This window comes from Eikenella sp. (assembly GCF_057315495.1).
The window spans coordinates 54496-111589 of record NZ_DBHKXY010000034.1; the positions used below are offsets into that span (position 1 = coordinate 54496).

Sequence of the window (57094 nt, forward strand, 5' to 3'; positions counted from 1 at the left end):
CAGGTAGCCTCTATGCTGAGCACAGGCTACCTGAAAATCCTTCATCCAACTAAATCAAACACGATGGCTTGCATTTAGTTCAAACCGAGAATACCGCGCAGTTTGGCCAAATCTTCGGCCAGGGCGTTAATCGGTGCCTGCAGGTTTTTACGGTCGGCATCGGTGAGTTTGTCGTAGGGCTGGAAGCCTTTTTCGGTGCGGTATTTGGCGAGGATGTCGGTTACCTGTTTGAAGTTGGCATCGGTTTTATCCAACAGGGCTTGGTCTTTCTCGGCAATCATCGGGCGGAACAGCTCGATGATTTTCTGTGCGCCCTCTATGTTGGCTTGGAAGTCGCTCAGGTCGGTGCGGCTGTAGCGGTCTTCCTCGCCGCTGATTTTGCTGTTGGCCACTTCTTCAATCAACACGGCGGCACCACCCACCACTTTGCTCGGCGGGAAGGTGAGGATGTCGATTTCCTGTTTCAGTTTCTGCACGTCGGCCAGGAGTTTGTCGGCTATCGGCTCCATACCTTTGGTGGTGTTCAGCGTCCACAGCGCATGTTCGATGCGGTGGAAGCCGCCGAAGCCCGGGTCTTGCTCTTTATCTTTGAAGTCGTCGGCACGCGCGTCGATAGCGGGATCAAGCTCGTTAAACAATTCGGCAATCGGCTCGATGCGCTCGTAGTGGGTACGTACGTCGGCAAACATGGCTTTGGCATCTTCGGTGCGGCCGGCTTTCACGGCTTCTACGAAAGCAGTGGTTTTGGTCACCAGCTGGGCGGCTTCGTTTTGCACGTAAACTTTATAGTCGGCCAAAGGCTGGGCGAGTTTTTCCATATTGGCTTCACCTGCCGCTTCTTTGAAGCCGCTGTCGGTTACCACCAGCTTGCCGCGCGGGTTGTTCAACAGGCCACAGGTCATTTCGTATTCGCCCGGCAGCAGGGTAACGGTCATTTTGTCGCTCAGGCTGGGAGCGATGTTTTCACGCTCGTCCACCACCATCACGCCCTTGAGGATTTCCCACTCCAGCTTGCGGGTACTGTTGTTTTTGATGTTGAACACCACCTGGCCGCTGGGCACGGTGAGCTCCATCGGATCGCAGGCGTGGTCGTTTACTGCAATATTGAAGCTGCCGTCGGCATTAGCGGTGGCGGCTGCACCGGAAGCAGCAGACGCACCGGAAGCGGGTGCAGCAGGCTGTTCGGCGGCTGGCGGCTGGCAGGCAGCCAAGCCGAAGGCGGCCAACACGGCCAAGGCGGTAAGATTCAGTTGCTTCATAATTTAACCTTTCAAATACAAAAACTAGCTGGTTTGGGAAGATACGGCAGCCGGCTTGCTGCCACGCAAAAATAAAAACAGCACGGGAATCAGATAAGCGAAATAAAGAATAAAATCAGATAGTACCGGATGATGGGTATAGCCGAAGAAGCCGCCGAGCAGCACGCCCAACGGGCTGTCTTCATGCAAAACGTGCGACCAATCGAGCGGCGTGTGCGAAGACCAATCGAACGGATTCACCTGCCACACATTCCACACGCCCGCCTCATGCAGTGCACGGAACGCGCCGGAAGTAAGGCCGGCGGCCACAAAAATCAGGAAAACGCCCGTCCAGCGGAAAAAACGCGCCAAATTGATACGCACCCCGCCCTGATAAATCAGCCAGCCCACCACAGCCGAAGCGGCCAGCCCGAGCACCGCGCCCAGCGGCATGGCCGCCGTGGGGCTTTGGTTGAACACCGCCAGCAGGAAAAACACGCTCTCCAAACCTTCGCGCGCCACTGCCAAAAAGGCCATACCCACCAACGCCCAGCCATGCCCGTTGCCGCGGTTGAGCGCATCGCTCACCGACTGCTGCAAATGCTGCTTTATCGACTTGGCTGCTTTCTGCATCCACAGCACCATATAAGTGAGCATCGCCACGGCCACCAAGCCGATCACGCCCACCACAAACTCTTGCTGCTTCTGCGGAATTTCGCCGGTTTTCTTATAAATAAACCAACCGGCAAACAGGCACATTGCCGCCGCCAGCACCACACCGAGCCACACTTTCGGCATCATATGCCGATAGCCACCCTGCTTCAAAAAGCCAGCTACAATGCCCACAATCAAAGCCGCCTCGATGCCCTCGCGCAGCATAATCAAAAAAGCAATCAGCATCGCCGGCCGCTCCTTACAAAATTCATATCTGACCGATTATATCCTTACAGCAGAGCAAAATGCAAACAATTTCTAATTAGATTAAATGAATATTTACTTATAAATTAATTATATGATTACCAATAAAAAATCGGCTCCCAAAAATCTATTGGAAACCGAATATAACTAAGCTGATAAAATCCATCCTACCACCAATGCGGATAATACGGCCGATACATCATCCACTCCAACTCACGCCGCCGCTCGCGCCGCTCCAACATCTCCAGCTGCTGCCGATACACCAAATTCTCCCAAGCCATCCGATAACAAGCCTGAAAAGACGGTTCCGCAATCCGCTGCCGGTATTCTCGCTGCAACTTAGGCTTCTCAGCATCCGCCACCCCCAAGTAACCCTCCTGCTGCAAAGCCAACAGCTCAGCCGTGCGCCGGTCGCACTGCGCTGCCAGCGCCACCGCCGTCTGCTTCATCTCCCGCTCCCTTGCCGCCTCATAGGCCGCACGCTGCTGCTGCGTCATTGCACAGCCCACCAGCAGCAGGCCGGCAAAGGCTACCTGAAAAAGTTTCGCCAACATCATCTCCTCCTTAAACCAATGTTTAAGCAACAAATTAATCATACACCATTCCATAGCCGCCACAAACCGCCCCGCCAAATTTTCAGGTAGCCTCACCCGCCAATCCGTTATAATCCCACCCCTGACTATTTCATAAACACCCCAAAACACCATGTTTGCCCAAGCCCGCCAACACCTCCGCACCCCGCGCGACCTCCTGCGCTTTTGCACCAGCCGCTTCAACCAGGCCAGCCTCAGCTTCGGCCACGGCAGCGACAACGCCCACGACGAAGCCGCCTACCTCATCCTCCACACCCTTTCCCTCCCGCTCGACACCCTCGAGCCCTATCTCGATGCCGTGCTCCTGCCCGAAGAAATCGACGCCGTGCTCAGCCTGGCCGAACGCCGCGTCAACGAACGCCTCCCCATGCCCTACCTCACCCGCCAAGCCTGGCAGGGCGACTTCGAATTTTATGTGGACGAACGCGTGCTTATCCCCCGCTCCTTCATCTACGAACAACTCGGCGAGCCCATCGCCCCGTGGACAGGCGACAGCCACTCTATCCGCCGCGTGCTCGACCTCTGCACCGGCAGCGGCTGCCTCGCCATCCAAGCCGCCTGCCACTATCCCGAAGCCCAAGTCGATGCCGCCGACCTCAGCCCCGAAGCCTTAGAAGTGGCCGCCATCAATGTTGCCAACTACGGCCTAGAAGAGCGCGTCCGCCTGATTCAAAGCGACCTCTTCGCCAATCTGTCCGGCACTTACGACCTCATCATCTCCAACCCCCCTTATGTAAATGCCGAAAGCGTTGCCGCCCTGCCCGCCGAATATCTGCACGAGCCCGAAATGGCACTCGGCAGTGGCGAAGACGGCCTCGACGCCACCCGCCAAATCCTCCAACACGCCCCCCGCTTCCTCAATCCGCGCGGCGTATTGCTGGTGGAAATCGGCCACAATCGCGAAGCCCTCGAAGCCGCCTTCCCCCAGCTCCCCTTCTTCTGGCCCGAACAAAGCGACGGCGGCAGCAGCGTCTTCCTGCTCACCCGCGAACAATTATTGGGCGAAGAGTAGGCAAAGCCTAGCGTCTCCCATCCATCATAAAAGGCTACCTGAAAACTCCAATCCATTTTCAGGTAGCCTTTTCCATCCCGGCCAGTGTCGGCTGCGCTATAATAGCCACCCCGCAACCACCCGCAGGCAGCCCGCTATGCAACCCTTTCCCCCTACCGTCCGCCCCCTCAAATTCTACGCCGTAGTGCCCGATGCCGATTGGGTGGCACGCATGGTCGAGGCTGGCGCGGACACCGTGCAACTGCGCAGCAAACACCTCACCGGCGAAGCACTGCGCCAGGAAATCCGCCGCGCCATCGCCGCCACCCGCGGCTCGCACAGCCAACTTTTCATCAACGACCACTGGCAGCTTGCCCTTGAAGAAGGTGCCTACGGCGTGCACCTCGGCCAAGAAGACATGGACAGTGCCGACTTCGCCGCCCTCGCCCGCGCCGGCATCCGCTTGGGGCTGAGCACACACGACGAAGCCGAAATGGCCCGCGCCTTGGCCGTTCAGCCCAGCTACGTGGCCTGCGGCGCCGTGTTTGCCACCAACACCAAAGCCATGCCCACCGAGCCGCAAGGGCTAGACAAACTGCGCCGCTACGTGCAGCAGGCCGGCAATACCCCCACTGTGGCCATCGGCGGTATCACGCTGGAAAATGCGCCCGCCGTGCTCGCCACCGGCGTGTCCTCACTGGCCGTGGTCAGCGCCGTCACCCACGCCCCCAACCCCGCCGCCACCGTGCGCGCCTTCCAAAAATTGTGGCCGGAATAAGGCTGCCGCATGAGGCTGCCTGAAACCTCTGCCGCAGCCCGGATAGACAGAAATATCGCCTGCTTGATGCAAATCTCTCCCACGAATACAGAGGATTAGGCTTCAGGCAAACCCAATTTTCAGGTAGCCCTTAACGATATACAAATTCCAAAACAAACCCTTCCCCACAAACGTGCAATGCTGCGCTACCCCTGCTGGTGCAGCCGAACGGAGCGCGGTTTTTCGGGAAATAAGGGCTTGCATGTTTGAAGCGGCAAAGCCGCAAGTTGCGAGCCCGCCCGAAAAATCGCGTGGAGTGAGGGAAGTTTGCGCAGCAAACCTGTGCCCGCAGTCGTCTTTCTTTTGCCTACTTTTCTTTGACGAAGCAAAGAAAAGTAGGTGCCCGCGCCGGCATAAGGCGCAAGGGTGGATAGAACTAGAATAACGAAAGGCTACCTGAAATTTGAAATTCACCTGAAACCCATCTCGTAAACCCCATTACCAACAACACTACCCCGAAAACCCAACACCATGTCCAACCGCCGCCTGATCTACGGCTTCCACGCCGTCAACGCCCGCCTGTGGCAAAACCCCAAAAGCTTCACCGAACTCTACGCCCTGTCCGGCCGCCACGATACCCGTATGCAGCAAGCCTTGGAAAAGGCCGCGCAGGAAAATATTCCCGTTCACTTCGTGGAAACCGCCCGCCTCGATAATCTGTGCCGCCACGCGCGCCACCAAGGTATCGCCGGCTTTATCGACGCTTCGCACAACCACGTCCACCTCGACGACGTGCTCGACAACCTTACTGAGCCGCCCCTGCTGCTCATCCTCGACGGCATCACCGACCCGCACAACCTCGGCGCCTGCCTGCGCGTGGCCGACGCCATGGGCGTGCACGCCGTGATTGCGCCGAAAAACCGCAGCGTCGGCTTGAATGCCACCGTGAGCAAAGTGGCCTGCGGCGCCGCCGAAACCGTGCCCTACATCACCGTTACCAACCTCGCCCGCACCCTGCGCGAGCTCAAAGAGCGCGACATCTGGATAGTGGGCACCGACATGGGCGGCGAAGCCGACCTGTTCCACTACGATATCCCCGCTGCCGTGGCCTGGGTGATGGGCAACGAAGGCGAAGGCATGCGCCGCCTCACCCGCGAACACTGCGACGCACTGGTGTCCATCCCCATGCTCGGCACAGTGGAAAGCCTCAACGTTTCCGTGAGCACCGGCATGGTGCTGGCCGAAACCCGCCGCCAGCGCGTACTGAAGGCGGGTTGAAGATAGCGGCTGTGAGTTTCAGGTAGCCTGAACCATCCGGGCTACCTGAAAGCCCAAACTTCAGCGAAGCTAAAGCACTTTCCAACGACACCCTAATACAGGCAGTTTATTCCGCCTATCCCTGAAGTTTTCAGGTAGCCCATCCCAAAGGCTACCTGAAAACCAAAATCCAACCACCAACAAAACCCATGCCCACCCAACGCCTCATCCTCGGCATCAGCGGCGCCGACGGCTTCCAATACGGCCACAAAGCCCTGCAACTGCTGCAAAACGCAGCCGATATCGAAACCCACCTCGTGATTTCCGAAGGCGCGGAGCACACCTGCCGACACGAAACCGCACACCGCATCGAAGATATTGCCGTGCTGGCCGACGTGGTGCACCCCGTCCGCAACCTTGGCGCCGCCATTGCCAGCGGCTCGTTTGAAACCGCCGGGATGCTGGTGGCCCCCTGCTCCATGCGCAGCCTCGCCGCCATCGCCCACGGCCTGGGCGACAACCTGCTCACCCGCGCCGCCGACGTTACCCTCAAAGAGCGCCGCCGCCTCGTGCTGATGGCGCGCGAAACCCCGCTCAACCTCGCCCATCTCGACAATATGCGCCGCATCACCGAAATGGGCGGCATCATCTTCCCGCCCGCGCCCGCCCTCTACCTGCGCCCGCAAAGCATAGACGAACTGCTCACCCACAGCGTAGGCCGAGCCCTCGGTCTGTTCGGCATCCGCATTCCCGATTTGCCCCACTGGAGCGGCGGCACGCCTTGAAACGGGAAAACCGCCCGCGTTGCCTGGCAAAAGGCTACCTGAAGATGCCAGCCGCTATGCAGCCGGATATTTCAGGTAGCCTATCAGACAAGTAAGAAGATAAAGTCTCTCTGCCCATACAGTTTATACTTCTCCGGCTACCTGCAAGTCCGTGGGCATATAGTGAATTAAATTTAAATCAGGACAAGGCGGCGAGCCGCAGACAGTACAAGCAGACAGTACAAATAGTACGGCAAGGCGAGCCAACGCTGTACTGGTTTAAATTTAATTCACTATAAATGTCCGCCTCTATTACCCTGCCTATTTTTCAGGTAGCCCCAACCCAGCCCAAGGAGTGCCCATGTCCTTCCACACCCACGAACACAACCATGCCCACGCCCACAGCACCAACACCCGCATCCTGAGCGTATCGCTGGCCGTGATTGCCGGCTTCATGCTAGTGGAAGCGGCGGCTGGCTGGCTCAGCGGCAGCCTCGCACTCTTGTCGGATTCGGGGCATATGTTTTCCGATGCCGCCTCGCTCGCCCTCGCCCTGTTCGCCTTCAAATGGGCGGAAAAAGCCTCCAACTCGCAGAAAAGCTACGGCTATCAGCGTGTGGAAATCCTGGCCGCCGCACTCAACGGCCTCACGCTGGTGGTAATGGCCGCATGGATTTTGGTCGAAGCCGTTATCCGCGCCTTCCAACCCGTGCCCGTGGCGGGCGGCGCGATGCTGGCGGTAGCCGTACTCGGACTTTTGGTGAACCTGTTTATCGCTTGGTATATGCTGCGCGGTGAGAAGGACAACCTGAACATGCGCGGCGCGTTTTTGCATGTGGTGGGCGATTTGCTCGGCTCTGTTGCCGCAGTGGCAGCCGGCCTGCTGATACAGTTTTACGGCTGGAACTGGGCGGACTTGGCCGCCAGCGCGGCGGTGGCCCTGCTGATTGGCAAAAGCGGCTGGGGCGTGCTGGCAGGCAGCCTGCACATCCTGATGGAAGGCACGCCCAAAGGCACGGATTTGGTAAAAATTGCCGAAGACATTCAGAAAATCAACGGCATATTTGGCGTGCACGACTTGCACGCCTGGACGATTACCAGCAAAAAACACGCCATGTCCTGCCACATCATCGTGCGCGGCGACCTAACCGTGGCGCAAGCCGCCGCCTTGGCGCAACAGGTGCAGGCAACGGTGCAAACACACGGCATCGGCCACATCACCGTGCAAACCGAGCCCGCCGATACCGGCACCGTATGTTGCCAGGCATGCGAACAGCCTACGCATGAAGGCGAACACTCCCATAATGGGAATTCAGAATAGATTAGGCTTAACGGCAAGCTATATTTTGTTCCATGTGCCATATAAGCTTACGCTTACCACTCACTCTACCCTTCTTTTCAGGTAGCCTGTTTCCATCAGGCTACCTGAAAACATATGCATGCACGAAATGAACGAATACCAAGCCTTTCGATGTACCTGCCACCAAAACTTCCTTCTCATCACAAACTCACGCGCAATGCCAAGCGCCAAGAATATAGGGCTGTTTCGCGCCGGTGGCGGCGTGGGGGTTGCCCGGCTCGCGGCACACGCGGCAGGCGGCAAGCCAGGCGAAGGCGGCGGCTTCCACCCATTGTGGCGGCAGGTTTAGCTCGTCGGTGGTGGCGGTGCGGATGCCGAGCAGGGCCAGCCTGCTGGAGAGTTCAGCCATCAGCACGGGATTGAACACGCCGCCGCCGCAGGCAAACACTTCGTGCACGCCGGGGGCGTGGGCGGCAATGGCGTCGGCGATGCTCTGCGCTGTGAGGGCGTTGAGAGTGCGCACGATATTGGCGGAGGCGTAGCTGTTTGCTGGCGGCTGTGCTTCGGTTTTGCTGTTTTTCAGGTAGCCTTGCAGCCAATCGAGGGAAAACAAATCGCGCCCGGTGCTTTTGGGCGGGGTGCGGTGGAAATAAGGGTGTGCCAGCAGGGCTTGCAGCAGCTCGGGAATCACGCAGCCGCTGTGGGCAAGGGCACCGTCTCGGTCGCAGGTTTGGCCGAAATGGTGCTGCATATAGGCGTCGGCCAACATATTGCCTGGGCCGGTGTCGAAACCGCTGGCATCGGCGTGCGGCTGCAATACGCTGATGTTGGCGATACCTCCGATATTGAGCACCACGCGACCATGTTCCGGGCTGCCGAACACGGCCTGATGGAAGGCGGGCACGAGCGGCGCGCCTTGGCCGCCGCCGGCCATGTCGCGGCGGCGGAAGTCGCCCACGGTGTCGATGCCGGTGAGCTCGGCCAAGAGCGGAAGGTTGATGAGCTGCACAGTGTAGCCGTGTTCGGGAGCATGGCGCACGGTTTGGCCGTGCGCACCGATGGCGGCGATATCGCGCGGGGCAAGCTTTTGCTGCGCCAGTAGGCCGTGCACGGCTTGGGCATTAAGCTCGGCCAACTCTTGCGCGAGCACTTCGCTGCGGTGGATTTCGTTGCTACCGGGGTTTTGCAAATCCAGCAGGCAGCGGCGCAAATCATCGCTGTAGGGCACGGCAAAATGGCCGAGCGCGCCCTGCCATTGGGTGCCGTCAAAAGCCGCCAGCACGGCATCTACGCCGTCCATGCTGGTGCCGGACATCAGGCCGATATAGTATTGGGTCATGGTGCGGATTATGTAGGAAAGACGGCGGCATTATAGTGGATTAAAATAAGAATGGGACAAGGCGGCGAGCCGCAGACAGTACAGCTAGTACGGCAAGGCGAGCCAACGCCGTAGCATTCTTATTTTAATCCACTATATATAGCGAACGGCGGTGGTTTTCAGGTAGCCCCATTGGCGGATTGGACTATAATACCCGTACTGCTTTCAGGTAGCCTCCGCCGCGATAAGGCTACCTGAAACGCTATTTTTACCATTTGCCGTATCAAGGACACCCCATGAGCCACTATTCCGCTATCGGCTTCCCTGCTATCGACAGCAACGACGAGCTGAGCGACCTCATCCGCCAGGCCCTGCGCACACTTGCCGAAGAAGATGATGACAATGCTGAAGAGCACTCTTCCGAAGCCGGGCCTTCCGACAACTATATGGTGTATTCCGATCCCAGCGGCGCGGAATTATGGCTGGGTTTTTCAGACGACGACAGCCTGCTCTGCGCCGAACCCTATTTTTCAGGTAGCCTGCACACCGTAGGCATAGATGCCGTATTCCCCAGCGGCTATGGCGACGGCACAGGCTCGGTTCAGGCCTGGATGAACGGCAGCGAATGGAAAGACGGCGAATGGCTGGGCGGCAGTTATCCTTTCGTGTTTGACACCCCCGATTTGGCCAGCTTCCCCGAGCAATCAGAAAGCACCAGCTGCCAAATCCGCCTGTGTGCCTTTGCCGAAGAGGCTGATATTTTTGCCGATGAAGCCGCATTTGAAGCGCAACAAGACCCCGAACTGCCATTAAGCAGCACATTCTTCACCCCGTTGGGTATGTTTCAATCTTCCGATAATGCGGAAAACCCAGCCAAAGCAAGCGCATGGTTTATCGGCACTGTGCGCGCAGCCGAAACGCGCCGCAACGAATTATCCGGCAATGATTTCTACTGCTGCCTGATCGAAACCCACGGCGGCACGCTGCAAGCGGTATTCCCAAGCGATATGTTGGAACATGCGCCGCAAACCGGCAATGTCATTAGCGGCAAATACTGGCTAACCGGGCACCTGGCAGCCTAAAAATTTACTTTACCAATAGAAGGAAAACCCATGAGCAAGCAAAAAACCTGGTCCGGCCGCTTCAATGAGCCCGTGTCCGAACTCGTCAAACAATACACCGGCTCCATCCATTTCGACCAACGCCTCGCCCGCTGGGACATCCAAGGCTCGCTGGCGCACGCGCAGATGCTGCACGAAGCCGGCGTGCTCTCCGCGCAGGATTTGGCCGATATTCAGCGCGGCATGGCCGAAATTCAAGCCGAAATCGAAGCAGGCAGCCTGCAATGGTCGCTCGATTTGGAAGACGTGCACATGAACATCGAACGCCGCCTCACCGACAAAATCGGCGATGCCGGCAAACGCCTGCACACCGGCCGCAGCCGCAACGACCAAGTCGCCACCGACATCCGCCTGTGGCTGCGCGACGAAATCACCGCCATCCGCCGCCTGATTAAAGACTTGCAGGCTGCCCTGCTCGATTTGGCCGAGCAAAACGCCGCCACCGTCATGCCAGGTTTCACGCATCTTCAGGTCGCCCAGCCCGTCAGCTTCGGCCATCACCTGCTCGCTTATGTGGAAATGTTCGGCCGCGACGACGAACGCATGGCCGACTGCCGCCGCCGCACCAACCGCATGCCGCTGGGCGCCGCCGCGCTGGCCGGCACCACCTTCCCCGTCCGCCGCGAAACCACCGCCGCGCTGCTGGGCTTCGAACAAATCTGCCAAAACTCGCTCGACGCCGTGTCCGATCGCGACTTCGCCATCGAATTCACCGCCGCTGCCTCGCTGGTGATGGTGCATTTGAGCCGCCTGTCCGAAGAACTGATTTTGTGGATGTCGCCCCGCTTCGGCTTCATCGACATCGCCGACCGCTTCTGCACCGGTTCCAGCATCATGCCGCAGAAGAAAAACCCCGACGTGCCCGAACTCGTGCGCGGCAAATCCGGCCGCGTCATCGGCCACCTCACCGGCTTGATTATGCTGATGAAATCCCAGCCGCTGGCGTATAACAAAGACAATCAGGAAGACAAAGAGCCGCTGTTTGACACGGTGGACACGCTCATCGACACGCTGCGGATTTACGCCGACATGATGCGCGGCATCACCGTGAAGCCCGAAGCCATGCGCGCCGCCGTGCTGCAAGGCTTCGCCACCGCCACCGATTTGGCGGACTATCTGGTCAAAAAAGGCCTGCCCTTCCGCGACAGCCACGAAGCCGTCGCCCAAGCCGTGCGCCATGCCGACGAAGCAGGCTGCGACCTCGCCGACCTGCCGCTCACCGTGCTGCAAGGCTTCAGCACATTGATTGAAAACGATGTTTATGAAGTGCTCACCCCCGAAGGCAGCCTGAACGCCCGCAACCACCTAGGCGGCACCGCGCCGGAGCAGGTGAAGTTTCAGGTAGCCCGTTGGCGCGAGATATTGAAAGCAAACGCATGATGCGCATCTTTCAGGTAGCCTGTTGCCGCCCCGCTGCCTTGCACAAACTTTAGCGATATAATGCGCCCTTCACACCACCTCACTAAAAAGGAAACATCATGACCGAAGCCCAACTTTCCGCCTGGGGTATGAAAATCGGCCTCAGCGTGCTGGTTATCTTCATCGGCTTCATTATTTGGGACTTAGGCAAAAAATCCGGCGCCAGCAAATTCGGCATGGCCGTGCTGTTTTTTGTGCTCGGCCTGGGCGTGATGGGCTTTTTGATGAAAGAAGTGTTGGTAAATGTGATTTTGAAGTAACCCGTTGGCAAGGCTACCTGAAACGCAGATTTCAAAAGCAAGCCAGGTTTTACGGGGCGGAAACGAAACTTCAACGAAGTTAAAGCCACAGCCACACATTTTCAGGTAGCCTCAATACACATTGCTTCGGCCATTGCTGGAAACTATAAGCACCATTGCCGATGCACGGCCGGTCTTGTTATTTTGCGGCGAAACCCGTATCTTGCCTGCCATCTGAAATCCCTATCTGAAAGGAAAAAACATGAGCAACCAAATCATCCACACCTCCGATGCCGCCTTCGAAAAAGACGTATTGAAAGCCGAGCTGCCCGTATTGCTCGACTTCTGGGCTCCCTGGTGCGGCCCCTGCAAAATGATCGCTCCGATTCTGGACGACATTGCTGAAGAGTTCCAAGGCAAACTGCAAGTGGTGAAGATGAATATCGACGAAAACGAGCAAACCCCCGCCCAATTCGGCGTGCGCGGCATCCCCACCCTGATGGTGTTCAACGGCGGTCAGCGCGTAGCCACCAAAGTGGGCGCCCTGAGCAAAGGCCAGCTCACCGATTTCTTGAACGCTTCACTGTAATACCGCCTCATTCCGCCACCGCCGCTTCTTCCGGCGGTGGCTTTCCTTGACAATCCACACTCAAGCTCCTAGAATGCCGCCGTTTTGCGCCCGCCTCACTTTTGGTGCGCAGCCCCATTCTCCGGCTTACAACAGCCAAAACTCTTAAATCTTCCAAACCCATTCCCCACACATATCCCCGTTTTCCCATTACATTATCTGAACCGCGCGTTCATTTAATCAATTTATCCATTATCCAACACAAAACATAATCTTATGCACGTTTCCGAACTACAGACCCAGCATATTTCCAAACTTTTGGAAATGGCCGAACAACACGGCATTGAAAACGCCAACCGCCTACGCAAACAAGATTTGGTGTTTTCCATCGTCCGCCACATGATGAAACAGGGAGAAAGCTTCAGCTGCTCCGGCACGCTCGAAATCCTGCCCGACGGCTTCGGCTTCTTGCGCAGCACCGACACTTCCTATCTGGCCAGCCCCGACGATATCTACGTTTCCCCCAACCAAATCCGCCGCTTCAACCTGCACACCGGCGACACCATCGAAGGCAGCGTGCGCGTACCCAAAGACAACGAGCGCTATTTCGCCCTCGTGCGCCTCGACAAAATCAACGGCGACGACCCGGAAGTGTGCAAACACAAAATCCTGTTTGAAAACCTCACCCCCCTCTTCCCCACCCGTCCGATCAAGCTCGAACGCGACATCAAGGCCGAAGAAAACATCACCGCCCGCGCCATCGATTTGGTTTCCCCCATCGGCATGGGTCAGCGTGCCCTGTTGGTGGCGCCGCCCAAAACCGGTAAAACTGTGATGCTGCAAAACATCGCCCACGCCATCACTGCCAACTATCCCGAAGTGGTGCTGATTGTGCTGCTGATCGACGAGCGTCCCGAAGAAGTAACCGAAATGACCCGCTCCGTACGCGGCGAAGTGGTGGCCTCCACCTTCGACGAGCCCGCTGCCCGCCACGTTCAGGTAGCCGAAATGGTGATTGAAAAAGCCAAACGCATGGTAGAGCACAAAAAAGACGTGGTGATCCTGCTCGATTCCATCACCCGCCTGGCGCGCGCCTACAACACCGTTGCCCCCACCTCCGGCAAAATCCTTACCGGCGGTATGGACGCCAACGCCCTGCACCGCCCCAAACGCTTCTTCGGTGCCGCCCGCAACATCGAAGAAGGCGGCTCGCTCACCATCATCGCCACCGCGCTGGTGGAAACCGGCAGCCGCATGGACGACGTGATTTTTGAAGAATTCAAAGGCACCGGCAACATGGAACTGCACCTCGACCGCCGCATGGCCGAAAAACGCGTGTTCCCTGCCATCAACATCAACAAATCCGGCACCCGCCGCGAAGAAATGCTCGTTTCCAACGACCGCCTGCAACGCATGTGGCTGCTGCGCAAATTCCTCCACCCGATGGACGATCTCGAAGCCACCGAATTCCTGGTGGGCAAACTCAAAGACAGCAAAACCAACGACGAGTTTTTCGAGCTGATGCGCGGCAAATAAACCCGACAATTCAGTCCCACCAAAACACCGGCTCAACTTGTTGAAGTCCGCACTTTCAGGTAGCCTTTAAGGCTACCTGAAAGTCATAACAAATTTGCCAATACTCGATAATGTAGAATATTGGGCGCAAATGGTTGGGATGCAGTCATTCTCTGCTGGCGCAGCCGAACGGAGCGTGGTTTTTCGGGGAACAAGGGCTTGCATGTTCGAAGCGGCGCAGCCGCAAGTTGCGAGCCCGCCCGAAAAACCGCGCGGAGGGAGGGAAGTTTGGCGAAGCCAAACCTGTGCCCGCAGTCGCCTTTCTTTGCTTCCTTTCTTTGGCGAAGCAAAGAAAGGAAGTGCCCCGCGCCGGCATGAGGCGCAAAGGGGAACAGAACACAAATAATAAAAATCTCCGGGAATCCAATTTTGCTTGTAAGCAATATGCGCTTCAATTCAACTTTTGCAAATAAATGAGTGGATGGGCTTTAGGCCAGCATCCTAATGATAGTAAAGTATTTTAACTATAGCCCTTACACCTAAAGGCTACCTGAAAACATGACCACCCTCGACTATGCCGACAGCCGCACCCTGTGGCAAACCATCCTGGCCGAAACCGCCCAAGCCGCCCAAAGCGAGCCCATGCTTGCCAGCTTCCTGCACCAAACCGTGCTGCGCCACAGCAGCATCGACCGCGTGCTCGCCTTCCACCTTTCCAGCAAACTGGCCAGCCCCGTGATGGACAGCCGCGCGCTCAACGAAATCTTCTTCCAGGCACTCGACAGCGACACCCGCATTTCCAAAGCCATGCAGGCCGACATCATCGCCTACTACGAACGCGACCCCGCCTGCGACGCCTACTACCTGCCGCTGCTCTACTACAAAGGCTTCCACGCCGTGCAGGCCCACCGCATCAACAACTGGCTGTGGCAGCACGGCCGCAAAACCCTCGCCTACTTCCTGCAAAACCGCGCCTCCGAAGTGTTCGGCATCGACATCCATCCCGCCGCCCGTTTCGGCCACGGCATCATGGTCGATCACGGCACCGGCCTTGTAGTGGGCGAAACCGCCGTTTTGGGCAACGACATCTCCATCCTGCACGGCGTAACCCTCGGCGGCTCCGGCAAGGAAGGCGGCGACCGCCACCCCAAAATCAGCGACGGCGTGATGATCGGCGCCAACGCCTCCATCCTCGGTAACATCCGCGTGAACCAATGCGCCAAAGTCGGCGCCGGCAGCGTAGTGGTAAGCGACGTGCCCGCCCACAGCACCGTCGTCGGCGTGCCCGCCCGCGTGATCGGCCAAGGCAACGTGCGCCCCTCCGCCGATATGGATCAAAGCCTGGATTCATGAAGGCAGATAAAGGCTACCTGAAAACAAACAGAATAGCTTTCTGCCCGGCCAATATGCCGGCAGACGATTTCAGGTAGCCCTTCCACCAGCCCGCCGCTGTATAATCCCGCCATCCGCCCGATTGCACCCGACCATGAAAGTTGCCTTTTTCTTTCTTTACCTCATCCAGCTGCTGCCCTTCGCCGCCATCCAAAAGCTGGCCGACGCCATCGGCAGCCTCGCCTATTACGCCGTCGCCCCCCGCCGCCGCATCGGCGAAATCAACCTGCGCCTGTGCTTCCCCGAATTGAGCGAGAAACAGCGCAAAACCCTGCTCAAACGCCACTTCCGCCACATGGCCAAACTTATCCTCGAATACGGCCTCTATTGGTATGGCAGCGCCGAACGGCTCAAATCCCTCGTCCACTATCAAGACAAACACCATCTCGACAACGAGCTCGCCGCCGGGAATAAAGTTATCCTGCTTTATCCCCACTTCACCTCCTTCGAGCTTGCCGTGTATGCGCTCAATCAAGACGTGCCGCTCACCAGCATGTATTCCCACCAGAAAAATCCCGTGCTCGACCAGCAAATCCTGCGCGGCCGCCACCGCTACAACAACGTCTTCCTCATCGGCCGCACCGAAGGCCTGCGCGCCATCATCAAGCATCTGCGCGCCGACCCCGCCCCCTTCCTCTACCTGCCCGACCAAGACTTCGGCCGCAAAGATTCCATCTTCGCCGACTTCTTCGGCATCCCCACCGCCACCATCGCCGGCCTTTCCCGCATCGCCGCCCTTACCCAAGCCAAAGTCGTGCCCGCCATCCCCACCCGCCAGCCCAACGGCCGCGTTACCCTGCGCTTCTACCCTGCCTGGGAAAACTTCCCCAGCGAAGACGTGCAAGCCGACGTACAGCGCATGAACGACTTTATCGAAGAGCGCGTGCGCGAACAGCTCGAACAATACTTCTGGCTGCACAAACGCTTCAAAACCCGCCCCGAAGGCAGCCCCGATTTCTACGCCAAACCCGGCAAATCCTGACCACACACAGGCCGTTGGAAAGCAATCTTCCAACAGCCTGTTCGCAACCCACACCAGAAACAAAGGCTACCTGAAAACAGTTTCAGGTAGCCTTTGTTGCTTTAATACCTGCCATACCATTCGCATAGCAGCCCATAATCCCCATACCCTCAATCAGCATGCCCTGCCGATACACATGAGCACCCAACTACTGAATAGCAAAACATTTCTATTTCTCTAAATATTTTCAGGTAGCCTCCCGCTATTCAGGGGCTACCTGAAAATCCGTATCCACACTAAAACGGCTTATACACCACCAAATACAACGCCGCTGCCATCACCAGCACCGGGATCTCGTTGAACACGCGAAACCAGCGGTGCGAATAGCGGTTGCGCCGCTCTTGGAAATCGATAAGCAGGCGGTAGCAGTAGAAATGGTAGCCCGCGAGGATAACGGCCAGCGTGATTTTGGTGTGTACCCAGCCCTGGCCCCACCAGCCGGTGAAAAACGGAATCAGCAGCCCGAACAACACCGCACAGATACCCAGCGGCGTCATGAATTTAAACAGGCGCTGCGCCATGCCCAGAAGCTGGCGGTATTCCGTGCTGCCTGTCGGCACCATGGCCAGGTTCACATAGATGCGCGGCAGGTAAAACAAGCCGGCAAACCACGAAATAATAAAGAAAATATGCAGCAGCTTGAACAGCAAATACATAGGGCTACCTGAAAATAATGTGAACTGAATAGGGAAATACTGTTACCACTTTACGCCTCCCGCCGGCAGGCAAATGATGGCGGCAAGGCAATGGCGTGTTGCACTACTGCCCCGCTTGCCGTGAAAGCAGGTAATCACGCCCATAGGCGGCGACGGTTTCGCTCAGCCGCCACCACTGGAAGGCCATTAGCGACAGCACTTCGCTGGCCATGAATTTAGCGCGGTTCTGCCCGCTGTAGCGGCTGGTGGGTGTGGGCTCGGTTTGGTAATCCAGCCCCACATAATCGGCCACGGCGGCGGCGCGGGCGAGGTGGTAGGGGTCGCTGATGATAACTACGCTTTCCAAACCGTTGTTATACATTAAGGCTTTGGTGTTTTCCAAATTTTGCTGCGTATCGCGCGAAGTGGTTTCTAAAAGAATGTCTTTATTCGGTACGCCGTGGCCGCGGGCGTAGCGGCGAGCCACTTCGGCTTCGGTCATATAGCCCGCCTTGGGCGTGCCGCCGGTGAAAATCAGCTTGCCCACCCGATTGCTGCGGTAGAGCGTGATGCCGTGGTTGATGCGCTCGCGGAACACGGGCGAAGGATTTTTGCCCCAGGCCGCCGCGCCCAAAACCACCGCTGCATCTGCCCGCCGGGAAGCGGTGCGCGTGCTGTAACTGTACACCAGCCAAGTGCACCATGCGGCCTGCACCAGCAACACCAGCAGGCAGAGCTTGATGCCCCGCCAAACTTGGCGCAGCAGGGAACCGCGGAATATGGCCAGCATGGTGGTCTCACATATGATGATATAGTGGATTAAATTTAAATCAGGACAAGGCGGCGAGCCGCAGACAGTACAAATAGTACGGCAAGGCGAGCCAACGCTGTACTGGTTTAAATTTAATTCACTATAACTCAATCAGTTAATCGAACAAGGCAATAATATTTTCCAGCGGCCGGCCGATGGCGGCGCGTTGGCGGTATACCGCAATCGGGCGCTGCAGCAACGCAGGATGTTGGTGCAGCGCGGCAATCAGCTCGTCTTGGCTCAACTCCGGCTTATCCAAACCCAGCTCGGCGTAGGCCGCATCGCCGGTACGCATGATGCTGCGCACATCTGAGCTGCCGAGCTGTTGCAGCAGCCTACGCAAATCGGCTTCGGAAGGCGGATTAGCACGGTAATCCAGCGTTTGCACGGCCACGCCCGGCTGCTGTTGCAGCCACTCCAAAGCGGCGCGGGATTTGGAACAATTCGGGTTGTGATACAGCAAAACGGTTTCGCTCATGGGGGATGCTCGCGGGAAAATGATGATTTAAACAGCGGCTTGTCAGCAAAAATAGCTGATGCCATTATAGTGGATGAACAAAAATCAGAACCAGACGACACAGCCACAGACAGTACAGAAAGTACGGCAAGGCTAGCCCGCCCAGCCGGAAGAACTAGCCGCATCGGCCATCGGCCGTTTCTATTCCAAGCCGCTATATCGTACAATAAACGTCCTTGTTTTCACAATTTGGAAATCTGTTTTGAAAAAATGTGTTGGATTGGCCGCCCTGCTGGCCGCTGTTCCGCTGTATGCGGCGGATTTGGTAAACCATGCAGACAACCGCCCGGCCTCGCTTGATACCGGCGCGCAGAAGCGGGTGCAGGTGGTGAACGTGTGGGCGACCTGGTGTGTGCCGTGTCGGCGCGAGATGCCGGCGCTTTCGCAATGGTATGCCGCCGAAAAACGGCAACGGCGCGGAGTGCGCGTGGAGATGGCGGGCGTGGCGCTGGATAAGCCTGCCGATGTGAGCCGCTTTTTGCAAAGCGTGCCGGTACGCTACCCGATTCTGCGCTACACCGGCAATGACAGCACCGCCTGGATGCACAGCCTGGGCAACCCAACCGGCGCCCTGCCCTTCACTGTAATCCGCGCCCCGGCCTGCGGCAACTATCGCAAAACCTTGCTGGGCGAAGTATCGCCGCAACAGCTCACCCAGGCAGTGGCCGAAGCGGCAGCGAAATGCCGTGCAGGCTGAAACGTTTGATATCAACGAATGGTATAGTGGATTAAATTTAAATCAGGACAAGGCGACGAAGCCGTAGACAGTACAGATAGTACGGCAAGGCGAGGCAACGCCGTACTGGTTTAAAGTTAATCCACTATATGAAGGCTACCTGAAATTTTTCAGGTAGCCTTTTTAGCCTATTGATGCCAACCAATTAAGCCAAGGCCTGCTCAATCAAGCTTTTCACTGCGGCCGCGCTGTTGGGCAGCACGGTAACGTGTTGCGGCAAATTTTCCAGTCCGGCCAGCGCGGTGGGGCGCGGCGGGTGTACTTCATGCCCGGCGGCTTCGCTGATGGTCTCGGCAAACTTGGCTGCCAACGCGGTTTCCAGGCACACGACGGTTTCGCCGGCCTCGCGCAATTCGCGCGCCACTTTCACGCCGTCGGCGGTGTGCGGGTCGAGCCATTCGCCGTCACTGGCGTGTACGGCGCGGATGGTGTCTAGGCGGTCGGCGTGGCGGCCGGAGCCGGACACAAAGCCGAAGGTATCGCGGATGCGCGGCAGTTCGGCGGATAAATCGAAACCTTCGCCCGAGGCCACCTGCTGCCACAAAGAGGCTACCTGAACGCTGTCTCGCCCCAATAAATCAAACACAAAACGCTCGAAATTAGAAGCTTTGGAAATATCCATCGACGGGCTGGAGGTAACATAGGTTTTAGCGGCACTGCGCGGGCGGTAGCGACCGGTGCGGAAGAACTCGTCCAGCACATCGTTTTCATTGGTGGCCACCATCAGGCGGCGGATGGGCAGACCCATCTGCTTGGCGATATGCCCGGCACAAATATTGCCGAAATTGCCGCTGGGCACGCAGAAACTCACTTCTTCGCTGTTGCTTTCGGTGGCGCGGAAATAGCCGGCAAAGTAATACACCACCTGCGCCACGATGCGCCCCCAGTTGATGGAGTTCACCGTGCCGATGCTGTATTGCTGCTTGAAGGCGGCATCGTTTTGCAGTGCTTTCACAATGTCTTGACAGTCGTCAAACATGCCTTCGATAGCAATATTGTGGATATTGGCATCGGCCAGGCTATACATTTGCGCCCGCTGGAAGGCGCTCATTTTGCCGTGCGGCGACAGCATAAACACATGAATGCCGGCCTTGCCGCGCAGGGCATATTCGGCGGCAGAACCGGTGTCGCCGCTGGTGGCGCCGATGATGTTCAGGCATTTGCCTTCGCGCGCCAGCACATATTCGAAGGCGTAGCCGAGGAACTGCATGGCCATATCTTTGAAGGCCAGTGTGGGGCCGTTGGACAGGGCTTGGATTTTGATGCCGTCGGCAAGGGTGCGCACCGGGGTGATTTCGGGCGTGCCGAACACGGCTTCGGAGTAGGTGTTGCCCACCAGGCGGCGCAAATCGGCTGCCGGAATATCGTCGACAAACAGGCTCATGATTTCAAATGCCAATTCGGCATAGCTCAAATTTCGCCAGCGTTGCAACGTGGCTGCATCTACCTGCGGATAACGCTCCGGCAGCATCAGGCCGCCATCAGGCGCGAGGCCCATAAGCAAAACTTCGCTGAAAGATTTGGGCGCGGTTTGCCCGCGCGTGCTGATGTATTTCATAAAAACACCGTTGGAATAATGAATTGTATAAAAAGGCTACCTGAAATCCGAAGCACCGAAATCGGTAAACGACACCGGATCGCGGCGGCTGAGCCAATACCAGGCCAAAAGCCCGCCGCACACCGCGCCGCCCACATGCGCCAAATGCGCGATATTGTCGCCAAACAGCGATACCCCGCCGAACTGGGCAAACAGCTCATACCCCACCGCCACCGGCACCAAATACTTCGCCTTAATCCGCATCGGCAAAAACATCACCGTGAGCGGCGCATCCGGGAAGCACAGCGCAAACGCCGCCAGCACGCCGAACACCGCGCCCGATGCGCCCAGCAGGTGCGTATAAAACGCCATCGCCAAGCCGTCGGGCACATTGGGCAGGCCGCCAGAGAGCAGCGCCGAGCGCACAGTGGCCTCGTCCAGCCCGATTTGCTCGGCCACATTGCGCACACCGTTGGCAATCAGGTATTCGTTCCAGCCCGTATAAAGCAGCGCCCCGGCCAAGCCGCACAGCAAATACAGCAGCAAAAAACGCCGCTGGCCGAAGCGCAGCAGCAGCATCGGCGCAAACGAACACAACACCACCATATTAAACAGCAGATGCGTGAAATTCGCGTGCAAAAACATATGGCTCAGCCACTGCCAAGAGTGGTAGCGCGGATGCTCCAGCGGCCACAACGGGCCGGCCAGCTGCAAAAATTCAAAACCCGGCAGCTGCATCAGCACAAACACCAGCACATTCAGCGCCAGCAAGGCATACAGCACCGCAAAATCAAAACGGAATCGCATACGGAAAAATCAGTCAACCGTTAAAAACAGCCCATGCCGGGCTATTTTCAGAAAATCGGAAACACAGCTTTCAGGCAGCCTTTCAGTATTCGCAGCCGATGCGCTTGAGGCTACCTGAAAGCCATCGCGCCGCATCATACCACATCCCACCCCCTCCCCCTGAAGCCGCCGCACAGAATTTGCTATAAAATCCACCCCAACGCCTTACCACTTTTCAGGTAGCCTGCCATGCCCAACGACCTCTTCGCCCAAACCCCCGCCGCCCCCCTGGCCGAACGCCTGCGCCCGCACACCCTCGACGACGTAGTCGGCCAGCAGCACCTGATCGGCGCGGGCAAGCCCCTGCGTGTGGCCGTGGAAGGCGGGCAGCCGCACTCCATGCTGCTGTGGGGGCCGCCCGGCGTGGGCAAAACCACCCTCGCCCGCATCCTCGCGCAGAGCTTCAACGCCCAATTCCTGCCCGTATCCGCCGTATTTTCCGGCGTGAAAGACATCCGCGAAGCCGTCAACAAAGCCGAAATCGCCCTCCAACAAGGCTGCACCACCATTTTGTTTGTCGACGAAGTACACCGCTTCAACAAAGCCCAGCAAGACGCCTTCCTGCCCTATGTGGAAAGCGGCCTGCTCACCTTCATCGGCGCCACCACCGAAAACCCCTCCTTCGAAGTGAATCCCGCCCTGCTCAGCCGCGCCCAAGTTTACGTATTGCAAGCCCTTTCCGCCGACGAACTCGCCCAGCTCGCCGCCAAAGTGTTCGCCCTGCCCGAATACCGCAGCTTCAGCCTCGAAGAAGACGCGCAAAAACTGCTCATTCAAACCGCCGACGGCGACGCCCGCCGCCTGCTCAACCTGCTCGAACAGCTCCTGCGCGCCGCCGCCACCCGCCGCATCAGCCAGCTTAACGCCGATTTCCTGGCTGACAGCCTCGGCAGCCAAATCCGCCGTTTCGACAAAGGCGGCGAAAGCTTCTACAACCAGATCTCCGCCCTACACAAATCCGTGCGCGGCTCCCACCCCAACGCCGCCCTCTACTGGCTCTGCCGCATGCTCGACGGCGGCGCCGACCCCCGCTACCTCGCCCGCCGCATCGTCCGCATGGCCTGGGAAGACATCGGCCTGGCCGACCCCCGCGCCCTCACCATCGCCAACGAGGCTGCCCACACCTACGAACGCCTCGGCTCCCCCGAAGGCGAGCTCGCCCTCGCCCAAGCCGTGCTCTATCTGGCGGCCGCCGCCAAATCCAACGCCGGCTATACCGCCTACAACCAAATGCGCCAATTCGTGAAGCAACACGGCAGCGCCGAAGTGCCGACCCACCTGCGCAACGCCCCCACCAAACTCATGCAAGAGCTCGGCTACGGCCGCGCCTACCGCTACGCCCACGACGAACCGCACGCCTACGCCGCCGGTGAAACCTATATGCCCGAAGGCCTGTCCGAACCCGATTTCTACCAACCCGTGCCACGCGGCCTCGAAGCCAAAATCGCCGAAAAATTATCCTGGCTCAAAGATTTGGATAAAGCCGTACAAAACAGCACTACGCAGCCGGAAGGCAAAAAGGCTACCTGAAACATTTTTCAGGTAGCCTTTTCGCGGTTTGGCTGGCATAAACCCCGCCCTATGTGTTTTCAGGTAGCCTTTCGATGGGCTATGCCTAGTGCCTTGGCTGGCGGTAGTTGTCGAGATCGACGATGCGTTCGAGCAGCATGTCGCACAAATCGTCCATGCTGTCTTCGTCGAATGCGCCGTTTTCGGCCACGAGGTCTTCGAGCCAATCGAGGCTGCGGCAGAGGCGCTGGTAGTTGATTTCGGTGTAGGCGGCGGGGCTGGCGGGGAGTTCGCTTTGCAGGAGGGCGAGGCCGTCGTCGCAGAGGTTGTCCCAGGCGCCGAGGCGGCAGGATTCGCAGATATCTTCGGCGGTGCGCACCATTTCGCCAGTGTCGCCGCTGCTTTCAAACAGGAGCTGGGCTTCTTTGCCGTAGGTGGTGTCTTCGAAATATTCATGCCAGGGCTCGAAGCTGAGGCCTTCGAAGTTTTGCGGTACGAATTCTGCGGGCAGGTTGCTCAGCAGTTCGAGCATCTCTTCGGCGCTGTAGAAGCGGCCGTGCGCGCCCACTTTTACGGGGTCGGGGATTTCGCCCCAGTAAAAGCCGCTGAATTCTTCGAGCAGGATTTGGAAGGTGTTGTCGTGCCGGTCGATGATGCCGAGGAAGTCGTGGTGCTGCTGCAGGCGGCGGAAGTATTGGGGCAGCTCGGTAGCGGATACGGTAACGGGGCTGCCGCCGTCGATGTGGGCATCGTCGGTGTAGAAGGAATAGAAGATTTGGTAGGTGCGGTTCATGGCGGGGCTTGGCGAAGGGAAAAGGCTACCTGAAAATGCGGTGGCAATGCGGTGGTAATCAGGTAGCGCGGGTGTTTACGGCAATAAAATCAGTGCCGTTAGTTTGCCTGGCGCGGCTGGAAACTGAATCTGCCCCGGCCAGGCCAAACCGGATGGAGCGGGATTAGGGCCGGCCGGTGCGGGGGCTGATGGTGAGGATTTCGCAGCCGGTGTCGGTAACGAGCACTTCGTGTTCCCATTGGGCGGAGAGTTTGCGGTCTTTGGTCACCACGGTCCAGCCGTCTTCGAGGATGCGCAGGTGGCGTTTGCCCTGGTTGATCATGGGCTCAATGGTGAAGATCATGCCGGGTTGCAACACGGGGCCGGTACCTCTTTTGCCGTAGTGGACGACTTGCGGGTCTTCGTGGAAGCTGCGGCCGATGCCGTGACCGCAAAATTCCTGCACCACGGAATAGCCGGCGTTTTCGGCGATTTGCTGGCAGGCATAGCCTATGTCGCCAAGGGTGGCGCCGGGCTTCACGGCTTCGATACCGGCCATCATGCTTTGATGGGTGATGTCGATCAGGCGCTGCGCCTGCGGGCTGATGGTGCCCACGGCATACATGCGGCTGGAATCGCCGTGGAAGCCGTCTTTTTTGATGGTGATGTCGATATTGAGGATATCGCCGTTTTTCAGGGGTTTATCGTCGGGGATGCCGTGGCAGATAACGTGGTTTACGGAGGTGCAGCAAGATTTGGGGAAGGGGGGATTGCCGTAGTGCAGGGGCGCGGGGTAGCCGCCTTGCACGTTGACATGATAATCGTGCACCAGCTGGTTGAGCTCGTTGGTGGTAACGCCAGGCTTGACGAAATCGCCGATGTAGTCGAGGGCTTCGGCGGCCAGGCGGCCGAGCTCGCGCATTTTTTGGATTTCTTCGGGGGTTTTGATGATGATGGCCATATTGTTTTTCCTAATCATTTCGGTAACGGGCTACCTGAAAAGCAATGCTTTGGCCGGACTTTTGCCAGACCAAAACTTTTTCAGGTAGCCTTGATATTACTCCTGTTCGCCGTTGCGGCGTTTGCGGCGCAGTGGGATGCCGTGGGCGCCGTATTTTTGCGGCACGATGCCGCTGCGGGCGAGCAGCATGAGTGCGCCGAGCAGCATCATGCCGAGCGCGGCCAGCGGAGCCGTGTTGATAAACATTTGGTTGCGCAGGTAAATAGCGGCGCCGATATACATCAGCATGGGGCCGTGCACGATGCTTTGGGTGTTGATGCCGTCGAGCAGCAGCAGGGCAAGGCCGCCCAACACCAGCGCGAGAGCCAGCAGTGTGGCGGTGGTGGGCAGGATGTCGGTGCTGCTGAGGAACCAAACGGCGCCGAAAATAATCAACACGATGGGAAGAGCAAGGGAGGATTGTTTCATAAGGGGCTCCTGCTGAAGGTGGGGCTACCTGAAACTTGGCGGCATGGCGCTTTCAGGTAGCCTTTAATCGGACACACAAGCAACTCAGCGGTTTTTCAACAGCCGCTGTTTTTCGCGCTTCCAGTCGGCTTCTTTCATGCTTTGGCGTTTGTCGTGCTGTTTTTTGCCTTTGGCCAGGCCGATGTCCATTTTGATGTAGCCGCGCCGGTAGTGCAGGTTGAGCGGCACGAGGGTATAGCCGCTGCGCTCTACCTTGCCGATCAGCTTGTTGATTTCGCTCTGCTTGAGCAACAGCTTGCGCTGGCGCACCGGATCGGGCTTAACGTGGGTGGAGGCGGTGGGCAGCGCGGTGATGTGGCAGCCCACCAGGTAAAACGCGTCTTTTTTCCAGTGGATATAGCTTTCTTTCAGCTGCACGCGGCCGGCGCGCACGGCTTTCACTTCCCAGCCGTCGAGCACCAATCCGGCCTCGAGCTGGTCTTCGATAAAATAATCGTGAAAGGCTTTTTTATTGTTGGCGATACTCATGATGCTTTGCCGTTTCGTGACAGAAAGCGGATTTTAACAGCAAACCGTGCTGCTGAACATTCGCCCGGCGCTGCTAGGCCAACGGCTTTGGCAGGCAGATAGAGTGAATCCACATTAAGAATGCTGCCCATCAACCAGCCTTGCCGTGCCGCTTGTACCGTCTGCGGCTTGCTGCCTGGTGCTATTCTTCATTTTAATCCACGATACTTTCAGGTAGCCTTCTGCCGCCGTGCTACAATCTGCCTGTTTGAAATCAAACCCCGCCAAGGAAACCGCCATGAAGCTCTATCTCTACGACCACTGCCCCTTCTGTGTGCGCGCCCGCATGATTTTCGGCCTGCGCAACGTGCCGGTGGAAGAAATCATTTTGCTGAACGACGACGAAGCCACGCCCATCGGGCTGATCGGCGCCAAACAAGTGCCCATCCTGCAAAAGCCCGATGGCAGCCATATGGGCGAGAGCCTCGATATCGTGCGCTATGTAGACGAGCTCGCCGGCCAGGCCCGATTGGATGAAACCATCCGCCCCGCCGTGCAGGCTTGGTTCGACCAAGTAAGCAAATTCTACAACCATCTGGTGATGCCGCGCGAAGTGCGACTCGAGCCGCCACTGCCCGAATTCGCCACCGCCGAAGCCATTGCCTACTTCGTGCAGAAAAAAGAGCAAAACATCGGCAGCTTCGAGCAAAACCTGGCCGAAACCAGCACCTATCTCGATCGCATTCATATCGCCCTGCCCGAGCTAGCCGCACTGTTGGGCGAGCAGCCTTATCTCAACGGCAACGCCCCCGGCATGGAAGATATCATCATTTTCCCCGTGTTGCGCAACCTCACCCTGGTGAAAGGCATCGTCTTCCCCGCCAAGCTGCAAGCCTATATCGAACGCCTGTCGGCCGAGAGCAAAGTACCGCTCTATTCCGAGCGCGCCCTATAGCCATGAACATCCTGTCCGGCCACGCCCAAGAAGCCGCCGCCCGCACCAGGCTGCAACGCAGCCGCCGCCAGGCCGGCGGCCTGCTGCTGGCTGCCGTATTGCTGTTTATCGTTTCCGCGCTGTTTGTGCAGCGCCACCCCGCCCTAGGCTACCTGAAAGCCTTCGCCGAAGCCGCCACCGTCGGCGCGCTGGCCGACTGGTTTGCCGTAACCGCCCTCTTCCGCCACCCGCTCGGCCTCAAAATTCCCCACACCGCCATCCTGCCGCGCAACCAAAACCGCATTGCCGACGAACTCGGCCGCTTCATCGAAACCAACTTCCTGCCCGAGCGCCCCATCGCCATCCGCATCTACCGCCTGCGCATCGCCGAAAAACTGCGCCGCTGGTTGGCCCGCAGCAGCACCCGCCAAGAATGGCTGCCCGCCCTCGCCCGCCAAATCCCCGCCGCCCTGCAAACCATCCCGCCGCCAGAAGCCGCCCGCCTCGGCGCCGCCTTTTTAGCCACACACGGCAGCGGCAAACAACTCGGCACCGCCCTCTCCCAAGCCCTGCTCCTGCTCGACCAGCAAGGGCTACCTGAGACCCTGCAAACCGCCCTGCTCGGCCAAATCCGCCATTGGATCAAACAGCCCGACACCCGCGTTTTGCTCGAAGAAAACCTCCGCGCCTGGGCGGAAAAAATCGAAACCAGCCAGCCCGACACCTGGGACAAACTCAAAGCCCAGCTGCGCGGCCGCCTCGTTGGCCAAATCGACAGCTGGGTGGCGCAAAAAGCCCTCGACTGGGCCGACAACTACCTCGAATCCGCCCTCACCAGCCCGCAGCACGAGCTGCGCACCGCCTTCCGCCGCCAATACCGCGCCCTTGCCCAAGAGCTCGCCACATCAGAAGCCTGGCAGCGCAAACTCGCCATGGCCAAACGCCGCCTGGCCGACTCTCCCGAGCTGCAGCAGCACATCGCCCAACTGTGGCAAAGCCTCACCACCCGCCTCGCCGCCGATGCCCAACGCCCCGATTCCGCCGCTGCACGCCGGCTGAACAGCCTACTCACCTACCTGCTGCAGCAACACGCCGCCACCCCGCAGCAGCTGCGCCGCCTCAACGTGCGCCTCGCCCTGCTCGCCCGCAGCCTGGTGCGCCGCCACCGCCACGCCGCCGCCGAATTTATCGCCGACAAAGTGAAAAGCTGGGACAGCCGCCAAATGAGCGACAAACTCGAGCTTTCCATCGGCCGCGATTTGCAGTTTATCCGCATCAACGGCACCTTGGTCGGCGGCCTGGTCGGCCTGCTGATTTACACCCTCAGCCAATGGCTGCCCGCACTGTAGGCCACTTTCAGCTGTAAAAGGCTACCTGAAAACACACGAAGCCAGTTTCTGCCCCGCCCAAACCAGTTATCCCTTCGATAAACATGCAACGCCATAGAAAGGAATCATCATGATCCTCACCCGCCAGCAAGCCCTCGATATTTTCCGCCGCCGCGTTTCCACCCGCTACTACGACCCCGCGCACAAAATCAGCGCCGAAGATTTCGCCGCCATCCTCGATTTCGGCCGCCTCTCGCCCAGCTCTGTCGGCTCCGAACCGTGGAAGTTTCTGGTGATCCAAAACCAAGAGCTGCGCGAAAAAATCAAGCCTGTGGCCTGGGGCATGCAGGCCACCATTGCCGAAGCCAGCCACCTAGTAATCCTGCTGGCGAAAAAACACGCCCGCTACGACAGCCCCTTTTTCAGAGAGCTGGTGAGCCGGCGCGGCTTCACCCCCGAGCAGCGCGCCGCTGCCCTTGAGCGCTACCGTAGCTTCCAAATCCACGATATCGCCATCGCCGACGACGAACGTGCCCTGTTCGACTGGGCAAGCAAGCAAAGCTACATCGCCCTGGCCAATATGCTCACCGGCGCCGCCATGCTCGGCATCGATTCCTGCGCCGTGGAAGGCATGGACTACGCCGCCGTGGAGCACATCCTCGCCCAAGCCGGACTGCTCGACCCTGCCGAATACGGCGTGTCCGTGGCCGCCACCTTCGGCTACCGCGCCCGCGATATTCAGCCCAAACCACGCCGCGATGCCGCCGAAACCGTGATTTGGGCGGAATAAAGCAAACGGCCGAGCCGATAGCTTCAGCCTCGCCGAAAACGCACGAAGCGGTAATAAAACATTTCAGGTAGCCCCATCCAAGGCTACCTGAAAAAAGGAAACACCATGTCCGCCCCCATCCACCTCTACCGCCCGCTCCACACCCTCAAACCCTTCGGCAGCAATATCTGGATTGCCGATGGCGGCACCGTGCGCATGGCCTTTCCGCTCGGCCTGAGCATCCCCTTCAGCACCCGCATGACGGTTATCCGCCTCGCCGATGGCGGCCTCTGGTGCCACTCCCCCATCGAGCCAAACCCGGAGCTGTTATCCCAAATCAACGCACTGGGCGAAGTGCGCCACCTCGTCTCGCCCAACCGCATCCACTACGCCCATATCCCCGCCTGGCAAACACACTACCCCCAAGCTACCACCTGGGCCAGCCTCGGCGTGCGCGAACGCGCCGCTGCCCAGCGCATTGCCGTAGCCTTAGATGCCGATTTGGGCCCCAGCGCCCCGCCCCAATGGGCAGACGACATCGCCCAACTCCCCTTCCTCGGCAGTTCGGCCATGACCGAAACCGTTTTCTTCCACCACACCAGCCGTACCCTGATCCTCACCGACCTTATCGAAAACTTCGAGCCCAACAAATTCCCCAGCCGCTTCTGGGCGCAGGTAATGAAATGGGTCGGCATTGCCGAGCCCGACGGCAAAGCCCCGCCCGACTGGCGCGCCACCTTCCGCAACCGCGCCGCCGCCCGCGAGAGCCTGGCGCAAATGCTTGCCTGGCTGCCAAAAAAAATCATCCTCGCCCACGGCCGCTGCTACGAAACCAACGGCACCGCCGAACTGCGCCGCGCCTTCCGCTGGCTCCAGCCGGATCAATCCAAATAGTCGCCACAAGGATTGAGGCAAGGCCCCATATCTCTCTGATTTTGCAACAACGATTAAAGGCCACCTGAAACTTTCAGGTAGCCTTTTGCATAAGCAGCACAAACCGGCCGGCCGGTTTGCCTTTCCATCAACGGATCGTGTTGCCGATACGCGATCTGTCGCCTACGTTCATCCACACGAAAAACGCTTTGCCCACAATCAGCTTGTCGTCCACAAAGCCCCAGTAGCGCGAATCGGCGCTGCTGTCGCGGTTGTCGCCCATGGCGAAATACTTGCCCGCCGGCACGGTGCATTTAAAGCCGCTGCCGTCTGCTTTGTATTCGCAATTTTCGCGCAAGCCACTTTGGTAGCCGTTTGCAGCAAAATTATTGGCGGATTCGGCCAAGAAGGGGATGGAAACCGTGGGCGCATTTTCATTTTTCAGCACCTCGAAATGGCGGCCTTCCCAATCGACGGAAAAGCGGGTGGCTTCCAGAATCCGCTCCGGTTTGTAATCATCGGGATATTGGTAGCCGCCCACCAAATTATCCTGCTCGGTTTTACCGTTTACCGTCAGCACCTTATCATGGTATTCCACCACATCGCCCGGCAGACCGACAATGCGCTTGATGTAGTTGGTGTCCGGCTCCACCGGATAATTAAACACCACCACATCGCCGCGCTGCACTTGCCCCACCGGAATCAGCACATTATTCAACACCGGCACGCGGATGCCGTAGCTGAACTTATTCACCAACACAAAGTCACCCTTCACCAGCCCCGGCCGCATCGAGCTAGAGGGAATCTGAAACGGCTCGGCCACAAAGGTGCGCAGCACAAACACCACCAAAATCAGCGGGAAGAAACTGCCCATATAATCGCGGAAATGATTGTCGTCTTGCGCGGCTTCTTCGGCATTGTCGGTCTGCCGCATACGCTGTTTGCGTGCCGCGCGCGCCCACAGCCACACCGCGCCGGTAAACAGTACCAGCAGCAGCAAAACCGCCGTAAGGCTCATCAGCTTGGCCAAGAGGCCGAACGAGCCCACCATCATCAGGAGGTAGCCCCATTGCAGGCCGCCGCTCCATTCGCCGTTTTCCTGCCGTGTTTTACCGCTCACGGCAAACAGCACGATGCCGGCCACCACAGCGGCGATGGCGGCATAAAGGATTATATTGGATTGTTCCACTTTTATATTTTCCCGTTTGAAATAAGTTCGATAAGCTTTAAGCTACTTATCGCCCACCTGCAAAATCGCCAAGAACGCGCTCTGCGGGATTTCCACATTGCCCACCTGCTTCATGCGTTTCTTACCGGCCTTTTGTTTTTCCAGCAGTTTCTTCTTACGCGTAATATCGCCACCATAACATTTAGCCAATACGTTTTTGCGCAGCGCCTTCACGTTTTCGCGGGCGATAATCTGGCTGCCGATGGCGGCCTGCACGGCGATGTCGAACATTTGGCGCGGAATCAGTTCGCGCATTTTCGCTGCCAGCTCGCGGCCGCGGTGTACGGCGTTTTGGCGGTGCACAATCAGGCTGAGCGCATCCACTTTGTCGCCATTCACCATAATATCTAGTTTCACCAAATTGGCGGCACGGAACTCTTTGAAATGGTAGTCCAGCGAAGCATAGCCGCGCGAGGTAGATTTGAGTTTGTCGAAAAAGTCCATCACCACTTCGTTCATTGGCAAATCATAGGTGAGCATCACCTGGCGGCCGAGATACTGCATATTGATTTGCACGCCGCGCTTCTGGTTGCACAGCGTCATCACATTGCCCACGTATTCCTGTGGCACCAGGATGGTGGCGGTGATAATCGGCTCCAAAATGGATTCCACCGTGGCCAAATCCGGCAGTTTAGAAGGATTTTCCACTTCGATATGTTCGCCAGTCTTCAAAATCACTTCATACACCACGGTAGGCGCGGTGGTAATCAAGTCCATATCGAACTCGCGCTCCAAGCGTTCCTGCACGATTTCCAAGTGCAGCAAGCCCAAGAAGCCGCAGCGGAAGCCGAAACCTAGCGCTTGAGACACTTCCGGCTCAAATTTTAATGAAGCATCATTGAGTTGCAGTTTTTCCAGCGCATCGCGCAGGGCTTCGTAGTCGTGGCTTTCCACCGGATAGAGGCCGGCAAATACCTGGCTTTGTACTTCTTTAAATCCGGGCAGCGGCTCGGAAGCAGGGTTTTGCACCAGCGTTACCGTATCGCCCACTTTAGCTTGGCCGAGCTCTTTCACACCGGTAATCAAAAAGCCCACTTCGCCCGCTTTAAGCTCTTGTCTGTTCACTGATTTGGGTGTAAACACACCGAGCTGCTCCACTTGGCTTTCGGCCTTGGTGGACATAAAGCGTACTTTGTCTTTCAGTTTCAGCTGGCCATTTTTCACGCGGATCAGCATCACCACGCCAACATAGTTGTCGAACCACGAATCGATAATTACAGCTTGCAGCGGCGCGTTTTCGTCGCCTTCCGGCGCGGGGATTTTGGCCACGATTTCTTCCAGCACGTCTTCCACGCCCAGCCCGGATTTGGCCGAGCAGGTTACCGCGCCCACCGCATCAATGCCGACGATGTCTTCAATTTCCTGCGCCACGCGGTCTGGATCGGCGGCGGGCAAATCAATTTTGTTCAGCACCGGCACTACTTCCACGCCCAAATCAATCGCGGTGTAGCAGTTGGCCACGGTTTGCGCTTCCACGCCCTGCGATGCGTCCACTACCAACAGCGCGCCTTCGCAGGCGGAAAGCGAGCGGGAAACTTCGTAGGAAAAGTCGACGTGCCCGGGCGTATCAATCAGATTTAAAAGATAAGTTTCGCCATTACGGGCTTTATAGTTCAGCGCGGCGGTTTGCGCCTTAATCGTGATGCCGCGCTCTTTTTCGATGTCCATGCTGTCCAAAACCTGCGAACTCATTTCGCGGTTTTCCAAGCCGCCGCAGTGTTGGATGAAGCGGTCGGCAAGCGTGGATTTACCGTGGTCAATATGGGCGATGATGGAGAAATTGCGGATATTGTTCATATTTTGGCAAAAAAGTAAGCGGTCGTGATGGCAGGCAAAAGCATCGGCTTGGCCGATATGGGCTACCTGAAAAAGCGGAGCTTCAGCAAAGTTATAGTGAATTAAATTTAAACCAGTACAGCGTTGGCTTGCCTTGCCGTACTATTTGTACTGTCTGCGGCTCGCCGCCTTGTCCTGATTTAAATTTAATCCACTATAAAATAGCGGCGGCAACACAGCAAGCCGTGCCGAAACCGAGCTGCGTATTCTAGCCGAAAACGCTTGAAGCTGCCCGACAATTTAGCGGCCTCCTGCTTGACCCAGCACAAGTAAAAAGCGCAAGCCCCAGCCCGATAGCGCAGAATCGGGTATCATGCCCGTTTTTCGTATCGGGCTACCTGAAACCGCCGATTGGATTTTAGCTTCGTTTAAGTACCATTTTTTCAGGTAGCCTCCAAGCCGCTCCCTCACTATGCACGCCCTACTCCGCCTCATCCGCCCGCGCACCCTGCCGCTGGCCCTTGCCGCTGTTTGCTGCGGCAATGCCATCGCTTGGCACAGCAGCCCCGCAAGCTGGCGCGGCAGCGTGTTCCTGCTCAGCCTGCTCACTGCGCTGGCCCTGCAAATCGTCTCCAATATCGCCAACGACTACGGCGACGGCATACGCGGTACCGACCGCCACCGCGTGCCCGATGCGCCCGAGCGCCTCACCGCCAGCGGCCAAATTTCCCTCCTACACATCCGCCGTCTCCTCGTCGCCAGCGTATTGGCCGCCCTACTCCTCGGTGGTGCACTCATCGCCCTCAGCTTGCGCCACCCACAGCAATGGCTCGCTTTCTTGCTCTTAGGCAGCCTCGCCCTCGCCGCTGCCCTCACCTACACCCTCGGCCGCCACGCCTACGGCTACCACGGGCTGGGCGAAATCAGCGTCTTCCTGTTCTTCGGCCTGCTCGGCGTGCAGGGCAGCGCCTACCTGCAACAAGGCAGCTGCCCGCCCGAAGGCTGGCTGCCCGCCGCCGGCTGCGGCCTGCTCGCCGCTGCCGTACTGCACATCAACAATATGCGCGACATCGAAAGCGACTGCCAATCCGGCAAAACCACCCCCGCCACCCGGCTGGGCTTTGAGCGCAGCAAAACCCTGCACCGCCTCCTCCTGGCCGCCGCCCTCATCTGCTACGCCGCCCTTGCCCCGCAAATCCCCAGCGGCCTCTTCTGGCTAACTGCACTACCGCTGGCCGCCACCCACCTGCACCGCCTGCAAACCGCCACCAGCCCCGCTGCCGCCGGTCGCGAACTGCCACACATCGTGCGCCTTGCCCTGGCCGTCAACCTGCTATTCGGCAGCGGCCTGCTGCTCGACTCTCTAATCGCCGTATAACTGAATCACTCAACCCTTCTCTTTCAGGTAGCCTTTGCAGATAAATCAGGCGTCATCATCTCAGCAAAGTATCGGCTTATTAATCCACGATGGCTCCTGTGCAAATGATTAAGTCTCTCTCTTCCCTGCACGCTACCTGAAACCCAAAAGGCTACCTGAAAAACGGCTGTTGCCGGCGGTGGGTTTTCCATCCTCCGGCAACAGCCGTTATGGGGTTTGGCCTAGCTTAGTTCAGCTGGTCGATTTTCAGCTGTATAAACTCGCGTCCTTGGTCGTCTTGGGGCAGTTTGTCCATCGCCTGTTTGTAGGCGGCGGCGGCTTCGCTGCGTTTGCCTTGGGCAGCGTAAATGTCGCCTTTGGTTTCCAGCAGGATGCCGGCGTAGGCTTCATCGGTATTCATACCGAGGGTGGCGATGGCGTCATCGTATTTCTGCTGCTGCAGCTGCACGGTGGCCAAGCGCTGGATGGCCATGGCGCGGATAAGCGGTTCTTGGTGGTATTTGAGCACCCAGTTCAGGTGGCCGATGGCTTCGTCGTATTTGCCTTGGTCGAAGGCGGCGCCGGCCTGCATCAGGGTGGCTTGGGCGGCGGAAACGCTGGTCGGATACTGGCTTTGCAGTTGGGTGAGCAGCTTGGCGGCTTCGGCAGGCTTGCCGGCCTGCTGGTTTTCCGCCCACTGGTCGAACACGGCCACGGCTTCGTTGCTCACGTTGCGCTGGTGGCTGCGGTACATCACCCAGCCGAAGTAGCCGATGGCGGCCACCACAAGCAGGGCAAACAGCCAACGCCCCCAGCTGCGCCAGAAATATTTGAAGTTTTCAATTTCTTCTTGGTCTTTTAAATCGTAAACAGCCATTTAACCTATCCATTCGTTTAATTGTTTAAGCAAATCGGCAGCAGGCACGCTCACTTGGCCGCGCCCTTGCTGCATGTCTTTGAGACTGGCTTTGCCTTCGGCCAGCTCGCCTTCGCCCACGATCAGCGCCACTTTGGCACCGGAAGCATCGGCTTTTTTCATTTGGGCGGCCAGTTTCTGGCTGCCGGAATGTTGCAGCACGCTGAAGCCGGCGGCGCGGGCGGCGGCGGCATACTGCATACTGGGCAGCAGGGTGTCGCCGCCTTGGTGTATCACATAAATATCGGGTGCGGCATCGGCTTGCAGGTTGCCGTATTCGTGCACCAACAGCAACAGGCGCTCCACGCCCATGGCAAAGCCGATGGAGGGGGCGGGTTTGCCGCCGAGCTCTTCAATCAGGCCGTCGTAGCGGCCGCCGCCGCACACGGTGGCTTGGGCGCCGAGTTTGTCGGTGGTCCATTCGAACACGGTTTGGTTGTAGTAGTCCAGCCCGCGCACGAGGCGGTGGTTTTCCACATAGGCGATGCCCAAGCCGTCGAGCAGGGCTTTGAAACCGGCGTAGTGGGCGCGGGAGGCTTCACCGAGATAATCGGCCAGGCGCGGGGCGCCGTTGCAGATTTCTTGCAAATCGGGATTTTTGCTGTCCAACACGCGCAGCGGATTGGTGTGCATACGGCGGCGGCTGTCTTCGTCCAGCGCGGCTTCGTGCTGTTTCAGGTAGCCTACCAAGGCAGCACGGTGAGCGGCGCGTTCTTCGCGGTTGCCCAGGCTGTTGATTTCCAAAGTCAGGTATTGGCTGATGCCGAGCTCGCGCCACAAATCGGCGCACATGGCGATGATTTCGGCATCGATATCGGGGCCTTCAAAGCCCAGCGCTTCCACGCCCACTTGGTGGAATTGGCGGTAGCGGCCTTTCTGCGGGCGTTCGCGGCGGAACATGGGGCCCATATACCACAACTTCTGGCCGCCGTTATACAGCAGATTATGCTCCACCACGGCGCGCAGGCAGGAGGCGGTGCCTTCGGGGCGCAGGCTGAGGCTGAGGGTGTCGTTGGAGTCGGCAAAGGTATACATTTCCTTGCCCACCACATCGGTGTCCTCGCCGATAGAGCGCACGAAAAGGCCGGTTTGCTCCACAATCGGGGTACGGATTTGGCGGTAGCCGAAACGGTGCGCCCATTGGCCGATGCGGTTTTCAAAGGTCTGCCAGAAGGCGGCGGTGAGCTTGAAATCTTTCTGCTCCACCGGCAAGAGGTCGTTCATGCCTTTTACGGCTTGGATTTTTTGTCCCATGATTCGGTTTGGGGAGAGGGGTAAACGAAAAAGCGGATTATAGCGGATATGTGGGAGTTCGGGCTAAAGCTGTGTGCAAGGCTACCTGAAAAAATGCTGCGGGCAGTTTTCAGGTAGCCTCTGCCAACACCGCCCATTCGGCTTCGGGGAAATGCCGCTGCAGGTAATCGCGCAAATAGCGTTCGGTTCCCGCACCGATTACGGGGTCAACAGCGGGATAGCGGTTGTACACCAGCCGCTGCACCGGCAGGCCGGCATGGCGGGCGGCAGCAAGGCTGAGCAGGGTATGGTTGATGCTGCCCAGACGGCCGGATGTGACCAACACCAGCGAATAGCCGCGTTCGGCGGCAAAGTCGAGCAGGGTTTGCTCGCGGTTTAGCGGCACCATCAGCCCGCCCACCCCTTCGAGCAACACGGTGTCGTAGCTTTGCAGCAGGCTATGGGTGGCTTTATCAATCACTTCCAGGGAAATCGGGCGCTGTTCCTGCTCGGCAGCCAGGTGCGGTGAGCAGGGGTAGGCAAACACATAGGGGCAGGTGCTGCCGTTGCGGTCGTGCTCGGTGAGCCCGATGCCTTGCAGGCGGCGGTGGGTTTGGATGTCTTCGGCGATGCCTTGGCAGCCGGTTTGCACGATTTTTTATGTGATCACACGGCGGCCAGCTCTTTGGCATACAGGCCGGTGGCGATGCTTTTGCCGATGCCGGTGTCGATGCCGCTGACAAAATAAACTTGTTTCTGCATACTGTTTTCCTCTCTGCAAACAGGCTACCTGAAAATTTCAGGTAGCCTTCAGCGCGTGTAGCATCATTCGGGCTGCGGCCATGCTTCGCCGTATTCCTCCGCCACTGCCGCCAAAGTCTGTTCGGCCAAGAAATCCAATTCCTGCTGGCTGATCACAAACGGCGGCATCAGATACACCAGCCGCCCAAACGGCCGTACCCACACGCCTTTTTCCACCAGCCGCGGCTGCAAGGAAGCCGTGTTGACCGGCTGCGCCATCTCCAACACGCCAATCGCGCCCAGCACCCGCACTTCGCGCACGCAACGCCATTGCGCCGCCGCAGCCAGTTTGCGCCGCAGCGTTTGCTCGATATTGGCCACCCGCTGCCGCCACGGGCTTTCCCGCAGCATCGCCACGCTCTCGGCCGCTACCGTGCAGGCCAGCGGATTGGCCATGAAGGTGGGGCCGTGCATAAACGCGCCTGCTTGGCCCCGGCTGATGGCTGCGGAAATTTCCTCGGTGCACACCGCCGCCGACAAGGTGAGATAACCGCCGGTGAGCCCCTTGCCCAACAAGATAATGTCCGGCACCACGCCGGCATGCTCCAAGGCAAACATTTCGCCGCTGCGGCCGAAGCCGGTGGCGATTTCGTCAAAAATCAGCAGCACGCCGTATCGGCTGCACAATGCCCGCGCCTGCCGCAGATATTCGGAATGGTAGAAATACATTCCGCCCGCCCCCTGCACCACCGGCTCTAAAATCAGCGCCGCCAATTCATCGTGTTTTTCTGCCAACAAGTTTTCCAACGGGCGGATACTTTCCGGCTGCCATTCGCCATGGAACGGGCTGGCCGGTTGCGGCAGGAAATATTGCACCGGCAGGTTGCTCGAAAAGGCATAAGTAACAAAAAAGGTGCTATTTCAGAGAACCTTGCCAGTAAGTAACAAAATAGGTGCTACTCATCATCAGAAACAGAGAAATAATCCTTAATAAACTTAACCTTATTCTCCTTATTCATCCCATGATGACACGCCAAATGCCGTTTCAAACCTGCAAACGCGCCATCCAGCAAGTTGGTGGTATTGTGCACACCTAATTCGGGGTATCAGGCAAACGTGCTGTGCGGAGAAAAAGCCTTCGTATTCGTCCAAATCATGGATATAGCTGGATTTCACCGCTGCACTCGCCTGCTGCCAAGAATCGCAATATTGCGGATTGGTGGGGATATGGACGAGATAGTTGCCCAGCGAGCGGCCCCAGCCGTATTGCGTGGCAAAGCGTTGATAGGAAGCGGGGAAGCCCCGGCCGTTGGCAAAGCGGAAGTTTGCCAGCTCGTTGGAGTCGCCGAATATTTTGGCCGGTTTTAACACCTGCAGCTTGGTTTCCATACCCTATCTCCGTTTTCGCCATGATTGAGGCTACCTGAAAGTATTCAGCTTCTACATCCTCACGGCATTGAAGCTGATATTTTCAGGTAGCCTTGTGTTGCCCGACGGCCTAGCCCAGCACCTTCCGTGCCGTAGCAAACATCCGATACCAGCCGGCCAGTTCGCTGTTGCGCCACTCTTCCGGCAGCCAACTCATTTGCGCGCTGCGGTACACACGCTCGGGGTGCGGCATCATGATGGTTACGCGGCCGTCGGCAGTGGTGACGGCGGCGATGGCATCGGGCGAGCCGTTGGGGTTGAGCGGATAGGTTTGGGTGGGGTTGCCCTGCCCGTCGATATATTGCATGGCGGTTTTCAGGCTACCTGAAACTTGGTTTTCAGGTAGCCCCAAGTGGGCAAAATCGGCGCGGCCTTCGCCGTGGCTAACCACCACCGGCAGGCTGCTGCCTGCCATATCGGCCAAAATCAGCGAGGGCGATTGCGGCACGCGTACCATGCTCAGCCGCGCTTCAAACTGTTCGGATTCGTTACGGCGGAACTTCGGCCAGCCGTCGGCGCCGGGGATGATTTCGGCCAGATTGGCCATCATCTGGCAGCCGTTGCACACGCCTAAGCTCAGCGTATCGCCTCGGGCGAAGAATTCGGCAAATTGGTCGCGTAGTTTGCTGTGGAACAAAATGGATTTCGCCCAGCCTTCGCCAGCGCCCAGCACGTCGCCATAACTGAACCCGCCGCAGGCGGCCAGCATTTGGAAGGTGTCGAGTTTCACGCGGCCTGCCATCAGGTCGGACATATGCACATCATAGGCATCGAAACCGGCGCGGGTGAAGGCGGCGGCCATTTCCACTTGGCCGTTCACGCCCTGTTCGCGCAGGATGGCGATTTTGGGTTTCGCCCCGCTGTTGATAAACGGCGCGGCAACATCTTGTTTCACATCAAAGCTTAAATCGGCAAACAGCCGGCTGCGTTCTTTATCGGCCAGCAAGGCAAATTCGCTGTCGGCGCAGGCCGGGTTGTCGCGCAGGCGTTGGATTTGGTGGGAAGTGGACTGCCAGGCGCGTTGCAAATCTACCAGGGGTTGGTCAAACAAAGTCTCCCCGTCATTCACAACCGTGAAATTGCTGCCGCAGTGCGCCTGTCCGATACAATAGGCCGCGTTGCCCAAACCTTGTTCATCGAATGCCGCCATCACATCGGCAAAATCCTGCTTCCGCACCTGCAATACCGCGCCCAGCTCTTCGTTGAATAAGGCAGTGAGATGTGCGAGCGGCAACACTTCTTCCACAATCGCATTCGGCAGTTTGCGTTCCCATTCTTCAAACAGAACCTGCGCGTATTCATCGATATTCGCTTCCAAGCCGCTCCGCCCGGCAAACGCCATTTCCGCCAGCGTGGCAAACAGGCCGCCATCACTGCGGTCGTGGTAGGCAAGCAGTTTGTCTTCTTGCACCAGCTGCTGAATCACGTCGTAAAACTTTTTTAGGTAGCCTGCTTCGATGTCGGGCGCTTCGCCGCCCAATTCGCCGTACACCTGCGTTAAGGCTGAGCCGCCCATGCGGGCTTTGCCCTGCCCCAAATCCACTAGCAGCAGCATGCTGTCGGCCACCGGTTTGATATCCGGCGTAACCGTTTTGCGCACATCCTGCACAGGGGCGAAGGCGGTGGCAATCAGGCTCAATGGCGACACCACAGATTTTTTCTCCGCGCCGTCCTGCCACACGGTTTTCATGGAAAGGCTGTCTTTGCCCACGGGGATGCTCACGCCGATTTGCTGGCACATCTGCGATACGGCTTCCACCGTGCGGTAGAGTTTCTCGTCTTCGCCCGCATTGCCGCAGGCGGCCATCCAGTTGGCGGAGAATTTGATGTTGCCGATATTGCCGATATTAACCGCCGCGATATTGGTAATGGCTTCGCCGATACACATCCTGCCCGAAGCGGGTGCGTCAAACAGCGCAACGGCGGGTTTTTCGCCCATGGCCATCGCTTCGCCGCGATGCGTCTCGAAGCCCATGATGGTCACGGCGCAGTCGGCCACGGGCGTTTGCCAGCGGCCGACCATCTGGTCGCGGTGGGTCAAGCCGCCCACGCTGCGGTCGCCGATGTTGATGAGGAAGTTTTTCGCGGCTACGGCGGGCAGTTGCAATACGCGGTAGGCGGCTTCCTTCAAATCGATATGGCTACCTGAAAACGGTTTTTCAGGCTGCTGTTGCGTTTTATCGGTGCGCGTGGTTTTGGGCGGCTTGCCGAGCAATACGTTCAGCGGCAAATCTACAGGCTTGTTGGCAAACAAATCGTCGCGCACCTGCAAATGTCCGTCGTCGGTAGCCGTGCCGACCACGGCAAACGGGCAGCGCTCGCGTTCGCAAATGGCGCGGAAAGTGCCCAGATCTTTTTCCAGAATCGACAGCACATAGCGCTCTTGCGCTTCATTGCACCAGATTTGCAGCGGCGTGAGGCCATGCTCTTCCAGCGGCACATCGCGCAGCTTAAACACCGCACCACGCCCGGCATCGTTTACCAATTCGGGGAAAGCGTTGGACAAGCCGCCCGCGCCCACGTCGTGAATGGCGATAATCGGGTTGGCCGCGCCGAGCTGCCAGCAGCGGTCGATCACTTCCTGGGCGCGCCGTTCGATTTCGGGGTTGCCGCGCTGCACGGAGTTGAAATCAAGCGAAGCATCGTTTGCACCCGTGTCCATCGACGAAGCCGCGCCGCCGCCCAAACCGATGAGCATGCCCGGCCCGCCGAGCTGCACCAAGAGCGCACCTTCGGGAATTTCGTGTTTATGCGTTTGTTCTGCCTGAATATTGCCCAAGCCGCCGGCAATCATAATCGGCTTGTGATAGCCGCGCATTTGGCCGTCGAACTCGGCTTCAAAGGTGCGGAAATAGCCCAGCAGGTTCGGGCGACCGAATTCATTATTAAACGCCGCACCGCCGATGGGGGCTTCAATCATGATGTCGAGCGGGGAGGCAATGTGGGCGGGCTTGCCGTAGCCGCCTTCCCAAGGCTGTTTCAAATCGGGGATATTGAGGTTGGAAACCGTATAGCCGGTGAGGCCGGCTTTGGGGCGCGCGCCGCGGCCGGTGGCGCCTTCGTCGCGAATTTCGCCGCCCGCGCCAGTGGCTGCGCCGGCAAACGGCGCAATCGCCGTGGGGTGGTTGTGCGTTTCCACCTTCATCAGGATATGCGTGTCTTCTTCGTGGAAACGGTAGCCCTGCTTGGCCGCCGCATCGGGATAAAATCGGGCGATTTTTGCGCCTTCGATTACCGAAGCATTGTCTTTATAGGCCACCACCGTGCCGGCCGGCGCGGCTTCGTGCGTGTCGCGAATCATGCGGAACAGCGATTTGGGCTGCTGTTCGCCGTTTAAGATAAAGTCGGCATTGAAGATTTTGTGGCGGCAGTGTTCGCTGTTGGCCTGGGCGAACATCATCAGTTCCACATCAGACGGATTGCGGTTTAAAGCCCGATAATTGTCCAGCAGATAATCGATTTCGTCGGGCGAAAGCGCCAAGCCTAAATCGGTATTGGCTTTTTCCAGCGCGGCACGGCCGCCTGAGAGCACATCTACCGTATCGAAGGTTTGCGCTTCGGGATGGGCGAACAATTTAGCGGCTACCTGAAAATCGGGCAGCACCGATTCGGTCATGCGGTCGTGCAGCAAAGCCGCCCATTGCTGCTTCTGCGCTTCGGAAAGGCTACCTGAAAGCCACACTGCCATGCCGCGTTCGATGCGCCGGATTTGGGCAAAACCGCAGTTTTTCGCAATTTCCGTGGCTTTGGAAGCCCAAGGCGAAATCGTGCCGATGCGCGGCGTGATGAGAAACAGATGCAGGCTACCTGAAGACTGCGGCAACTCCGATGCCACCTGCCCCGCCAGCAAGGCTTCCAACTTTTCCGCATCTGCTGCATTCAAGCCTTCGGCGCAATCGGCAAAATACCAATATTCGCTGCGGATCTCAGCTTCGGGCAGCCCCAAAGCAGCCGCTTTTTGCAGCAGTTTTTCAACACGGAAACCAGACAAGGCGCGCTCGCCGCGCAGGAAGAGGATAGGCATGGGCAGACTCGCATGAAGAGAATTGGGAGGCGTAATTATACGCCAAGTCTGCCCTAATCTGGTGGCGGAGTAAACCGATTGAAAGCGCTGCCTCCTTGTGGTAGCTTAACTGCCTAAAGCCTTATATACCAACCTAGCAGAGGAACCATATGAAGAAAATCGAAGCCATCATCAAACCGTTCAAACTCGACGACGTGCGCGACGCGCTCACCGATATCGGCGTAAACGGCATGACCGTAACCGAAGTAAAAGGCTTCGGCCGCCAAAAAGGGCACACCGAAATCTATCGCGGCGCGGAATACGCAGTGGATTTCCTGCCCAAAATCCGGCTGGAAATCGTGCTGGAAGACAACATGGTCGAGCAGGCGGTGGAAGCCATCGTGCAGGCGGCCAACTCCGGCAAAATCGGCGACGGCAAAATCTTCATCCTGCCGGTGGAAGGCGTGGTGCGCATCCGCACCGGCGAGCGGGACGAAGCCGCGCTGTAGGCTTGGCAACATCTAAACACGCTGTTTCCTTCCGGCCAGCTGCCGCGTAACCTGCAATCAAACAGTATGCCGGCTGTGCCAGCCAAGGCTACCTGAAAATATCGGCTGGCACGAAACTGCTATTTTTCAGGCAGCCTCATCCGGCCAAATAGTTTTTCTCCCATCATGTTCCGCCTGCGCAAACATTATTTCGACGGCATCGATTCTGACGGCAACGCATTGATTGCCTATGCGGCCGAGCTGCATTACCACGGCATCAAGCTGCCCTATTCAGCCCTGATTTTCAACCCAGCCCACGGCTGCACCCTCGAACGCAGCTGCCTAAGCGCATCACAACTATCCCCTAACAGCATCCGACAACCCAAACTTGGCCTCGAAGGCCGCTGGCAGGCTTTGTCTGATGGCATCCGGCTTACCTTGCCGGCCGGCGGCAAACGCCGACTCATTTGGCATGCCCACACGCCAAGTGCCCGTTTTCAGGTAGCCTTAAACGGGCAGGAATACAGCGGCTTGGGTTACGCCGAAACGCTGGAAATGGATTTTTGGCCGCAACAGCTGCCGTTATGCGAGCTGTATTGGGGGCGTTTCGTATCGGAGCAGCACTATGTGGTGTGGATCGAATGGCGCGGCGAAGTGCCGCTAAAACGTTTGTGCTACAACGGCGTGCTAACTGAAGATTTCGTGCTGGAAGCCGGTGGGCTCACGGCGCCCGCATTCGGCCTGCATCTGGTGTTTGCTGCACCGGAAACGATAAAAGACGAGCCGCTGCTGGCTATTGCAGCGCGCAACCCATTGTTGCGTCTACTATTCAGCCGCAGATTTTTATCCAGCCGCGAACAAAAATGGAAAAGCCGCGCCACCTTGAGGCTACCTGAAAATATTGCCGTGGAAGGCTGGGCCTTATACGAGAGGGTGTTATGGCAAAAACGATATTCTTGCCTATGCCGCCCGCAGTGGCGTATGGTATGGACTTTGCTGGCGGCGCTGGTGATTGTCAGCTGCCTGACTACGCACAACCATACCTTGGCCGATGTGTTGGCCGGGATGGCCGTCTATTGGACAATCCGACAGCGGCAGCCGATCTACCACGCTCTGTTGCGAACCGCCGAATATATTGCCAACTCGTGGCACGAATGGCGCTTTGGCCGCCTGCGGCTGATTAACCACGGCTTCTATGCCGCATTGGGCGGCGTGAGCGGTTTCCTGGTGTTGGCTTATCTGCTGCCGCAGTATTTGTGGGCAGTGTGGCTGCTGGGGGTGGCCGGGTTTATCGGCGCGGGCTTGTGGGCGCAATGGGTGGAAGGCTCATCGGCGTTGCTGCGCCCGTTCGGCTACTACGGCAGCGTGTTCGGCATCGTGCTGGCCGGCTGCCTGATTGCTGCCGGTTCGGATTTGGGCGGTTGGACGCTGCTGGGCGCGGCCGCGCTGGCTGCCTGCCCCATCCAGCTGTTCGGCCGCTGCCGCTGCCTGATTCAGGGCTGCTGCCACGGTATCCCCACCGATATGCCGGGCATCCGCTTTTTCCACGATAAATCACGCGTGTGCAAACTGGCCGGCTGGCAGGGGAAAAATCTACACCCCACCCAGTTTTATTCCATCGCCGCCAATTTCCTGAGCTTTTTCCTGCTGTGGCGCTTATACCGGCTGCAAATGCCTGCTTCGTTTATCGCCGGTATGTATTTGATTCTCAGCGGTGCGTTCCGCTTTGTGGAAGAATCGCTGCGCGGCGAACCGCAAACGCCGTATTTTCTCGGCATGCGCGTATACCAATGGCTGGCTCTGGCATCGGTGCTGGCGGGCATCTTGTTTACCTGTCTGCCTTCGGCTCCGCTGTTTTCAGGTAGCCTTCCTGCCGGCTGGCCGCTGCATGCCATTGCCTATTTCGTATTGATCTGGTGCGTGTACGGCTTGGATTACCCAAACAGTACATTGCGTTTTTCCCGGCTAACCCAAGAATAACCCTCTGCAAAGGAATACCCCATGATGCCCGAACCTTCCGGCCAACATCCCTATAAAGACGCGCCACTCTTCGACGACGTTGCCTTCCTCACCGGCGCGCTGCAAACCGTGCTGGCCGCGCAAACCGACTGCCCCGTGCAGGAAGCCGTAGCCGCACTGCTGGGCGGCGAAGCGCCGCAAGACGTGGTAACACGCAGCCTGCCGCAGCTCAACGACCAACAGCTGGAAGACCTCATCCGCGCCTGCAGCCTGTTTGCACAAATCCTCAATATTGCCGAAGATGCGCACCACCAACGCCGCCGTCTGGCGCACAGCCAAACCCGCGACAACGCTAAATCCACCTTCGGCTACACCCTCGATCTACTGCAACAGCAAGGCGTAAGCGCCGAAGCCTTGCAGCAGCAGCTGAACCACACCGAAGTGGCCGCCGTGCTCACCGCGCACCCCACGGAAGTACAGCGCCAAACCACCCTTACCCTGCACCGCCAAATCCGCAACCTGCTCGACCAACGCGCCAACCAGGCCGGGCAGAGCGAAGAGCGCTTGCAGCAGCAGGTGCAAACCATGCTGTGGACGCTGTGGCAAACCAATGAAAACCGCCATTTCAAAATTACGGTGGCCGATGAGATCAGCAACGGCATCATGTATTTCCCGCTCAGCTTCTTCAGCGCCGTGCCCGGCGTATACCGCAAGCTGGAGGCTGCTCTTCAGGTAGCCTTCCCGAATACCAGTCTGCCCAACGTGTTGCATATCGGCGGCTGGATCGGCGGCGACCGTGACGGCAATCCTTTCGTTTCTGCCGACACCCTGCGCACTGCCTTTGCCCAGCAGGCCAGCGCCGTGTTCCGCTTCTACCGCAGCCAGCTCTACAAACTGTATGAAGAGCTGCCGATGTCGATCCGGCGCGTGAACGTAAGTCCAGAAGTGCTGGCTTTGTCGGCCCAATCGCCCGACACCGAACGCGCCCACGAAGAAGAGCCCTATCGCCGTGCCATGGCCTACATCCTCGCCCGTGCCGTGGCCACCGCCCACCGTTTCGGCAGCGGCTTGGGCAGCCAATTTGGCTTGCTCGAACCGTATGACACGGTAGAAGAATTTTTAGCCAACCTGCACACCGTGCACGCTTCCTTGTGCGACAACGGCAGCCGCCTGCTGGCCGACGGCCGCTTGGCCGACTTGATCCGTGCCGCTTCCGTGTTCCGCTTTTATCTGATGCCGCTAGATTTGCGCCAACACGCCCAAAAGCATATCGATGTGGTGGCCGAGCTCTTTGCCGCCGCCGGTTTGGAAGACTTCGCTGCGCTGAACGAAACCGAACGCGAACGCGTGCTGTTGCGCGAGCTGTCGTCCCCGCGCCCGCTCTACAGCCCGTTTGCCCACTACAGCGAAGATACCGAGCACGAGCTGGCCATCTTCCGCGCCGCTGCCGAAATTAAAGCGCAATTCGGCGAAGAAGCCATCCGCCAAAGCATCATTTCCAATGCCGAAAACGTGAGCGAAATGCTTGCCTTGGCCTTGATTATGAAAGAAACCGGCCTGCTGCGCCTGAACGCCGAAGGGCTACCTGAAAGCCGGCTCAATATCGTGCCATTGTTTGAAACCATCGAGGCGCTGCAAGACTGCATCGGTGTGATGGATCATCTTTTCTCGCTGCCTTGGTATCGCCACCTACTCGCCGGCCGCAGCAATATTCAGGAAATCATGCTCGGCTATTCCGACAGCAACAAAGACGGCGGTTATGTAACCAGCCAATGGGTGCTGTATCAGGCCGAGCAGGCTTTGGTGAAACTGTTTGCCAAACACCAAGTGCGCCTGCGCCTGTTCCACGGGCGCGGTGGCAGCGTGGGTCGCGGCGGAGGCCCCTCCTACGAAGCCGTGCTGGCACAGCCCGCCGGCAGCGTGGCCGGGCAAATCCGCATCACCGAGCAGGGCGAAGTCATCACCGCCAAATATGCCGATGCCGACAATGCCGAGCGTAACCTCGAAACCTTGGTGGCCGCCGCGCTGGAAGCCAGCCTGCTGCCGCACCGCACCGAAGAGCCCGATGCCGCGCTGATGCAGTCGCTCTCCGACGCTGCCTTCGCCTACTACCGCGAGCTCATCACCCATCCCGATTTCGTGGGCTACTTCCTGCAAACCAGCCCGATCAACGAAATCGCCAGCCTCAACATCGGCAGCCGCCCCGCCAGCCGCAAAACCCTGGCGCGGATACAGGATTTGCGCGCTATTCCCTGGGTGTTCTCCTGGACGCAAAATCGCCTGATGCTGCCTGCCTGGTATGGCTTCGGCAGCGCAGTTGAGCAGCTTTTGCGCGACAACCCTACCAATCTCGAGCACCTGCGCCATATGGTGCAGCACAGCGCCTTCTTCCAAGCCATGCTCTCCAATATGGAGCAAGTGATGGCCAAAGCGGATTTAGACATCGCCCGTGCCTACGTCGGCCTGGCCGACCAGCCGCAAGCCGCCCAAGCCATGTTTGAGCGCATTGCCGGCGAATTTGAGCGCAGCCGCCGCGCCCTGCTGCAATTAATCGAGCAAGACCATCTGCTCACCGACAACCGCAGCCTCGCCCGCTCCCTGGCTCTGCGCATTCCCTATCTGAACGCGCTCAACTGGCTTCAGGTAGCCCTGCTCGCCCGCCTGCGTCAACACCCGGGCAACCCGCAGCTCATCCACCTGATCCACCTCACCATCAACGGCGTGGCACAAGGCTTGCGCAATACAGGTTAATCCCCCATTCCCTGCAAACGGCAGGCAAGAAAAAGGCTACCTGAAAATTTCAGGTAGCCTTTTCATCATGGCCCCGCCGACAGGAATCGAACCTGTATTTTACGCTTAGGAGGCATACGTTCTATCCATTGAACTACGGCGAGAAATAATCAAACTTTCCAATCAAACTTTTCTGGCAATAAGCGATAAAATCCCCGCGGCAATCAGCGGCCCCACCGGAATGCCGCCCAAAAACGCCACGCCGATATCGTGCCCAGCAGCAGGCCGGTTACCAACACAGGCTGCTCACTCATCAGCGGCACGCCGCGTCCGGCCAGCCAGGCCACCAACACGCCCACCAACACCGCCGCCAGCATTTTCCAGCTCATCAAACCGGCCAAACCGGGAAACTGGATTCTGCCCGACACCAGCGGGCTGAGCACGCCGATGGTGAGTAGGATGATGCCGGCTTGAACGCCGTATTGTTCGACCAGTGGGATATAGCGCGCCAGCACGGTTTGCTGCATCAGGAACAACACAGTAGCCGAGATGGTGATGGATTAATTGTTGCTGAGCACACCCAGCAAAATCAGCAGCACCAAAAACAGCGGGATAACATTCAGATGCAATTATATATTCCCGAAAAAGGCCGCTATGATACACGCGCCAGCGATTCTTCGGCAAGCTGCCGCATCGCCTGCGATACTTCATTATCCGGCAGTGCGGCTAGGCAAGATAACGCCTCGTCCACCGCCTTGCGCGCCTCGCTCACGCAATAGGCCAGCGCATCGGACTGCACCACATGGGCATGAATCTGCTCGAAATAGCTGCGGTCGGCGTGCTCCAAGGCGTGGCGCACGGCATCGGCCACCGGCGGCTCGGCGTTTTGCATCAGATAAATCAGCGGCAGGGTCGGTTTGCCTTCGGCCAAATCGTCGCCCACGTTTTTGCCGATTTCTTCGATGTTGCCGGAATAATCCAGCACATCATCAATAATCTGGAAGGCGGTGCCGATGTGGCGGCCGTAGTCTTTCAGCGCGGTTTCCTGCTCGGGCGTGGCGCCGGCCAAAATCGCGCCCACCTGTGCGGCGGCTTCAAACAATTTGGCGGTTTTGTATTGGATCACCTGCACATATTCGGCTTCGGTGATATTGGTGTTGCCGATATTCATCAGCTGCAACACTTCACCCTCGGCGATGATGTTGGTGGCATCGGCCATCACGTCTAAAATCTTGAGGCTACCTGAAGACACCATCAGCTGGAAGGCGCGGGTGTAGAGGAAATCGCCCACCAACACGGCAGCAGCGTTGCCGAACATATTGTTTGCCGTTTTCCGGCCGCGCCGCAGCTCGCTTTCGTCCACCACATCGTCGTGCAGCAGGGTGGAAGTGTGGATGAATTCCACCATCGCCGCCAGTGCGTAGAGCGGGTCTTCATCGTAGCCCAACACCTTGCCGGAAAGGATGGTGAGCACCGGCCGGAGCCGCTTGCCGCCGGCGCTGATGATGTAGCGCCCGATTTGCGAAATCAGCGCCACTTCCGATTGCACCGCGCGCTCAATCACCGCATTAACGCGGCTCAAATCGCGAGGCAGATGTTGCTGGAAATAAGGCAGGTGTTCAAGCATGGTGATGTGCGGCTTTGTATGGTTATCGGCATCAGGCCAAAGCGCTGACTCCTTCCTAGCTACGTGAAGAAATAACCGCTTTGGCTATACGGCCGGGCAAACGCACCGGCCAAACAGGGGCGGCATTATAGCAGCCTTATGGGCAAACTGCCTATTTCCGCCCTGCCCCTCAGGCTACCTGAAAACGCAGCTTCAACGAAACGGCACAATATTTTGCCCGGCCGAAGTCCCGCTTCTGCCCGACTGTCATCCCGTGCAGCCATTCTCAGCCCGCCTCAAACCGCCTAAAGGCTACCTGAAAACCCAAACTGCAGCTTTCAGGTAGCCTTCTATGTTAAAATCCGCCGATTTTAATCTAACGGCATTTAAGGAACACACATGAGCATGAAATGCGGCATCGTCGGCCTGCCCAACGTCGGCAAATCCACCCTCTTCAACGCGCTGACCCAATCGGGCATCGAAGCGGCGAACTATCCCTTCTGCACCATCGAACCCAACGTCGGCATCGTCGAAGTGCCCGACCCGCGCATGGCGGAGCTGGCAAAAATCGTTAATCCGCAAAAAATGCAGCCCGCCATTGTGGAATTTGTGGACATCGCAGGTTTGGTCGCCGGCGCAAGCAAAGGCGAAGGCTTGGGCAACCAGTTCCTTGCCAACATCCGCGAAACCGATGCCATTGTGAATGTGGTGCGCTGCTTTGACGACGACAACATCGTCCACGTTGCAGGCCGCGTCGATCCGATTGCCGACATCGAAACCATCGGTACCGAACTGGCGCTGGCCGACCTCGCCAGCGTCGAAAAAGCCATTGTCCGCGAAGAAAAACGCGCCCGCTCCGGCGATAAAGACGCGCAAAAACTGGTGGAACTGTGCAAAAAAATCCTGCCGCACCTCAACGAAGGCAAACCCGTACGCTCATTCGGCTTAGACGCAGATGAGCTCGCCATGCTCAAACCGCTGTTCCTGCTCACTGCCAAACCCGCCATGTATGTCGGCAACGTGGCCGAAGACGGTTTTGAAAACAATCCGCACCTCGACCGCCTGAAAGAATTGGCGGAAAAAGAAAACGCCCCCGTCGTAGCCGTTTGCGCCGCGATGGAGAGCGAAATCGCCGAATTGGAAGACAACGAAAAAGCCGAGTTCCTCGCCGAAATGGGCTTGGAAGAACCCGGCCTGAACCGCCTCATCCGCGCCGGCTACGACTTGCTCGGCCTGCAAACCTACTTCACCGCCGGCGTGAAAGAAGTCCGCGCTTGGACCATCCACAAAGGCGACACCGCCCCGCAAGCCGCCGGCGTGATTCACACGGACTTCGAACGCGGCTTCATCCGCGCCCAAGTGATTGCCTACAACGATTTCGTCTCGCTCGGCGGCGAAGCTAAAGCCAAAGAAGCCGGCAAAATGCGCGTGGAAGGCAAGGAATACGTGGTGCAGGACGGCGATGTGATGCACTTCTTGTTTAACGTGTAAACCGCTAGGCTACCTGAAAAATATGTTTCAGATAGCCTCACCACCTGCTTGAATTTAGCCTAGCTATATGATTATGCAAAAACTGCTTTTCCCCATCCTGCTTTTAGCGGCCGTCGGCAGCTTCGCACAAACATTGCCGCAAGTAAAAACATTCTCCTCATACCGCAGGTTTATCAAAGCTGCACCCCAACCGCAAACGCCACAACAAATTGTGCAGCGCTACTATCGGCAATATTCGCAGCAACACCGTTGCTACCGTGTCGATATCGATGCGTTAAACGTAACCGAAACCAGCTTCGGCGGCGAATACTGTATGCGACAAATCAAAAGCGAAATCCGCCAAACCGCGCAAGGCAAGCTGATGTATCTGCTCTACACCGGCGACAACTTTGATTTTAATCGGGGCGAAAGCATCGGAGGCCGGGTTCAATCGGGTTTGGCGGGCATATTCGTGTTGAAACAGGTATCCGGAGGCTGGCAACCGCTGGCAGTGCGCGCCTACAATCAAATTGGCACATACGGCTATGCCCCTGAGGCTAAATATTGGTCGTTCCTCCGCTTCGGCAAAGACCGTTGGGGCTTCATGACGCCTATGTCGTATCTAAGTGACGGTTACAGCAGCTCGGAATATATACTTTTCACCCACAACGGCGCAGGGAAGATTGGTCGAAGCACTATTACAAGCAATACAACCAACGGATATGGTTTAAATAATTGCCAAACCAATCCTGACTCTGATAAGCCGCTCACCACCGCCGAACGCCGCGAATGCCGCGCGAAGTGGTATCGATTAACCACTTCTTCTTTCCGCATCCTAACCCACGCCAGCCCCAATGCAGGCTTCTACCCCCTGCGGCTGAGCGTGTCGGGCTTTAACGGCTTCAAACACTACCGCAACCAAGCTTTTATCATCCACTATGATGCCGCTGCAGGAGAATACACCATGCCAACCGATTATCCGCTGGCCAATAAATAAAACTTTTCAACCCAGAGGCTACCTGAAAACTTTCAGCTAGCATTCCCACCATCCATTTTTAGAGAGCAAATATGAAAATCAGCAGCTTCGGCGAAGTATTGTGGGACGACTTCCCCGGCGGCAAAGCCCTCGGCGGCGCGCCGCTCAATGTGTTGGTGCGTTTGGCCTCGTTTGGCGCGGACTGCAGCATCATCAGCCGGCGCGGCCGCGATGCCGACGGCGAAGAGCTGCTGCGCCAGATTACTGCGCGCAACGTAGCTGCCGACTTGGTGCAAACCGATGAAGAACACGCCACCAGCCTGGTGAAAGTGCTGCTCAAGCCCGACGGCAGCGCCAGCTACGACATCGTTTACCCCTGCGCTTGGGATAAAATCTGCACAACCGATGCAGCACTCGCGCGCGTGGCCGAATCCGACGTGCTCGTGTATGGCAGCCTCTCCGGGCGCGATCCCGTATCCCGTGCCGCACTGGAGCAAATCCTGCCCGCCGCCCGCTTCCGTGTGCTCGATGTCAATCTGCGCAAACCGCATTACGAGCCCGAACGCGTGCTCAGTCTCATGCGCCATGCCGACCTCATCAAGCTCAACGACGAGGAACTCTACGAGCTCTCCGCCGCCTTCGGCTCGCCCTACCACAGCCTCGAACAAAACCTGCGCTACCTCGCCGGCCACACCGACACCGCCCACATCTGCATCACTCTCGGCCAGCACGGAGCGGTGTATTTCCGCCACGGCAAAATCCTCGCCCACCACGGCTTCCGCGTGAGCATGGCCGATTCTGTGGGCGCGGGCGACAGCTTCCTTGCCGGTTTCCTGTTCCAAATGCTCTCCGGCGCCCGCCCCGAAGACACCCTGGCTTTCGCCTGCGCCATCGGTGCGCTCAACGTTACCCGCCACGGCGCCGTGCCCGATATTTCTCTGGCTGAAATCCAGGCACTGATGCACCCTGAATAAGGCGGCACAGGCAACAGCCTGGGTGTGTGCCTTAGCAGCCAACTTTGACAAATTAGGCTGAAGCCCTCCTTCCATACCCGGCAGCAATATGGCCGTATGAAACGAAGTGCTTCAGCCCGGTCTTTTTTCAGGTAGCCTCACATGAATACGCCCCGTCCCAAAACCATATTCGTCGATGTTGACGACACCCTCGTCCGCAGCGTTGGCCAAACGCGTATCCCCATGGCCGCCGTAATCGCCCACATCCGCCGCCTGCACGACGCCGGCCATCTGCTCTACTTATGGAGCAGCGGCGGTGCCGACTACGCCCGCACCAGCGCCGAAGAGCTGGGAATCGCCCATTGTTTCCAAGCCTTCCTGCCCAAACCGCAAGCCTATATCGACGACCAAGCCGTTGCTGATTGGCGTTTCTGCCGCCATATCCTGCCAGCCAACAGCGGCGAAATCGAATAATCTGCTGCATTCCCCGCCATTCAGCCACAATTAACAAAATTTATCCGCAACTTACAAGACGTCGGCAGCTAAAACCTTTATCATGCCGCCGTTTTTAACCATTCCAAGGAAACACACATGGCATTACGCGACGAATTCAAAGCTTTCATCATGCGCGGCAACGTAATCGACCTCGCTGTCGGTATGGTAGTCGGCACCGCCTTCTCCGGCATCGTCAAATCATTGGTAGACGACGTGATCATGCCGCCTATCGGCCTGATTCTGGGCGGCGTGGACTTCTCCAACCTGTTCATCACCCTGAAAGCAGGTGCCGACGCGCCTGCCAACGGTTACGCCACCCTGGCCGCCGCCCAAGCTGCCGGTGCGGTTACCCTGAATATCGGCCTGTTTATCAACACCGTGATCAGCTTCCTGATTATCGCCACCGCCATCTTTGCCGTGATCAAAGGCATTAGCAAACTGCAAAAAGCCGCTCCGGAAGAAGCTCCTGCCGAGCCCTCTGAAGAAATCCTGCTGTTGCGCGAAATCCGCGATTCGCTGAAGAAATAATCGCCGTACAACGCAAAAGGCTACCTGAAAATAGTTTCAGGTAGCCTTTTCTCTTACTGTATCGCCAATCAGTTCAAATCCTTCCTAGCAAGCAAAAAGCCAGCTAAACATCTTGGCTTCGCAGCAACTTGCTGCATTGCGTTTTCAGCCGGCCTTATGCTTACCCAACCCCATCACAGCAGCACAATATCAAACTGCTCCTGCGTATAACTACCCTCCACCATCAGGGAAACGGGTTTGCCGATAAAATCAATCAGCAGCGCGAGCGACTGCGATTCTTCGTCCAAAAACAAATCGATAACGGCCGGTGCGGCAAGGATGCGGAATTCGCGGGCATCGAAGCGGCGGGATTCGCGCACGATTTCGCGTTGGATTTCGTAGCACACGGTTTGTGCGGTTTTCAGGTAGCCCCTGCCCTGGCAGGTGGGGCAGGATTCGCACAGGATGTGGTTGAGGTTTTCGCGCGAACGTTTGCGCGTGAGCTCCACCAAGCCCAGGCTGGTGAAGCCGTTGAGGGTAACGCGGGTGCGGTCGAAGCGCAGGGCTTTGGCCATCTCACCCAATACGGCCTGTCGGTGTTCTTCGCTGACCATATCGATGAAATCCACAATAATCATGCCGCCGAGGTTGCGCAGGCGCAGCTCGCGGGCGATGGCGTGGCAGGCATCGAGGTTGGTTTTGAAGATGGTTTCGTCGAAATTGCGCGCGCCCACGAAGCCGCCGGTGTTCACGTCGATGGTGGTCATGGCTTCGGTGCTCTCGATAATCAGGTAGCCGCCGAAGTTTAAATCCACACGCGGTTTGAGCGATTGGTTGATTTCCTGCTCCACATGATGGAGCTCGAACAAGGGTTTTTCGCCCTGATAGTGTTGGATGCACTCCACCGCGCCCTGCACGTATTGCCGGGCAAATTCCTGCATCAGGCGGTAATTATTGGCGGAATCGACGAAGATTTTCTGAGTGTTGCTGTTGAACATATCGCGCAGCACGCGCAGGCTCAGGGGCAAATCCTGATACAGCATGGTTTCGGGCGGGCTGATTTTGGAGCGAGAGAGAATGTCTTGCCACAGTTTGGCCAGATAGCCGATGTCGGCCTGCAATTCTTCGTCACGGGCGTTTTCGGCGCTGGTGCGGATGATGTAGCCACCCGCATTTTCGGGCAATAAAGCCTTGAGGCGGTTACGCAATTCGTTGCGTTCTTCTTCGTCTTCGATGCGCTGGGAAATGCCGATGTGGTTGTCTTGCGGCAGATACACGAGAAAGCGGCCGGCCAGGGAGATTTGGGTGGAAAGGCGCGCGCCTTTGCTGTTAATCGGGTCTTTAATCACCTGCACCAGGATGGTTTGCCCTTCAAACAGCATATGCTCGATGCGCTGGGTTTCCTCCGGCTTCTGCCGCTGTTCGAGCACGTCCACAATGTGCAAAAAGGCGGCGCGCTCCAAGCCGATGTCGATAAAGGCGCTCTGCATGCCGGGCAGCACGCGTTTGACCACGCCCAAATAAATATTGCCCACCAGCCCATGGCCGCTGTTGCGGTCGATGTGCAGCTCGCACACTTTGTTTTCTTCCAACAGCGCCACGCGGGTTTCCTGCGGCGTTACGTTCACCAAAATGGTTTCCGGCGGGCGGGAGGCTTCGTCGGCCAGCCGGATTGGATTAATTGCCTGTAGCATGTTCAGCTTTCTGATTTCAATTAGATTTTGCAGAACAGGCTGACGGCCTGCCTGTTCTGCAAAATCTACTGTCTGCCGGCTGGCCGGAGGCAGAATCATACGATGAAAACGACCTTGCCGACAACCTGAATTCCAGCCGGGGAAGCGGCTTCAGCTAGCCTCCATCTCGAGAAAATAATCTGTGTTTTCAAAGCACAAATCTAAAAATAAGGCTACCTGAAAATCCGGCCGGAGCAGCTGGGTTTTCAGGTAGCCTTTGGTTTTCATTCAAATCATTGCCACACCAAAAGCGCGTGGTTGCGTTTGCCACGGCGGAGGATGGTGTATTTGCCGAAGCGTTTGTGCGCGTCGGTCAGCAGATAGGCATCGTCGGGGCGTTCGGCGGCGTGGTTCGGGTTGTTCAATTCAGCGGCTTGGCCGTTGAGCAATACCGCTTTACTGTTCACAAAACCGCGCGCTTCTTTGTTGGACGAAGCCAAGCCGGTTTTTACCAAGGCTTCCACCACATTGAGGCTACCTGAAACTTCAAACGCGGGCAGGCCGTCGAGGGCGAGTTGTTCGAAGTCGCTTTCCGTCAGGCTGCTTTGGTCTTCGGCAAACAGACTCTCGGTAATGCGCTGCGCGGCTTGCAGGGCGGCTTCGCCGTGAATCAGGCGGGTCATTTCTTCGGCGAGGATGCGCTGTGCTTCGGGCTTGGTACCGCTGGCTTGGTCTTTCGCTTCGATGGCGGCGATTTCTTCCACCGACAAGAAAGTAAAATACTTCAGGAATTTATACACATCAGCATCGGCCACTTTCAGCCAGAATTGGTAGAACTGATACGGCGAAGTTTTCTTCGCATTCAACCATACTGCGCCGCCTTCGGTTTTACCGAATTTGGTGCCGTCGGATTTGGTTACCAAAGGCAGGGTCAGGCCGAATACTTGTTTTTGGTGCAGACGGCGGGTCAAGTCGATACCGGCAGTGATGTTGCCCCATTGGTCGGAACCGCCGATTTCCAAAACTGCGCCATGACGTTTGTTCAATTCGGCAAAGTCGTAGCCTTGCAGCAGGGAGTAGGCGAACTCGGTGAAGGAAATGCCCACATCGTCGCGCTCGATACGCTGTTTGACGGACTCTTTGTTCAGCATAGCGTTGACGGAAAAATGCTTGCCGATGTCGCGCAGGAAGTCGAGGCAGTTCATGCTGCCGAACCAGTCGGCGTTGTTGGCCATAATGGCCGCGTTGTCGCCGTCAAAGCTTAAGAAAGGAGTCAGTTGGTTGCGGATGCTTTCTACCCAGCCGGCAACGGTTTCGGCAGAATTCAAACTGCGCTCGGTTGCTTTGAAGCTGGGGTCGCCGATCATGCCGGTTGCGCCACCCACCAAGGCAATCGGCGTATGCCCCGCCTGTTGGAAACGGCGTAAGGCCAACACGGGCAGCAAGTGGCCGATATGCAGGCTGTCGGCGGTCGGGTCGAAACCGCAGTAGAGGGCGATTTTCTGTTCGTTCAACAACGTGCTCAAAGCTTCGATATCGGTAGTTTGCGCGATCAGTCCGCGCGCTTGCAAATCTTGGATAAGGGAGGCAGTCATAACAGATTTCTTTGCAAATAACTGGATGGATTGGGAAATATTCAGCCCGACCGAAACCTATAGTGAATTAAATTTAAACCAGTACAGCGTTGGCTCGCCTTGCCGTACTATTTGTACTGTCTGCGGCTCGCCGCCTTGTCCTGATTTAAATTTAATCCACTATTAAGTTTCAGGTAGCCTTTAAGACCGAGAGCGGCACAGCGTTTCCGCCGCACCAAAACAAAAAGACTTGGCAGCACCAAGTCTTTTTAAAAAGCTGGTCGGAATGAGAGGATTCGAACCTCCGACCCCTTCGTCCCGAACGAAGTGCGCTACCAGACTGCGCTACATTCCGAAAGAAGGCGCA

Annotated in this window: 51 protein-coding genes, 2 tRNA genes and 3 pseudogenes; 29 read left to right on the forward strand and 27 right to left on the reverse strand. The window is 57.8% G+C overall.

The window, feature by feature from the left end; all coding sequences use genetic code 11:
• Positions 1-74: 74 nt before the first annotated feature.
• From efeO to ACO6EE_RS05930, 3 genes are all read right to left on the reverse strand, one after another.
• A complete protein-coding gene (gene efeO / locus ACO6EE_RS05920; RefSeq protein WP_485959915.1) occupies positions 75-1259 on the reverse strand; it encodes an iron uptake system protein EfeO in 1185 nt (394 codons plus the stop codon).
• A gap of 24 nt (positions 1260-1283) precedes the next feature.
• Positions 1284-2138, reverse strand: coding sequence for an iron uptake transporter permease EfeU (gene efeU, locus ACO6EE_RS05925; protein WP_485959917.1), 855 nt, complete (start codon positions 2136-2138; stop codon positions 1284-1286).
• Positions 2139-2323: 185 nt separating this feature from the next.
• Complete coding sequence (locus ACO6EE_RS05930) at positions 2324-2752, reverse strand: hypothetical protein (protein WP_485959919.1); 429 nt, start codon at positions 2750-2752, stop codon at positions 2324-2326.
• A gap of 109 nt (positions 2753-2861) precedes the next feature.
• Between ACO6EE_RS05930 and prmB the strand changes: the two genes are divergently transcribed.
• From prmB to ACO6EE_RS05955, 5 genes are all read left to right on the forward strand, one after another.
• Positions 2862-3761, forward strand: coding sequence for a 50S ribosomal protein L3 N(5)-glutamine methyltransferase (gene prmB, locus ACO6EE_RS05935; protein ID WP_485959920.1), 900 nt, complete (start codon positions 2862-2864; stop codon positions 3759-3761).
• 136 nt (positions 3762-3897) lie between these two features.
• Positions 3898-4518: a thiamine phosphate synthase gene (gene thiE / locus ACO6EE_RS05940; RefSeq protein WP_485959922.1), complete on the forward strand. Its 621-nt coding sequence runs from the start codon at positions 3898-3900 to the stop codon at positions 4516-4518.
• A gap of 510 nt (positions 4519-5028) precedes the next feature.
• Positions 5029-5775 carry a 23S rRNA (guanosine(2251)-2'-O)-methyltransferase RlmB gene (rlmB, locus tag ACO6EE_RS05945; protein ID WP_485959924.1) on the forward strand — a complete coding sequence of 249 codons (747 nt, stop codon included), beginning with the start codon at positions 5029-5031 and terminating at the stop codon, positions 5773-5775.
• Positions 5776-5963: 188 nt separating this feature from the next.
• Entirely contained in the window at positions 5964-6539 is a 576-nt protein-coding gene (locus tag ACO6EE_RS05950) for a UbiX family flavin prenyltransferase (RefSeq protein WP_485959925.1), read from the forward strand.
• Between the two features lie 340 nt (positions 6540-6879).
• Positions 6880-7839 (forward strand): cation diffusion facilitator family transporter, encoded by a 960-nt coding sequence (locus ACO6EE_RS05955; RefSeq protein ID WP_485959927.1) that lies wholly within the window; start codon positions 6880-6882, stop codon positions 7837-7839.
• 187 nt (positions 7840-8026) lie between these two features.
• Here the strand turns inward: ACO6EE_RS05955 and ACO6EE_RS05960 are convergent, their stop codons facing one another.
• Positions 8027-9157 carry an anhydro-N-acetylmuramic acid kinase gene (locus ACO6EE_RS05960; protein WP_485959929.1) on the reverse strand — a complete coding sequence of 377 codons (1131 nt, stop codon included), beginning with the start codon at positions 9155-9157 and terminating at the stop codon, positions 8027-8029.
• Positions 9158-9432: 275 nt separating this feature from the next.
• Between ACO6EE_RS05960 and ACO6EE_RS05965 the strand changes: the two genes are divergently transcribed.
• From ACO6EE_RS05965 to ACO6EE_RS05995, 7 genes are all read left to right on the forward strand, one after another.
• Entirely contained in the window at positions 9433-10218 is a 786-nt protein-coding gene (locus ACO6EE_RS05965) for a hypothetical protein (protein ID WP_485959931.1), read from the forward strand.
• 30 nt (positions 10219-10248) lie between these two features.
• Complete coding sequence (gene argH, locus ACO6EE_RS05970; protein ID WP_485959933.1) at positions 10249-11637, forward strand: argininosuccinate lyase; 1389 nt, start codon at positions 10249-10251, stop codon at positions 11635-11637.
• A gap of 98 nt (positions 11638-11735) precedes the next feature.
• Positions 11736-11936: a DUF2788 domain-containing protein gene (locus tag ACO6EE_RS05975; RefSeq protein WP_003823051.1), complete on the forward strand. Its 201-nt coding sequence runs from the start codon at positions 11736-11738 to the stop codon at positions 11934-11936.
• A gap of 241 nt (positions 11937-12177) precedes the next feature.
• Positions 12178-12504, forward strand: coding sequence for a thioredoxin TrxA (gene trxA / locus ACO6EE_RS05980; protein ID WP_003823052.1), 327 nt, complete (start codon positions 12178-12180; stop codon positions 12502-12504).
• Positions 12505-12759: 255 nt separating this feature from the next.
• A complete protein-coding gene (gene rho, locus ACO6EE_RS05985) occupies positions 12760-14019 on the forward strand; it encodes a transcription termination factor Rho (protein WP_067439618.1) in 1260 nt (419 codons plus the stop codon).
• Between the two features lie 537 nt (positions 14020-14556).
• Positions 14557-15351, forward strand: coding sequence for a serine O-acetyltransferase (cysE, locus tag ACO6EE_RS05990; RefSeq protein WP_064090079.1), 795 nt, complete (start codon positions 14557-14559; stop codon positions 15349-15351).
• A gap of 133 nt (positions 15352-15484) precedes the next feature.
• Positions 15485-16372, forward strand: coding sequence for a lipid A biosynthesis lauroyl acyltransferase (locus ACO6EE_RS05995; RefSeq protein ID WP_485959936.1), 888 nt, complete (start codon positions 15485-15487; stop codon positions 16370-16372).
• Between the two features lie 275 nt (positions 16373-16647).
• Here the strand turns inward: ACO6EE_RS05995 and ACO6EE_RS06000 are convergent, their stop codons facing one another.
• The 3 genes from ACO6EE_RS06000 to arsC form a co-directional block, all read right to left on the reverse strand.
• A complete protein-coding gene (locus ACO6EE_RS06000) occupies positions 16648-17067 on the reverse strand; it encodes a CopD family protein (RefSeq protein ID WP_485959938.1) in 420 nt (139 codons plus the stop codon).
• A gap of 103 nt (positions 17068-17170) precedes the next feature.
• On the reverse strand, positions 17171-17836 hold the full coding sequence (locus ACO6EE_RS06005; protein ID WP_485959940.1) for a YdcF family protein: 666 nt from the start codon (positions 17834-17836) through the stop codon (positions 17171-17173).
• Between the two features lie 136 nt (positions 17837-17972).
• Complete coding sequence (arsC, locus tag ACO6EE_RS06010; protein WP_485959942.1) at positions 17973-18335, reverse strand: arsenate reductase (glutaredoxin); 363 nt, start codon at positions 18333-18335, stop codon at positions 17973-17975.
• A 241-nt stretch (positions 18336-18576) separates the two neighbouring features.
• On the opposite strand from arsC, the gene ACO6EE_RS06015 reads away from it, so the two are divergent.
• On the forward strand, positions 18577-19071 hold the full coding sequence (locus tag ACO6EE_RS06015; protein WP_485959943.1) for a TlpA family protein disulfide reductase: 495 nt from the start codon (positions 18577-18579) through the stop codon (positions 19069-19071).
• A 22-nt stretch (positions 19072-19093) separates the two neighbouring features.
• Positions 19094-19201 (forward strand): annotated as a pseudogene (locus ACO6EE_RS06020) (IS5/IS1182 family transposase); the annotation flags it as partial.
• Between the two features lie 54 nt (positions 19202-19255).
• Here the strand turns inward: ACO6EE_RS06020 and thrC are convergent.
• On the reverse strand, positions 19256-20668 hold the full coding sequence (gene thrC, locus ACO6EE_RS06025; RefSeq protein WP_485959945.1) for a threonine synthase: 1413 nt from the start codon (positions 20666-20668) through the stop codon (positions 19256-19258).
• Between the two features lie 36 nt (positions 20669-20704).
• Positions 20705-21454 carry a rhomboid family intramembrane serine protease gene (locus tag ACO6EE_RS06030; RefSeq protein ID WP_485959947.1) on the reverse strand — a complete coding sequence of 250 codons (750 nt, stop codon included), beginning with the start codon at positions 21452-21454 and terminating at the stop codon, positions 20705-20707.
• A 228-nt stretch (positions 21455-21682) separates the two neighbouring features.
• Here ACO6EE_RS06030 and ACO6EE_RS06035 point away from each other — a divergent pair, with 228 nt between their 5' ends.
• Entirely contained in the window at positions 21683-23023 is a 1341-nt protein-coding gene (locus tag ACO6EE_RS06035; RefSeq protein WP_485959949.1) for a replication-associated recombination protein A, read from the forward strand.
• An 85-nt stretch (positions 23024-23108) separates the two neighbouring features.
• Here ACO6EE_RS06035 and ACO6EE_RS06040 read toward each other — a convergent pair whose 3' ends face one another.
• The 4 genes from ACO6EE_RS06040 to smpB all read right to left on the reverse strand — a co-directional run bounded on the left by ACO6EE_RS06040 (position 23109) and on the right by smpB (position 25734).
• On the reverse strand, positions 23109-23795 hold the full coding sequence (locus ACO6EE_RS06040; RefSeq protein ID WP_485959951.1) for a hypothetical protein: 687 nt from the start codon (positions 23793-23795) through the stop codon (positions 23109-23111).
• A 163-nt stretch (positions 23796-23958) separates the two neighbouring features.
• Positions 23959-24735 (reverse strand): type I methionyl aminopeptidase, encoded by a 777-nt coding sequence (gene map / locus ACO6EE_RS06045; RefSeq protein WP_485959953.1) that lies wholly within the window; start codon positions 24733-24735, stop codon positions 23959-23961.
• 96 nt (positions 24736-24831) lie between these two features.
• Positions 24832-25203: a hypothetical protein gene (locus ACO6EE_RS06050; RefSeq protein ID WP_067527561.1), complete on the reverse strand. Its 372-nt coding sequence runs from the start codon at positions 25201-25203 to the stop codon at positions 24832-24834.
• 84 nt (positions 25204-25287) lie between these two features.
• Entirely contained in the window at positions 25288-25734 is a 447-nt protein-coding gene (smpB, locus tag ACO6EE_RS06055; protein ID WP_255361181.1) for an SsrA-binding protein SmpB, read from the reverse strand.
• A gap of 274 nt (positions 25735-26008) precedes the next feature.
• On the opposite strand from smpB, the gene grxB reads away from it, so the two are divergent.
• From grxB to ACO6EE_RS06075, 4 genes are all read left to right on the forward strand, one after another.
• Positions 26009-26665: a glutaredoxin 2 gene (gene grxB, locus ACO6EE_RS06060; protein WP_485959955.1), complete on the forward strand. Its 657-nt coding sequence runs from the start codon at positions 26009-26011 to the stop codon at positions 26663-26665.
• 2 nt (positions 26666-26667) lie between these two features.
• Positions 26668-27993 (forward strand): DUF445 domain-containing protein, encoded by a 1326-nt coding sequence (locus ACO6EE_RS06065; protein WP_485959956.1) that lies wholly within the window; start codon positions 26668-26670, stop codon positions 27991-27993.
• A gap of 109 nt (positions 27994-28102) precedes the next feature.
• A complete protein-coding gene (locus ACO6EE_RS06070; protein ID WP_485959958.1) occupies positions 28103-28762 on the forward strand; it encodes an NAD(P)H-dependent oxidoreductase in 660 nt (219 codons plus the stop codon).
• A gap of 105 nt (positions 28763-28867) precedes the next feature.
• Positions 28868-29635, forward strand: coding sequence for a DUF4336 domain-containing protein (locus ACO6EE_RS06075; protein ID WP_485959959.1), 768 nt, complete (start codon positions 28868-28870; stop codon positions 29633-29635).
• A 127-nt stretch (positions 29636-29762) separates the two neighbouring features.
• Here ACO6EE_RS06075 and lepB read toward each other — a convergent pair whose 3' ends face one another.
• A complete protein-coding gene (lepB, locus tag ACO6EE_RS06080; RefSeq protein WP_485959960.1) occupies positions 29763-30803 on the reverse strand; it encodes a signal peptidase I in 1041 nt (346 codons plus the stop codon).
• A 42-nt stretch (positions 30804-30845) separates the two neighbouring features.
• On the reverse strand, positions 30846-32639 hold the full coding sequence (gene lepA, locus ACO6EE_RS06085) for a translation elongation factor 4 (protein WP_485959961.1): 1794 nt from the start codon (positions 32637-32639) through the stop codon (positions 30846-30848).
• Positions 32640-33090: 451 nt separating this feature from the next.
• Between lepA and menA the strand changes: the two genes are divergently transcribed.
• Positions 33091-33996: a 1,4-dihydroxy-2-naphthoate octaprenyltransferase gene (gene menA, locus ACO6EE_RS06090; RefSeq protein ID WP_485959963.1), complete on the forward strand. Its 906-nt coding sequence runs from the start codon at positions 33091-33093 to the stop codon at positions 33994-33996.
• 226 nt (positions 33997-34222) lie between these two features.
• Here menA and ACO6EE_RS06095 read toward each other — a convergent pair whose 3' ends face one another.
• The 6 genes and pseudogenes from ACO6EE_RS06095 to purL all read right to left on the reverse strand — a co-directional run bounded on the left by ACO6EE_RS06095 (position 34223) and on the right by purL (position 42317).
• Positions 34223-34852, reverse strand: a complete 630-nt coding sequence (locus ACO6EE_RS06095; RefSeq protein WP_485959965.1) for a YfgM family protein — start codon at positions 34850-34852, stop codon at positions 34223-34225.
• Positions 34853-36145, reverse strand: a complete 1293-nt coding sequence (gene hisS, locus ACO6EE_RS06100) for a histidine--tRNA ligase (protein WP_485959967.1) — start codon at positions 36143-36145, stop codon at positions 34853-34855.
• A 109-nt stretch (positions 36146-36254) separates the two neighbouring features.
• Positions 36255-36886, reverse strand: a pseudogene (bioD, locus tag ACO6EE_RS06105) (dethiobiotin synthase).
• A gap of 63 nt (positions 36887-36949) precedes the next feature.
• Positions 36950-37750, reverse strand: a pseudogene (locus ACO6EE_RS06110) (aminotransferase class III-fold pyridoxal phosphate-dependent enzyme); the annotation flags it as partial.
• 126 nt (positions 37751-37876) lie between these two features.
• Complete coding sequence (locus tag ACO6EE_RS06115) at positions 37877-38254, reverse strand: hypothetical protein (RefSeq protein WP_485959969.1); 378 nt, start codon at positions 38252-38254, stop codon at positions 37877-37879.
• A gap of 109 nt (positions 38255-38363) precedes the next feature.
• Positions 38364-42317 carry a phosphoribosylformylglycinamidine synthase gene (purL, locus tag ACO6EE_RS06120; RefSeq protein WP_485959970.1) on the reverse strand — a complete coding sequence of 1318 codons (3954 nt, stop codon included), beginning with the start codon at positions 42315-42317 and terminating at the stop codon, positions 38364-38366.
• Between the two features lie 149 nt (positions 42318-42466).
• Between purL and ACO6EE_RS06125 the strand changes: the two genes are divergently transcribed.
• The 3 genes from ACO6EE_RS06125 to ppc all read left to right on the forward strand — a co-directional run bounded on the left by ACO6EE_RS06125 (position 42467) and on the right by ppc (position 47494).
• Positions 42467-42805, forward strand: a complete 339-nt coding sequence (locus ACO6EE_RS06125) for a P-II family nitrogen regulator (protein WP_485959972.1) — start codon at positions 42467-42469, stop codon at positions 42803-42805.
• Positions 42806-42970: 165 nt separating this feature from the next.
• Entirely contained in the window at positions 42971-44764 is a 1794-nt protein-coding gene (locus tag ACO6EE_RS06130) for a prolipoprotein diacylglyceryl transferase (protein ID WP_485959974.1), read from the forward strand.
• Positions 44765-44785: 21 nt separating this feature from the next.
• Entirely contained in the window at positions 44786-47494 is a 2709-nt protein-coding gene (gene ppc, locus ACO6EE_RS06135; RefSeq protein ID WP_485959976.1) for a phosphoenolpyruvate carboxylase, read from the forward strand.
• A 68-nt stretch (positions 47495-47562) separates the two neighbouring features.
• Here the strand turns inward: ppc and ACO6EE_RS06140 are convergent.
• The 3 genes from ACO6EE_RS06140 to ACO6EE_RS06150 form a co-directional block, all read right to left on the reverse strand.
• Positions 47563-47637, reverse strand: a tRNA-Arg gene (locus ACO6EE_RS06140).
• A gap of 60 nt (positions 47638-47697) precedes the next feature.
• Positions 47698-48000 carry a DUF441 domain-containing protein gene (locus ACO6EE_RS06145; RefSeq protein ID WP_485960044.1) on the reverse strand — a complete coding sequence of 101 codons (303 nt, stop codon included), beginning with the start codon at positions 47998-48000 and terminating at the stop codon, positions 47698-47700.
• Between the two features lie 125 nt (positions 48001-48125).
• A complete protein-coding gene (locus ACO6EE_RS06150; RefSeq protein WP_064085049.1) occupies positions 48126-49100 on the reverse strand; it encodes a polyprenyl synthetase family protein in 975 nt (324 codons plus the stop codon).
• Positions 49101-49238: 138 nt separating this feature from the next.
• On the opposite strand from ACO6EE_RS06150, the gene ACO6EE_RS06155 reads away from it, so the two are divergent.
• The 6 genes from ACO6EE_RS06155 to mscL all read left to right on the forward strand — a co-directional run bounded on the left by ACO6EE_RS06155 (position 49239) and on the right by mscL (position 53501).
• Positions 49239-49388, forward strand: coding sequence for a hypothetical protein (locus ACO6EE_RS06155; protein ID WP_485959978.1), 150 nt, complete (start codon positions 49239-49241; stop codon positions 49386-49388).
• Positions 49389-49478: 90 nt separating this feature from the next.
• On the forward strand, positions 49479-50570 hold the full coding sequence (ychF, locus tag ACO6EE_RS06160) for a redox-regulated ATPase YchF (protein ID WP_485959980.1): 1092 nt from the start codon (positions 49479-49481) through the stop codon (positions 50568-50570).
• 73 nt (positions 50571-50643) lie between these two features.
• Entirely contained in the window at positions 50644-51546 is a 903-nt protein-coding gene (locus ACO6EE_RS06165; protein ID WP_485959982.1) for a hypothetical protein, read from the forward strand.
• Between the two features lie 71 nt (positions 51547-51617).
• Positions 51618-52499, forward strand: a complete 882-nt coding sequence (locus ACO6EE_RS06170) for a carbohydrate kinase family protein (RefSeq protein WP_485959984.1) — start codon at positions 51618-51620, stop codon at positions 52497-52499.
• Positions 52500-52640: 141 nt separating this feature from the next.
• Positions 52641-52952: a DUF705 domain-containing protein gene (locus tag ACO6EE_RS06175; RefSeq protein WP_485959986.1), complete on the forward strand. Its 312-nt coding sequence runs from the start codon at positions 52641-52643 to the stop codon at positions 52950-52952.
• A gap of 117 nt (positions 52953-53069) precedes the next feature.
• Positions 53070-53501, forward strand: coding sequence for a large conductance mechanosensitive channel protein MscL (mscL, locus tag ACO6EE_RS06180; RefSeq protein ID WP_003823120.1), 432 nt, complete (start codon positions 53070-53072; stop codon positions 53499-53501).
• A 173-nt stretch (positions 53502-53674) separates the two neighbouring features.
• Here mscL and rng read toward each other — a convergent pair whose 3' ends face one another.
• The 3 genes from rng to ACO6EE_RS06195 form a co-directional block, all read right to left on the reverse strand.
• The gene (gene rng, locus ACO6EE_RS06185) at positions 53675-55174 is read right to left on the reverse strand and encodes a ribonuclease G (RefSeq protein WP_485959988.1); all 1500 of its coding nucleotides are present in this window, start codon (positions 55172-55174) and stop codon (positions 53675-53677) included.
• Positions 55175-55446: 272 nt separating this feature from the next.
• A complete protein-coding gene (tyrS, locus tag ACO6EE_RS06190) occupies positions 55447-56748 on the reverse strand; it encodes a tyrosine--tRNA ligase (RefSeq protein ID WP_485959989.1) in 1302 nt (433 codons plus the stop codon).
• A 257-nt stretch (positions 56749-57005) separates the two neighbouring features.
• A tRNA-Pro gene (locus ACO6EE_RS06195) sits at positions 57006-57082 on the reverse strand.
• Positions 57083-57094 lie beyond the last annotated feature (12 nt).

Bases quoted from the DNA above. Each gene is read 5' to 3' on its own strand.
- rho (WP_067439618.1), top strand. From the start codon at position 12,760: ATGCACGTTTCCGAACTACAGACCCAGCATATTTCCAAACTTTTGGAA.
- ACO6EE_RS06165 (WP_485959982.1), top strand. From the start codon at position 50,644: ATGCAAAAACTGCTTTTCCCCATCCTGCTTTTAGCGGCCGTCGGCAGC.
- hisS (WP_485959967.1), bottom strand. From the start codon at position 36,145: ATGGGACAAAAAATCCAAGCCGTAAAAGGCATGAACGACCTCTTGCCG.
- ACO6EE_RS06115 (WP_485959969.1), bottom strand. From the start codon at position 38,254: ATGGAAACCAAGCTGCAGGTGTTAAAACCGGCCAAAATATTCGGCGAC.
- ACO6EE_RS06005 (WP_485959940.1), bottom strand. From the start codon at position 17,836: ATGCTGGCCATATTCCGCGGTTCCCTGCTGCGCCAAGTTTGGCGGGGC.
- ACO6EE_RS05965 (WP_485959931.1), top strand. From the start codon at position 9,433: ATGAGCCACTATTCCGCTATCGGCTTCCCTGCTATCGACAGCAACGAC.
- ACO6EE_RS06095 (WP_485959965.1), bottom strand. From the start codon at position 34,852: ATGGCTGTTTACGATTTAAAAGACCAAGAAGAAATTGAAAACTTCAAA.
- ACO6EE_RS06170 (WP_485959984.1), top strand. From the start codon at position 51,618: ATGAAAATCAGCAGCTTCGGCGAAGTATTGTGGGACGACTTCCCCGGC.
- prmB (WP_485959920.1), top strand. From the start codon at position 2,862: ATGTTTGCCCAAGCCCGCCAACACCTCCGCACCCCGCGCGACCTCCTG.
- tyrS (WP_485959989.1), bottom strand. From the start codon at position 56,748: ATGACTGCCTCCCTTATCCAAGATTTGCAAGCGCGCGGACTGATCGCG.
- ACO6EE_RS05975 (WP_003823051.1), top strand. From the start codon at position 11,736: ATGACCGAAGCCCAACTTTCCGCCTGGGGTATGAAAATCGGCCTCAGC.
- ACO6EE_RS06065 (WP_485959956.1), top strand. From the start codon at position 26,668: ATGAACATCCTGTCCGGCCACGCCCAAGAAGCCGCCGCCCGCACCAGG.
- ACO6EE_RS06040 (WP_485959951.1), bottom strand. From the start codon at position 23,795: ATGAACCGCACCTACCAAATCTTCTATTCCTTCTACACCGACGATGCC.
- ACO6EE_RS06000 (WP_485959938.1), bottom strand. From the start codon at position 17,067: ATGTATTTGCTGTTCAAGCTGCTGCATATTTTCTTTATTATTTCGTGG.
- cysE (WP_064090079.1), top strand. From the start codon at position 14,557: ATGACCACCCTCGACTATGCCGACAGCCGCACCCTGTGGCAAACCATC.
- map (WP_485959953.1), bottom strand. From the start codon at position 24,735: ATGGCCATCATCATCAAAACCCCCGAAGAAATCCAAAAAATGCGCGAG.
- ACO6EE_RS05995 (WP_485959936.1), top strand. From the start codon at position 15,485: ATGAAAGTTGCCTTTTTCTTTCTTTACCTCATCCAGCTGCTGCCCTTC.
- grxB (WP_485959955.1), top strand. From the start codon at position 26,009: ATGAAGCTCTATCTCTACGACCACTGCCCCTTCTGTGTGCGCGCCCGC.
- ppc (WP_485959976.1), top strand. From the start codon at position 44,786: ATGATGCCCGAACCTTCCGGCCAACATCCCTATAAAGACGCGCCACTC.
- ACO6EE_RS06125 (WP_485959972.1), top strand. From the start codon at position 42,467: ATGAAGAAAATCGAAGCCATCATCAAACCGTTCAAACTCGACGACGTG.
- efeU (WP_485959917.1), bottom strand. From the start codon at position 2,138: ATGCTGATTGCTTTTTTGATTATGCTGCGCGAGGGCATCGAGGCGGCT.
- argH (WP_485959933.1), top strand. From the start codon at position 10,249: ATGAGCAAGCAAAAAACCTGGTCCGGCCGCTTCAATGAGCCCGTGTCC.
- ACO6EE_RS06070 (WP_485959958.1), top strand. From the start codon at position 28,103: ATGATCCTCACCCGCCAGCAAGCCCTCGATATTTTCCGCCGCCGCGTT.
- ACO6EE_RS06035 (WP_485959949.1), top strand. From the start codon at position 21,683: ATGCCCAACGACCTCTTCGCCCAAACCCCCGCCGCCCCCCTGGCCGAA.
- thrC (WP_485959945.1), bottom strand. From the start codon at position 20,668: ATGAAATACATCAGCACGCGCGGGCAAACCGCGCCCAAATCTTTCAGC.
- thiE (WP_485959922.1), top strand. From the start codon at position 3,898: ATGCAACCCTTTCCCCCTACCGTCCGCCCCCTCAAATTCTACGCCGTA.
- ACO6EE_RS05960 (WP_485959929.1), bottom strand. From the start codon at position 9,157: ATGACCCAATACTATATCGGCCTGATGTCCGGCACCAGCATGGACGGC.
- efeO (WP_485959915.1), bottom strand. From the start codon at position 1,259: ATGAAGCAACTGAATCTTACCGCCTTGGCCGTGTTGGCCGCCTTCGGC.
- rlmB (WP_485959924.1), top strand. From the start codon at position 5,029: ATGTCCAACCGCCGCCTGATCTACGGCTTCCACGCCGTCAACGCCCGC.
- ACO6EE_RS06130 (WP_485959974.1), top strand. From the start codon at position 42,971: ATGTTCCGCCTGCGCAAACATTATTTCGACGGCATCGATTCTGACGGC.
- ACO6EE_RS06155 (WP_485959978.1), top strand. From the start codon at position 49,239: ATGGGCAAACTGCCTATTTCCGCCCTGCCCCTCAGGCTACCTGAAAAC.
- ACO6EE_RS06050 (WP_067527561.1), bottom strand. From the start codon at position 25,203: ATGAAACAATCCTCCCTTGCTCTTCCCATCGTGTTGATTATTTTCGGC.
- trxA (WP_003823052.1), top strand. From the start codon at position 12,178: ATGAGCAACCAAATCATCCACACCTCCGATGCCGCCTTCGAAAAAGAC.
- ACO6EE_RS06175 (WP_485959986.1), top strand. From the start codon at position 52,641: ATGAATACGCCCCGTCCCAAAACCATATTCGTCGATGTTGACGACACC.
- ACO6EE_RS06075 (WP_485959959.1), top strand. From the start codon at position 28,868: ATGTCCGCCCCCATCCACCTCTACCGCCCGCTCCACACCCTCAAACCC.
- ychF (WP_485959980.1), top strand. From the start codon at position 49,479: ATGAGCATGAAATGCGGCATCGTCGGCCTGCCCAACGTCGGCAAATCC.
- lepA (WP_485959961.1), bottom strand. From the start codon at position 32,639: ATGAACAATATCCGCAATTTCTCCATCATCGCCCATATTGACCACGGT.
- ACO6EE_RS06150 (WP_064085049.1), bottom strand. From the start codon at position 49,100: ATGCTTGAACACCTGCCTTATTTCCAGCAACATCTGCCTCGCGATTTG.
- arsC (WP_485959942.1), bottom strand. From the start codon at position 18,335: ATGAGCGAAACCGTTTTGCTGTATCACAACCCGAATTGTTCCAAATCC.
- mscL (WP_003823120.1), top strand. From the start codon at position 53,070: ATGGCATTACGCGACGAATTCAAAGCTTTCATCATGCGCGGCAACGTA.
- menA (WP_485959963.1), top strand. From the start codon at position 33,091: ATGCACGCCCTACTCCGCCTCATCCGCCCGCGCACCCTGCCGCTGGCC.
- rng (WP_485959988.1), bottom strand. From the start codon at position 55,174: ATGCTACAGGCAATTAATCCAATCCGGCTGGCCGACGAAGCCTCCCGC.
- ACO6EE_RS05950 (WP_485959925.1), top strand. From the start codon at position 5,964: ATGCCCACCCAACGCCTCATCCTCGGCATCAGCGGCGCCGACGGCTTC.
- ACO6EE_RS06145 (WP_485960044.1), bottom strand. From the start codon at position 48,000: ATGCAGCAAACCGTGCTGGCGCGCTATATCCCACTGGTCGAACAATAC.
- ACO6EE_RS05930 (WP_485959919.1), bottom strand. From the start codon at position 2,752: ATGATTAATTTGTTGCTTAAACATTGGTTTAAGGAGGAGATGATGTTG.
- purL (WP_485959970.1), bottom strand. From the start codon at position 42,317: ATGCCTATCCTCTTCCTGCGCGGCGAGCGCGCCTTGTCTGGTTTCCGT.
- ACO6EE_RS06030 (WP_485959947.1), bottom strand. From the start codon at position 21,454: ATGCGATTCCGTTTTGATTTTGCGGTGCTGTATGCCTTGCTGGCGCTG.
- ACO6EE_RS05955 (WP_485959927.1), top strand. From the start codon at position 6,880: ATGTCCTTCCACACCCACGAACACAACCATGCCCACGCCCACAGCACC.